This is a genomic window from Microbacterium sp. (assembly GCF_031178445.1).
Lineage (GTDB): Bacteria > Actinomycetota > Actinomycetes > Actinomycetales > Microbacteriaceae > Microbacterium.
On the sequence record NZ_JAPSIY010000003.1, the window covers coordinates 274924 to 331315 of the forward strand.

The following is a 56392-nucleotide window of genomic DNA, read 5'->3' on the forward strand; positions in this document are numbered from 1 at the left end:
GGGAACGCACCGAGGAAAGACCGGGCCGACTCCGCGGCGTCCTGCGCGGTCAGCACCACGATCAGCGACGGCCGGGTGGTCACCGTGCGCACGGCCGCGAATGCGCTCGCCCAGTCGGTGTCGACCAGACGGGCGTGCACGGGGGCCATCGCGTCGGTGAGCGCGGGCAGCAGGGCAGCACCCTCGACCCCGGTGACCCGGGCCCTCGTGACCCGGTCGTGCATGAGCAGGTGCACATGATCGCCCGCCCGTGCCGCGAGCGCCGAGAGCAGCAGTGCCGCCTCGAGTGATGCGTCGAGGCGCGTGCTGTCACCCACCCGCGCGGCGGCGGTCCGCCCCGTGTCGATCAGGACGACCACATGCCGGTCGCGTTCGGGGCGCCAGGTGCGCAGCATGGTGGTGCCCGACCTCGCGGTGGCGCGCCAGTCGATCGATCGCACATCGTCGCCGCGCACGTACTCGCGCAGCGAATCGAACTCGGTGCCCTGCCCGCGAACCTGGATCGAGGTGTTGCCGTCCAGCTCACGCAGTCGAGCGAGCCGCGACGGCAGGTGCTTGCGCGAAGTGAAGGCCGGAAGCACCCGCAGCGCCCCGCGCACGTCATGACGGGCCTGCCGGCCAGCGAGACCCAAAGGCCCTCGAGAGCGCAGCACGACCATGCCGCTCTGCAGCTCCCCACGGCGGCGCGGAAGGAGGGGGATCTCGACGCGCCGGCGCTCGCCCGGTGGCACGAGGAGCCGCTCACGTCGCTCGGGAGCTCCGGCGGTCGGCTGCCAGCCGTCGCGCAGCAGCCCGCGCAGTGTTCTCGACCCGGTGTTGCGCACCGCCACGCTCGTGACCACGCGCTCGCCGAGGCGGGCACGCGCGGGTACGCGGCGAGTGATGACGGCAGCCCGCGGGTCGGCGGCAAGTGCGACGTCCGCGCCGGTCGACACGATGCACAGCAGAACCCAGCAGCCGACGACCGCCCAGGCCGGCACCCCGGCGGTGCTCAGCAGCACGACCGGTACGACACCCAGCGACAACAGCAGCGCCAGCAGAGGGGAGACGTACATTCAGATCGGCACCCTGGTCTGCTGAACGACGGACTGCAGCACGGAGTCCGGGGACACGCCTTCCATCTGCGCGTCCGGGCGGAGCTGCAGACGATGCCGCCAGACGGGCATGAGCATCGTCTGCACATGGTCGGGCGTGACTGCGCTCGAGGCGTTGAGCCAAGCCCATGCCTTCGCGGCGCCGAGAAGCGCGGTGGATGCGCGCGGGCTCGCGCCGAGCTCGACCGACGGCGACTGCCGCGTCGCCCTGGCCAGATCGACGACGTAGCCGAGCACGTCGTCGGTGACCTGCACGCGCCCGGCCGCGTCCTGCGCGGCGCGGATCTCCTCGGCGCTGACCACGGGCGAGACGCCACTGAGCAGACGCGGTGAGAAGCCCTCGGCATGCAGCCGCAGCACCGACACCTCCGCGTCGCGCTCCGGCATGCTCACGACGAGCTTCATCAGGAACCGGTCGAGCTGCGCCTCAGGCAGCGTGTAGGTGCCTTCGTGCTCGATAGGGTTCTGGGTCGCCGCGACGAGGAACGGATCGGGCAGCGGACGACTGGTGCCGTCGGCCGACACCTGACGCTCTTCCATCGCCTCCAGGAGGGCAGCCTGCGTCTTGGGAGGAGTGCGGTTGATCTCGTCGGCCAGCAGGATGTTGGTGAACACGGGGCCTTGGCGGAACTCGAACTCCCCGGTGCGCGCGTCGTACACCAGCGAGCCTGTCACATCACCGGGCATCAGGTCGGGTGTGAACTGCACGCGCTTGGTGCTGAGTCCGATTGCGCGCGCGAAGCTGCGCACCACGAGCGTCTTCGCGACGCCGGGCACGCCCTCGAGGAGCACGTGCCCGCGGGCCAGGAGGGCGACCAGCAGGCCCGTGACCGTGCCGGCCTGGCCGATCACGGCCTTGTCGACCTCGGTGCGCACCCGGTGCATGGCCTGGCGCAGAGCGGTGTCGTCGAGGGTGGCGGTGGGGAGGCTCTCGTCGGTCACGGGAGGTTCCTTTCGGTGTGGAAGGCGTTGTCGACGGCCGTCTCGAGCTCGGCGAGCTTGCGCGCGAGGTCGATCAGGTCGCGGTCGGATGCGGGTGAGGGGCCGGCGAGCAGTTCGTGCAGGGAGCCGCGTGGCACGCGCAGCCGGTCGGCCGCCGAATCGGCGACCTCGTGCGCCGAGGCCCTCGGGCTCAGACCCAGGCGTCGCGAGAGCCGGAGGGTCGTCCCCTCGCGGATGGCGACGGCGGCGTGGGCGGAGTCCCCGGCTTTCGCCGTCAGATGCGCACGGCCATGCATGGTCTCCGAGGCGCGCACCGTCACCGGCAGTGACTCGGCCACCAGGGGGCCGAAGCGCCGTGCTCGCCAGCAGACCGCGGCGATGCCGGCGAGCAGGAGCAGCACGATCGCCGGGGTGAGCCAATCCGGGGTCAGGGTGCCGAGCGTCTCGGACTGCTCGCCGGTGATGTCGCTGTCTTCGAACGACGGCACGTACCAGACGACCCTGTCGGTCTGGGCCAGCAGTGCGAGACCGAGAGCGGCGTTCCCGTCCTGGGCGAGATCCTTGTTCGAGAAGAGGCGCGAGCCCTCGACGAGCGAGACGCTGCGACCGGCGTCTGTGAACCGCAGCAGGGCCGCGGCGCCCGATCCGTCCCGGAAGCAGGCTTCGACTCCTGGAGCGGCATCGAACAGCCGCTCGGGCTCGATCGACCCGGTACGCGCGAACTCCGCGACGGTGCAGTCCGCATCCAGCGCTCCGGCGGAGAGCGGGGCGTCCGCTCCGAGATCGAGCAACCGCAGCATCCGGGAGCTGCTGGTGAGGAGCACGACCCGTTCGGCGCTGTCGAGCAGATCAACGGCGGCGTCGTCGGTGAGCGTGTACGGGTCGGTGAGCACGAGCGTCGTGCGGCCGTCGACGGATGCGGCGGCGTCGGCGCGGCTGCGCGTGATCTGAACCTCGACCCCCTGCTGCCGCACCAGCTCGGCCAGGGCCCTGGCGCCGCCGGGGCTGGGGCTCTCGGGGTTCAGAGGGCCGCTGAGGCTGGGCGCAGTCGCGACGAAACGCATGGAGAGCACGGCGATTCCGAGCAGCAGAACGACGACGAGGAGCCAGCCCAGAATGCGTCCGCGTCGTCCTCGTGGGCGCGGGGCCGCGGTCGACTCCGCAGTCGGCTCCGGACTCGGGCCGCCTGCGCCGGTCGGCGGGGGAGCGGTGGTCACAGTCACGCCGACACCGCCTCGAGCTGATGCGCCGGGGTCGCGACGCGCAGGTCGTCGTCGGTCTCCGCCAGCCGCCGGTAGTCGGACTCGGTCGCGGGACTGCGCAGGTAGCGCACCGCGTCGAAGGCGGTGGCGGCGCTGTGCAGTCGCTCCGCGAAGCCGGGGAAGGGAGCATTCGCCTCACGCGCGATGCCCTGGGCCGTGGCGCCGGGGGCGGGGTCGATCAGATCCCGCTCCAGCAGCCCTCGCGCGAGTGCGCGGAAGCGCAGAACGACTGCGGAGTCCCAGTCCTGCTCCCTGGCACGGCGTTCGGCCTCGACCCGGAGCTGGGCGGCCGTGCGATCGTCGCGCTCGCCGAGCAGTTCCGCACGTCGGCGCACGGCCCGTTCGGCGCGGGGTCTGCCCCAGACCAGCAGTGCCACGACGAGTGCGGCCACCAGGACCACGACGATGAGCGTCACAGCGAAGGGTGCCACAGCGCCGGAGCCGTCGGAGCTGAAGAGTCCGAAGAACCACTCGACGACATCGGAGACCATCCGATCGAACCAGGTCGGCTTCGCCGCTTGATACGCCTGCTCCGACAGCTCGTCCTCTGCCCAGCGCCGCGCCTCGTCCCCATCGGGCACGAAGACATCGGCGAACCGCATCCCGATCACGTGCCTGCGCCGGGTGGCGCCCACGGATCCGGTGACGCTGGGTCACTCACAGGCGACGTCCGCTGGGGTGCGGACGGTATCGGCGGTGCAGGCGGGGCGGGTGTCTGCCCCGACCCCGTCTGCTGCGTGTGCGGTGCCGTCGCCTGCGGCTGGGCGTGCGGCTGCGGCGGGGCGTACGGCGGCGAGGCGTACCCCGGTGTCTGCTGCACGCGCTGGCCCGGCTGCGGAGCGTATCCGGGATAGGGGTAGGGTGCCTGCGCGGGGTACGGCGGTTGCGGGGCGTACGTCGGGTACGAAGGCGTCTGCGCGGGGGGAGGGGCGCTGCTGACCGCGCGAACCGGATCGACCGCATACGGGTCTCCGAGCTCCTCGTCAGACGTGCCGAGCGCGCTGTGCTCCACATAGCGGACCAGAGCCTGATCGAGTCCCTCGTAGCGCATGCGGCTGTCGAGGTAGATGAGCGTGGCGCCTGTGCCCTGCACCACCAGCTGGATGGCGCCGACCGCGATCACGAGCGCCTGCGACAGCACGCTGATGCCGATCACGACGACGACGCCCGCGGCGTCCTCGCCACCGGTGGGCGCGAGGATCCCCCCGAGGACGGTGCCGATGAGCGATCCCGGGATACTCACCACCTGTATCGCGATGCCCATGATCGCGCTGATGAGGAACATGACGCCGAAGGCCGGCCAGAACCGGCCGCGGATCAGTCGCCACGAGCGCACCAGCGCGGTGCGCAGCGGGGCGCGCTCGATGACCAGGACCGAGGGCACGACCAGGAGCTTGGTGAAGAGCCAGACGAACAGGGGGATGCTGCCGAGCACAAGCAGCAGTCCGGCGATCACGCCGACCGCGATCGACGCGCCACTGTCGAAGCCGAGACCGGCGATGAGCCCGAAGACGACGCCGAAGACCAGCGCGATCCACAGCAGCACGGCGACGCCCTGCAGCAGCGAGAACGCGAACAGCCGCCAGAACGCAGGTCGCACCCGATCCCACAGCAGCCGAAGGGTCGCCTTCCGCGACACGGCGGCGAACGATACGTCCGCCGCGACCAGTCCCTGCACCACTGCAGTGAAGGCCACGCTGGCGAGCGCCAGGACGACACCGGCCAGGATGCCGAGAGCGATCGATCCCGCGACGACAGGGCCGTAGTCGGGAGAACTGGGCGGGACAGTCGCGATGCGGGTCGCGACGAAGATCGCCACCACCACCATCACGCCGACCGTGATGAGCACCACCAGGAACTGCACTGTCACGGCGAAGCCGAACAGCACCTTGGGATTGTGGCGCAGGGCGCTGAATGCACGGCCCAGCAGCATCCCGAATGTCATCGGGTGAAGAGGGATCGCCCCCTTCTTCGGTGCCGGTGTCCAGGTCTGGCCGCTCATCCGCACTCCCTCCCGTGTGCTCTCCCATCGTGGCACATCGCCCCTCGGCATCCACGTCCCTCGCTTCCTGAGCGCGAACGAGTTTCTCAAGTAGGCTGAAACGAGTTGCGGTCGCGCCGGGGGAGCAGATCGCTTCGGGAGAGAAAGATGAGGCTGGGCCGACAATGACCTCACGCATCCTCGTGGTCGACGACGACACCGCCCTGGCGGAGATGATCGGCATCGTGCTGCGCACGGAGGGATTCGAGGTGCTGTTCTGTGCCGACGGGGCACGTGCAGTCGACGAATGGCGCTCCTCACGGCCCGACCTGGTGCTGCTCGATCTGATGCTGCCGGGGATGGACGGCATCGAGATATGCACGCGTGTGCGCGCGGAATCCGGTGTGCCGATCATCATGCTCACCGCACGCAGCGACACCGCTGACGTGGTGAGGGGCCTCGAGGTCGGCGCCGACGACTACATGGTCAAGCCGTTCAACCCGAAGGAACTGGTCGCCCGCATCCGCACGCGACTGCGTCCCACCCCGCAGACCACGGCAGACGTGCTGCGCGTCGGCGATCTCACCATCGACGTCGACGCGCACGAGGTGCGTCGTGGCAGCACCCCGATCGCATTGACCCCGCTGGAGTTCCAGCTGCTGGTCGCGCTCGCATCCAAGCCGCAGCAGGTCTTCTCACGCGAGATGCTGCTCGAGCAGGTGTGGGGCTACCACTACAAGGCCGACACCCGACTGGTGAACGTGCATGTGCAGCGGCTGCGCGCGAAGGTGGAGCTCGATCCGGACAACCCGAAGATCGTGATGACGGTGCGTGGAGTCGGCTACCGCGCCGGGAGCGTCAGCCAGGGGTGATCGCGACGAACGCGACACGCGTCAGCACCTCGACGAGGCGACTGCCGGGACGATGGGCGGACAGGATCGCCGCCGTCTGGCGCCGATCGATGCACTTCCGCACGATCGCGGTGACATTGCTGCTCACGTCTCTCGCCATCTTCATCACATGCGTGACCATGGCGCTCGTCATCCGCAGCGACCTTTTCGAGTCCCGTAAGGACGAAGCCCTTCAGAACGCCAGAAGCGCCGTCGCGCAGATCCAGAAGCGCCTGGACTCGAGCGAGGTGGGCGAGGATCGCACCAGGATGGCCGCGCTGTGGCGTGAGGTGCAGGGGGAACTGGGCAGGGCGGCGTCGTCGTCTCGCTTCATGGTGCTGCTGACCAGGATCGACGGCGACGGGTACGCGCCCAACGGCTTCGTCAACAGACTCACCGCAGAGCAGCTCAGCGACGATCTGCAGACCAGGGTGAGAGAGGTGCCGGGCAGCCAGGCGTGGCAGTCCATCCCGCTTCCGGCGACCGGCGGCGAGACAGCTGGCATCGTGGTCGGTCAGCAGCTGACCGTGCCGGATGCGGGTGTCTACGAGGTTTACATCGCCTACGATCTCGCGGACGCCGACGAGACCCTGATGTTCGTGCAGCGCACGCTGTGGCTGGCGGGGATCGCGCTGGTGACCATCGTCGCGGCGATCTCGTGGCTGGTGCTCAGGTCGGTCTCGGCGCCGATCATCGAGGCGGCCGAGACGAGTTCGCGGCTCGCAGCCGGCGATCTGGAGGTGCGCCTGCCTGTGCACGGCGAGGATGAGCTCGCCGCTCTCGGACGTTCCTTCAACGCCATGGCGGACAGCATCCAGCAGCAGATCAAGGAGCTCGCCGAGCTCTCGCTCGTGCAGCAGCGGTTCGTCTCGGACGTGTCTCACGAGCTGCGCACGCCGCTGACGACCATCAGCCTCGCAGCCGAGATGATCAACGATCAGAAGCACGAGTTCGACCCGACAACGGCGCGAACGGTCGAACTGCTGCACACGCAGGTGCGGCGCTTCGAGACTCTGCTGGCCGACCTGCTCGAGATCAGCCGCTACGACGCGGGATCCGTGCAGCTCGAAGTCGAGGCCACCAGCCTCGCACAGCTCGCCGAGGAGATCGTCGAGCAGATGAGCCCACTGGCCGCGGTGCACGGCACCGAACTGCGACTGGTCGCCCCCGGCGGCTATTCGCCGGTGGACATGGATCCCCGTCGCGTGCGCCGGGTGCTGCGAAACCTCGTCGGCAACGCGATCGAGCATGGCGAGGGACGGCCGATCGTGGTCACCGTCGACAGCGATCAGCGAGCGGTCGCGGTCGGCGTGCGCGATTTCGGCCTGGGGATGCGGCCGGAGGAGGCCGAGCGCGTGTTCGACCGTTTCTGGCGCGCGGATCCGTCGCGCAAACGCACGATCGGTGGCACGGGGCTGGGACTGTCGATCGCCTTGGGCGACGCCAAGCTGCACGGTGGCTCGTTGGAGGTGTGGTCGGAGCTCGGCATGGGCACGAACTTCGTACTCACCATCCCGCGCGGGCCCGGAGGGCTCGCCGGCCCCAGCCCGGTGCCGGTGCAGCCCCAGGAATCGCTCGCCGATCTCGGCAGCGTCACAGAGCCCATCGTGCTGCGGCCGCCGGCATCCGATCGGGAGGATTCATGAGGATGCGAAGGTCATGGGCGCTGCTGCTGACAGGAGCGCTGGCTCTCGTGCTCGCCGGCTGCACGGGCCTGCCGACGACAGGACCCGTGAACGCCGGCCTGCCCATCGGCGAGGAGGAGGAGATCGCCGACCCCACACCCATCGCCCAGGGCCCGATGCCGGGCGCGGACCCCGAGGACATCGTCGGCGGATTCCTCGAGGCCTCCGTGACGCCGGCGGGCGACTGGGAGACGGCGCAGGAGTTCCTCACCGATGAGTTCGCGGACGAGTGGGAGCCGCAGGCAGGCGTCGCGATCGACGAGTCGGTGTCGTCCAGGCTGTTCGACGTCGATGTCGACCCCGAGGACGAGACGGCCACGGAGACGATGGTGGGAGTGCAGCTGCAGCAGGTCGCCAGCGTCGACACGGCGGGCGCGTACACCGCGTCCACCGGCACCTCCAAACGAGCCTTCCGGCTCGTGCGCCCCGAGGGCGGTGAATGGCGGATCGCGGAAGCGCCTCCCGGCATCGTGCTCGACGCGGCGAGTCTCGAGCAGGTGTACCGCCGCTACAACCTCCAGTACTTCGATCAGAGCTGGAGCCACCTCGTACCCGACGTGCGGTGGTTCCCGCGACGACCCTCGATGGCGACGACGATCACGCGTGCGCTGATCTCGGGCGAGCCGAGCGAATGGCTCGCGCCAGCCGTACGGACGGCGTTCGCGGAGGAGATCGCGCTTGCCGGTGACGCCGTACCTGTGGACTCCTCGCAGGTCGCAGCCGTCTCGCTGAACCGCGCCGCGCTCTCGGCGACGCCCGTGGCACTGGCCCGCATGCGCACGCAGCTCGAGGCCAGCCTGTCAGGACTGGGAGTGAGCGAGGTGCGCTTCACCGTAGACGGCACGCCGCTGGAGGCCGACACGGTCTCGTTCCCGCAGCCGGCGATCGACGGTCTGCTGGTGCTCGGCCAGGAGAGCTTCGGCATGGCGGTCGGCGACGAGCTGAAGCCCATCCCGGCCCTCACGGCGCAGATCGCGAAGATCCAGGAGCCGATCGCGGCGATCGACGTCGCGCTGGACGGCTCGATGGCCGCGGTGCAGATGGCGGCCGGCGCCGTCTTCGCGGTTCGCGACGGCGCGACCGATCGTCTCGATGCCAGAGCCGGTCTGATCGCGCCGTCGCTCGACGCATTCGGGTTCACCTGGACGGTGCCCCGAGGCGACCCGTCCGCCGTCGAGGCGTGGGACGGTGAGGTGGTCCGCCACCCGGTCGCGCAGGCGTGGCCGGAGGCGTCGTCGATCAGCCATCTGCGACTGTCGTCGGACGGAGCCCGCGTCGCGGCCGTCGTGACGGCGGGCAGCCAGCGTCACCTCGTCGTCGCCGCGGTCGTGCGCGGGGAGGGCGGTGTGCCGGAACGGCTCGGCGACGTGCGGGAGGTCATGCGCCTGAACGACCCTGCGCAGGGGCTCGCCTGGATGGGAACGGACTCCGTGGTGCTGCTGTCCAACGCCAGCGACCCCGTGCTGATCACCCATGTCATCGGCGGCCCTGCGACCTTCTCCACCGCCCCGGCCGGCGCGAAGTCGCTGTCAGGTGGCAAGAACAACGCCGCCATCCGCGTCTTGACCTCCGATGGCGTGGTCTACGCGCAGCGCGGCTCGTCCTGGCAGGAGTCGGTGGTGGGAGCGCGGGTGCTCGGCACCCGCGCCGGCTACTGACCTCGTCGCCGTGCACAGCCATCCGCGCGGCGCCGGTTCTGCACACCGCGTGTGATCACGACACTGCGCGGCGTGCGCGGAGGCGCATGATCGTCGGATGCTGACGACGATCGGTCATGACATGCTCGCCTTCCTGCTGGCGGCGACCTGCCCAGGGTGCGAGATGCCGGGGGTGTTGCTGTGCGAGGACTGCCTCGATCAGCTCGCCCCGGAACCCTGCCTGCGGACGACTCCCGGCGGGCTGGTGGTGCACGCGGCGCTGCCGTTTCAGGGTGTCGCCGCGCGCTGCATCCGGCGTCTGAAGGAGGAAGGGGCGACGATGCTGGCGCGCCCGCTGGGGCGGACGATGCGTAGCGCTCTTGTGGAGTCGGGCTCCGAGGGGCGGCTGATCGTGCCGGTGCCGACAAGCCGTGCCGCCTTCCGACGGCGCGGCTATCGCGTGCCGGAGCTGCTGGTGCGGCGCGCCGGGTTCCGTGCAGTGCCGATGCTGCGCACGGCACGGCGCACGGGCGATCAGCGTGCTCTGGGGAGAGCCGAGAGGGCGCGGAACGCGGCGGGGAGCATGCGCGTCGCGGCGAACGCCGTGCCGGCGCTCTCCGCCGCCTCATCGCGCGGCGTCGAAGTGGTGCTGGTGGACGACGTCGTCACCACGGGAGCGACCCTCGACGAGGCGGCGCGGGCGCTGCGGGAGTCCGGCGCGAAGGCGGTGAGGGCGGTGTGCCTGGCGCAGACTCCGCGCCGCGGCGACACGAGTGAGACATCTGGTGAACGGATAGTGACAGGAGCCGCTCCGGCGACTACGGTAGGGGTTCACAAGGCGACCACGGTCCGCCCTTGGCCGGGAGGACCGGGACAAGGAGGCAGTGATGGAAACGAGCATCGTCGGCGTCGGAGTGGGGATCTCTGATCGGTTCCGCACAGTTGTCGAAGAGAAGACCGCACGAATCCAGACGCTCGCACCGAAGGCGCAGCGCCTTGATATCAAGGTCACCCATCGTGCTTATCGCAACGGGCGCGTACCCGATGAGACCGTCGAGCTGACCCTTCTCGGCAAGGGCCCCCTCGTGCGCGCCGAGGCGGAGGATGCCGATAAGTTCACGGCCCTGGACCTCGCTCTCGACAAGCTCGCGGAGCAGCTTCGTCGCGCTAAGGAGAAGAGGATCGATGGGCGTCATCATCCCCGCGGCGCGCATTTCGAGAAAGAGAGCGGGGCGCTCGCGGGAATCGACGTGCAGCCGGCGTCGGCCGACGTGCTCCACGCCGTCGCCACCGGTGCGATTCCGGTGCAGCAGGAAGAGGACGAGAAGTACTCGCCTGTCGTGATCCGGACGAAGAACTTCGACGCGGAGTGGATGACCGTCGAAGAGGCGGTGGACCGCATGGAGCTCGTCGGCCACGACTTCTTCCTGTTCGTCGATGCCCGCACCGACCACCCCAGCGTCGTCTACCGCCGCAAGGGCTGGGACTACGGCGTGATCTCGCTGACGACTCAGACTCCGCCCGCCGAGGAGGCCTTGGCTTCCTGATCGGGCGAAGAGAGGCGCCCTCCCTGACGGGAGGGCGCCTCTCTTCGTGCTGTCGCTCCGCGCAGCGATGTGATGAAAGCGATGGTGGGGATCAGTCGAAGATGCCGTCCAGGATGCTGCCGATCACGAGGCCGCCGAGCACTCCGCTCACGATGTCGCCGCCGCCTCCACCGCGACGTCCGCCGCCCCAGCCGCCTCCGCCGCCCCAGCCATCGCCGCCCCATCCCTGATCCTGGGGCCGGCTGGAGTCGATGTCACGCTGGGCGAGCTGCAGCGCCTCCGAGGCCAGCTGCGCGACTCGGCGTGCCGCCATCAGCGCCTGCTCTCGGGTCTCTTCTGCGGGAAGCAGCCTCGGCACGTCCACGCGCAGACGCTCCGCCTCGGCGAGGCGGGTGCGCGCGTCGGCGCCGATCCAGCCGCGGTGCCCGGCGATGAGGCCGCGTGCGACACCCAGCTGCCGGTCCGCATCGTCGAGCGAGTGCTGCACGTGCTCCAGCGAGGGGAGCGGATGCTGTGCACGGTAATGCGCCTTGTCGATCGCGTCGTCGAGCGCGCTGTTCGCAGAGCGCAGCCGGGTGAGCTCTGCGAACGGGTCGTTCGGTGAACCCGCCGGAGCGAGGGAGCGCAGTTCGGCTTCGAGTTCTGCCGCGGCCGAGGTGACTTCGGGCGTCTGCGGAGCGTTGCGCGCGGCGATGATGTCACCGCGGGAGTCTGCGATGACATCGGCCAGCGTGGATTCGGCCCTCAGCGCCTCGATCTCGAAGTCCTCCACCGCATCCAGGATGGCGGCGGCACGGCGCACCGCCTCCGTGGCGGTCTCGAGGGCGAGGTTGGCCTCTTCGTTCTGCTTGGCCTCACGACGGCGGACGGAGACGTCGGCACCGTGCGTCGCGAACGCGATGAGCTGGTCGGCTTCCTCGGCCGCCGATGCGATCCGGTGCATGGCGGACTCCGCGTAGCGCGAGGAAAGCCGTTCGATCGTGGCGCGCGCGTGGGGGATGCGGGCGCCGAGTGCTTCGGCATCCGCGCGCACCTGCGCGACGATCTCGGGTGCGCGACGCACCTTCGCGATGGTCTCCGCGAGAACGCCGGTCTTCTCGTCGAGCAGGCTCTCCGCCCATTCACAGAGCTGGATGATGCGCGCGTTGCGGGTACGCAGCTCCTCGAGCGTGTCGGGGATCTCGTCGTGGTTCAGCTGATGCAGCTGGAACGCTTCGCGCAAGTGCGTGCGCACCGCGTCGAGTGCCGCCTTGAGGTCGGCCGTCAGCGATTCGCCGAGCTCCGCCTGGGCGAAGACCAGTTCATCGGAGGTCGTGCGAATGCGCTCGTCCGCCGCGACCAGCGACTGCTCCGCCCGCCGAGCGAGATCAGCATCCTGCGCCGCGAGCGCTTCCTGTTCACGTCTACGTCTGCCCCAGAAACCGGCCATACTCCGATCCTACGGTCGCCGAGCCGCTGGGCGCGCGGCATCCGGTGCGCCTTCGGCGAACGATCAGCCGGCCGCCGGCGCCACCCCGGACGCAGCCGCCATGGCCGCCCGCGTCCGGGGTGGCCGGCCGCGCCGGGGCTTCTCCGTGTTTATGCGCAGCCCCACGGCCTGCGGGGAATGCTCGCGCAGCCGCGATACCACGTGCTCGAGCCAGCGGACCTCGGCATCGGCCCGGAACACGAGAGAGTCGGCGACCAACTGACGCGCCAGTGCCTCACCCGGCGACGGCGACCGTCCGTCGAGGCTTGTCTCCCGCTCATCGGCGGCTGCCGCTGTCAGCGCCTCAAGTCGCGCCACGGATGCTGAGTGCTGTCGCTGCAGGATCGTCGCGGCGTCGACTCCGGGAAGCGTCGCAGCCAGAGCGAGCTTCATCGTCAACTCGTCTCGGGTGCCTGGCGCGGGGGTGACCGGGGCGTCCAGCCAGTCCCGCACCTCCCGGCGACCGGCATCCGTGATGCGGTAGTACACGTGCCCCTGCACGTCGACGTCGCCCTTCGCGACCATTCCGTCGCGCTCCAGGCGCTCCAGGGTGTTGTAGATCTGACCCACGTTCAGCGGCCACGTGGACCCTGTGCGCCGGTCGAACTCGGTGCGTAGCTGGTAGCCGTAGCAGGGTCCCTGATCGAGGATGGCCAGCAGGCTGTGGCGGACGGACATCGTGCTCCGATCATTCCGGGTATTGCATTTCCCGGTATATGGGTATCGGTAAACCCGGCAGCGCGCAATCACCACCCCGGCGTGTCCGTTCGCGCTCAGCGTGGCGAGCGTGCCCGTATGGTCAGCGTCCGCAGGTCACGGGCCGGTAACATGGCACGGTATGCCCGGCGCTGAACATCGTCGGCACCCGAGTATCCAAGGGAGACATCCGTGGCGAATCCTCTCGAGAAGCTGCTGCGCGCAGGCGAAGGACGCATCCTGCGCCGGCTGAGGCAGGTCGTGAAGGCCGTGAACGCGCTGGAAGAGGACTTCGAGAAGCTCACCGACGACGAGCTGCGGAATGAGACGGCCGAGCTGCGGGCACGCTTCGAGAAGGGCGAGACCCTCGATCAGCTGATGCCGGAGGCGTTCGCCGCCGTGCGCGAAGCCGCCCGCCGCACCCTGGGCATGCGCGCTTATGACGTGCAGATCATGGGCGGTGCGGCCCTGCACTTCGGCAACATCGCCGAGATGAAGACCGGTGAGGGGAAGACGCTTGTCGCCGTCTTCCCGTCGTATCTCAACGCGATCGCCGGCAAGGGCGTGCACATCATCACGGTGAACGACTTCCTCGCGAGCTATCAGTCCGAGCTCATGGGGCGTGTGCATCGCGCGCTGGGCATGACGACGGGCACGATCGTCTCGGGCCAGACACCCGAGGTGCGACGGCAGCAGTACGCGGCCGACATCACCTACGGCACCAACAACGAGTTCGGCTTCGACTACCTGCGCGACAACATGGCCTGGCGCAAGGAGGATCTCGTCCAGCGCGAGCACTTCTTCGCCATCGTCGACGAGGTCGACTCGATCCTCATCGATGAGGCCCGCACGCCGCTGATCATCTCGGGTCCCTCCTCGGGGGAGGCCAACCGGTGGTTCACCGAGTTCGCCAAGATCGCGCGCACTCTCGAGGCCGGTGAGGATTACGAGGTCGACGAGAAGAAGCGCACCGTCGGCGTTCTCGAGCCCGGCATCGAGAAGGTCGAGGACTACCTCGGCATCGACAACCTGTATGAGTCTGCGAACACACCGCTGATCTCGTTCCTGAACAACTCGATCAAGGCTCTGGCACTCTTCAAACGCGACACCGACTACGTCGTGATGAACGACGAGGTCATGATCGTCGACGAGCACACCGGACGCATCCTCGTCGGCCGCCGGTACAACGAGGGCATCCACCAGGCCATCGAGGCCAAGGAGGGCGTGCCGGTCAAGGCCGAGAACCAGACGCTCGCGACCGTCACCCTGCAGAACTACTTCCGTCTCTACGAGAAGCTCGCAGGTATGACGGGCACCGCCGAGACCGAGGCGGCCGAGTTCATGTCGACGTACAACCTCGGTGTGGTGCCGATCCCGACGAACAAGCCCATGATCCGCAAGGATCAGCCCGATCTCGTCTACAAGAACGAGCAGGCGAAGTTCGCCCAGGTGGTCGAGGACATCGTCGAGCGGCACGCGGAGGGTCAGCCCGTGCTCGTCGGCACGGTCAGCGTCGAGAAGAGCGAGTACCTCTCCCGCCTGCTCGCGAAGAAGGGCGTCAAGCACGAGGTCCTGAACGCCAAGAACCACGCCCGAGAGGCCGAGATCGTCGCACGCGCCGGGAAGCTCGGCGCGGTCACGGTCGCCACCAATATGGCCGGCCGCGGTACGGACATCATGCTCGGCGGCAACGCCGAGTTCCTCGCTGTACAGGAGCTCAAGTCGAAGGGGCTCGACCCCGAGGAGACTCCGGAGGAGTACGAGGCAGCCTGGGACGAGACCTACGAGGCGATGAAGAAGCAGGTCGCCGAGGAGGGCGAGCAGGTCGCCGCCGCGGGAGGTCTCTACGTGCTCGGTACGGAGCGCCACGAGTCGCGCCGCATCGACAACCAGCTCCGCGGTCGGTCCGGCCGTCAGGGGGACCCGGGCGAGAGCCGCTTCTACCTGAGCCTCACCGACGACCTCATGCGGTTGTTCCAGTCGGGTGCGGCCGAGGCGATCCTCGCCCGCACCAACTTCCCGGACGACGTGCCGATCGAGTCCGGACTCGTCAGCCGCGCCATCCGCAGCGCACAGGCGCAGGTCGAGGCGCGCAACGCGGAGATGCGCAAGAACGTGCTCAAGTACGACGACGTGCTCAACCGCCAGCGTGAGGCCATCTACGCCGATCGCCGTCACATCCTGCACGGCGACGACATCGCCGGCCGGGTGCGGCACTTCATCGAGGACGCGATCGGCGGGATCGTCGACGACCACACCGCCGAGGGCCATGCGGAGAGCTGGGACTTCGACGCTCTGTGGACGGAGTTGAAGACGCTCTACCCCGTGGGCGTGACCATCGACGAGGTGGTCTCGGAAGCGGGCGACCGCAAGGGCGGCATCAGCGCCGAAGGACTCAAGCGCGAGCTGCTCTCGGACGCTCTGATCGCCTATGAGAAGCGCGAGGAGTCGCTCGGCGAGGCGGCGACGCGCGAGCTCGAGCGCCGGGTCGTGCTGCAGGTGCTGGACCGTCGCTGGCGCGACCACCTCTACGAGATGGACTACCTCAAGGACGGCATCGGTCTTCGCGCCATGGCGCAGCGCGACCCGCTCATCGAGTACCAGCGCGAGGGGTACTCGATGTTCCAGTCGATGATGGGCCAGATCAAGGAGGAGTCGGTCGGGTATCTGTACAACCTCGAGGTCGAGGTGCGGCGCGCTGGTGCCGACCAGACCGAGGTCGAGGCGAAGGGGCTCGTCGACGCACAGCCCGAACAGAAGCTCGAATACTCGGCGCCGAACGACTCCGGCGATGTCGAGGTGCGCAACGAGCGCGGTCAGGTGCAGCAGGCGGCCACCACGAGGATGCGGCAGGCGGCGGAGCCCGCTGAGCAGGCACGCGGCGCCTTCGGACAGAAGACCGACGCCCCCGAGCAGCCGGCGGGCAATCGCGAGCAGCGCAGGGCGCAGAACAAGAAGAAGCGCTGACCTATCGGACTGGAAGAAGCCCGGATCCCCATGGGGATCCGGGCTTCTTCCAGTGTCGGCGGGGTGTCAGGGAGCGGAGTCGTCCCGGACACCCTCGTCCGCCTGTCAGACCGAGGCGATGGTGATCTCGTCCGACGGCGAGAACACCGCCTTGTCCTTCGTCACTCGGTCCTGGATCCACTTCGCCACGAACAGGGCCGCGACCATCAGATACGCCACGGTGAACATGACCTGAGGATCACCCAGTCCCTGGCTCAGGTCGGCGAGACGCGGCACCGGGGCGTGGATCACGCCGAAGAACGACACGACGGCGGCGATCACGCCCACGATCGCGCCGCTCACGGAGCGGTTGCGGATGGCGAACACCGCGATCATGCCCCACAGCAGCGACGACAGCGGCGCGCCGTTGCCGAGGTGGCTGATGCCGGTGTAATACGTGCCCGCCGCATTGAGCGCATCGGCACCCACCTCGCCGGCGTTTGTCCCCACGGATTTGAGCACGTTGTTCACGAGGCTGTTCGCCCAGCTCGCGATCCAGGGGAACAGCGCGACGAACACGACGGGCATCTCCACCTTCGGCGTCTCGCGCACCGCCTGCCCGGCCGTGACGACCCCGATGTAGATCAGGATCGGGGCGATGGCGGCCAGCGGAACGATGGACAGCAGGACGGCGCTGAGGCCGAACAGCCCCATGAGGAACATCGTGATGCCGTTGAGCATCGTGTATCCGACGCCCGCGCCCATCTCCTTGTACGCCGTGTGGCCGATGTAGACAGTCACCGGATACGGGTTGCCCATCAGAGCGCCGATCATGGTCGCAGAGCCGTTCACGAGCATGACCGGGCGCGCCTTGTAGGAGTCACCCGCCGCCTCGGCCGCCTCGATGTTCTCCAGGTCGAACACGTAGTTCGCCAGCGCGAGCGGAACGGCTGACGCCAAGTAGGGCGCCGAGTGTCCCAGGCCCTCGATGAAGGTGCCGACCGCCACCTGCGGCGGGTTGAAGCCAGCGTTCGCCAGCGCTGACTGCACCGCTTCAGGGCTCTGGAGCCCGAAGGCCCACGCCGCCGCGCTGCCGACCAGCAGCAGAAGCAGACCGGTGGGAACCTTGCCCAGGAACGGCACGCGACCGAACCAGTTCATGAACACCAGGACCAGCACGATGAATGCGACCACCGGGAACTGGAAGCTCTGCAGCATGGGGTTCATCGCCAGCAGCAGCAGTCCGAGACCCGCCAGGCACGCGAGCAGCACCGAGCGCGGCACGGTTCGACGGAGAACGTCGCCGAAGAAGGACCCGACGAACAGCATCAGGCCTTCCAGGAAGCCCCAGACCAGGCCCACTCCGACCGCCAGCTCGGCGTTCTGCGTGGTGGAGTACACAGGCAGGATGACCAGGAACGTGACGGTGAAGATCGACGGCGCGCTGGGACCCGAAGGCAGCGCCACCACGTCGTCGCGGCCCTCCTTCGCGGCGAGGCGACGGGCGAACCATACGTACATCGATGAGGTGATCAGGATCGCGAGGCCGAAGGCCGGGGCGATCCGGCCCACCACGATCTCGGAGGGCAGGCCCGCCAGGGTCAGCAGCGCCGTGAAGGTGATGATGTTGGTGAGGTTGTTGGTGAACAGCGCGAAGAATGCGGCGATGTCACCCTTCTTCCACCACTTCAGCTGGGTGCCCGTGGTGGCGGGCGCGACGGCGGTCACGGCTTCACCACGTCCGCGAGGGCGCGAAGCGCCTGCTGGAAGGCCTCTACCGGCGGGTGCGTGATGCCCGCACCGATCATGCCGATCCCCGGATCCTTGTGCGCGATGGCGGTGTTGATGATCGGCAGGATGCCGGTCTCCATGACCTTGCGCACGTCGATGCCGCTGGGCACACCCATGAAATCGAGCGCGGGGATGGTGATGTTCGGATTGTTGCCTGTCGTGATGGCGTTCATCGTGCGCGAGTATCCCATGGCCTCGTCGACCGTCCCGCCCACGAGCGCGACGATCGCGGGAGCCGCCGCCATGGCGAACCCGCCGATGCCGAACGTCTCGGTGATGGCCGAGTCGCCCATGTCGAGACCTGAGTCCTCTGGGGTGTACCCGGCGAACATGGGGCCGACGACCTGCTGAGCCGGTCCCGTGAACCACTGACCGCCCGTGCCTGACACGCGGATTCCGAAGTCGACGCCGTTGCGGGCCATGGTCGTCACGATGGTCGAGTTCTCGATGCCGTTCGCGGCGTCCATCGACGCCTTCGCCGCGACCATCCAGGTCGGACCCGAGAAGTAGTCGGAGGAGGCGACGAAGTCGAAGACCTGCCGCTTCTCCTTCGTGGTGAAGTCGGTCTCGAGGATGTACGGAGCGAGCGCCTGGATGAGCAGGGTCGTGCCGGCCACGTTGCGGTTGTGCGCCTCGTCACCCATGTGCAGGGCCTGGGACAGCATGAGGCGGAGGTCGAGGCCCTCCTCGTTCAGCGCCATCGCACCGGCGAGGACAGGACCGAACACGTCGCGCATCCAGTTCAGTCGGTCGATGACCGACTGGTCGTTGGCGCCGAAGCGCAGGATCTTCGACAGCTGCTCCGAGAGGTTGGTGAACGCGGTGTTGCCGTGCGTGCGGTTGGTCACCTTGTGCACCCACATGCTCGCGCTCGTGACTCCGGCCATCGAGCCGACGGACTGGTGCTCGTGGCAGGGCGAGAATGTGATCTCGCCGGACGCTGCAAGCTCGAAAGCCTCGTCGAGGTCCGCGGCCAGGCCCTCGAAGACGAGTGCACCGGTCACGGCACCCTTCATCGGACCCGACATCCGGGTGAATTCGATGGGCGGTCCGGCATGCAGGATCGTCTTCTTCGTCATGCCGGGAATCGTGTCGATCGCCTGCCCGAATCCCTCCAGGAACGGCTGAGACGACAGGATGCGCTCGAGCGCGACCTGGTTGGCCTCATCGATCTTCGACGCCGTCACCGGGTCCTCGAGCACGCTCAACGCGGCGATGACCTCGGGGTCGCCGCCTCCCGGCGGGGTCCAGTCCATGAGGACAGGGTCGACTCCCTGCCTCCTCAGATCATCGGCGAACATGTCGAGGCCGAGGTTCACCGGCCTCAGGTCGGTGGAGAACAGTTCGTTGACGCTCATCAGTTGTCACCCTTCGCGACGAATTCGCGGGCAAGCAGCCCGAGGTTGGTGGAGGAGGAGGCGATGGTCACGCCGGCGGCCTCGAGCTTGGCCACCTGGTCCGCCAGGGCAGGTGTGTCGAGGTCGGTGCCGAGGACGTAGCCGAGGATCTCGAGGTGCTGACCACGCGCAGCGGCCTTGGCCTTGGCCTCGGTGATCGCAGGGATGGTGACGCCCACCGGGTCCTCGTGCGCGCCGTAGCCGAGCACGAAGTCCATGGCGATGACGCCGACCTCGGGGTCGTCGGCCTCCTCGACGATGCGCTGCAGGCGCAGAGACGGGTCGATCATGGGGTGCGGGCGGCCGTTGGTGAAGTCGTCGTCACCCATGTCGAGATAGGTGTGCTCGCGCGAAGCATCCGTCGCGCCGATCTTGCGATCCTCATCCTTCTGGATGTTCGAGTAGACGTTCTCGTACTTGTCCAGCGCCGCGAACATCGCCTCATCGCACAGCGTGCCGCCGCAGAACAGACCGCGGACGTACTTCTGCTCCGGGGCGAGCTTGGCGCGCACCTCTTCGATCAACGGGATGTTGAGCGGGTGCTTGTCGAGGGTCGACTCGTCGATGCCGGAGGCGACGACGGCGGCGATCGCGAGCGGCTTGGTGCCCTGCACCATCGTCACGTTCTCGTATCCCGACTCGGTCCGGTCCGACCCCAGGAAGGTGACCAGAACGGGCTTGGAGGCGGCACCGGCGACGGCGAGCACCTTCTCGGCGACCTCTTCCGCCGGGGGCTTCGAGACGATGGCGATGACCTTCGTCTCGGGATCCGCGTCGAGTGCGTTGATGCCGTCGATCATCGAGATACCGCCGATCTCGGTGCTGAGATCGCGGCCACCGGTGCCGATGAGCTGCGACACACCGCCGCCGAAGTCGTGGATGCGCACGGACAGCTCCTGGCTTCCGGTGCCCGAGGCGCCGACGATGCCGATGCTGCCCCGTCGCACGGCGTTGGAGAATGCCAGCCCCACGCCGTTGATGATGGCGGTGCCGCAATCGGGCCCCATGACCAGCAGGCCCTTCTCGTGAGCGAGCTGCTTCAGCGAGAGCTCTTCTTCCACGGGCACGTTGTCGGAGAAGATCATGACGTGCTTGCCTGCGTTCAGAGCCTTGCGCGCCTCCCGCGCGGCGAAGGCGCCGTTCACCGAGATGAGGACGAGGTTGCTGTCCGCCACCTCTGCGAAGGCACCGTCGAGAGTGCGATAGCGCACTTCCGCGGCTCCAGTGGCGGATCTGTCCTTGCGGGCCAGGATGTCGTCGACGGCCTGGACGGCCGCTTCGATGGCCTCGTCGGAGGCGTCGATGACGATCATCAGGTCGCTGGGCTTCGCCTCATCGATGGCGGCGTCCTGAACGCCGACGCCGTGGAGCACCTCCTTGTTCATCGGGGTGGCCATGCCCAGCAGCGCCTGCGTGACGCCCTCGACCGCATTCGCCTTGGTGCTCATCGACATGAGCGAGACGGAGTCGAGATAGGTGTTCTTCCTGATTTCGATGTGCCTGGTCATCGGTGTCCTTTCGGGGAGGTTTAGGCCTGGTGGCTCTCGAGGATGCGGGCGATCTCGTCGTAGCCGCGCTGACGGGCGAGCTCTGCGGGCGACACGCCCCACGGATCCGGCATCCCCGGCTTCGCGCCGTGAGCCAGCAGGAGTTCGACGATCTGCTGGCGCACGGGGCCGCCGTCGCCGAGGATGATCGTCTCGATGAGCGCCGTCCAGCCGAGGTTGTTGGTCAGGTTGACGTTGATGCGGGTGTTCTCGAGGAGGTACCGCACCACCTCGAGGTGCCCCTTCTCGGCCGCGGGGGTGAGGCCGTTGCCGCCCATGCGGGTGAGGCGCTTGAGATCGGAACCCGCTTCGATCATCGTCTTCACGAGATCGAGATCGTCGTTGATACAGCCGTACAGGAACGGGTTCGAACAGGTCTGATCTTGCGCGTCGATGTCGACGCCTTCGGCGATCAGCGCGCGCACGACCTCGAGGTGCCCGCCGCGGGCAGCGCGGAGGATAGCCGTGGCCTCCTCGTGGTCGATGGCGTCCTTGTCGGCTCCGTCGGAGAGGGCTGCGCGCACACCGTCGAGATCGCCGGCGGCCGCCGCCTCGAGGTAGCGGAAATCAGCGGTGTTGTCTGTCATCAGGTGTTCTCCTTCTTGGGTGAGCGCGTCACAGGGTGTGGCCGGTGTACCGGCGGGGTCAGGGGAGGGACTTGCGGTCGGCGTGGGGCGGATGCCGTCGCCCGGACTCTCGCCTCGAGCTCGAGCGCGAGTCGCATGCCGGTGAGCATGTCAGCACCCGAGCTGTGGCCTATCGCCAGGGTCCTTCCCGCCGCGTCACGGAGCGCGTCGGCATCGAGCGCCGACACGGCGCGGGCGAGGTCGTGCATGCGCTGGCGACCACGCCCCTCCAGAGCGGAGGACGTGGTGGCGAGGCTCAGCGCGGTCGTGTGCGAAGCGCGGGAGCGGACCGAGGCCGCCAGCGACGGGACGACCCGGTTCAGCGCCATGCCCCGTTGAGCGGCGACGAAGGCGAAGCCGGTGATCACATCATCGCCGGAGGGGGTGAGGCCTTCGCCCAGCCCGATGAGCCGGTCCATCGACGCGGGGATGCCATCGATGCCGACACGGAACACGTCGAGGATCGCCTCCCTCAGACCGTCCACTCCCGCCGTGAGCAGCGCTGCACTGGCTCGTCCGAACGGCGTCTGCGGTGCGGTCTCACGGTAGGGAGCGAGCAGGTCGAGCGCCCAGACCAGGTCGGCCGGTTCGAGGTGACCGAGATCAGCCTGGTACGGCGTCCACGCGATCCCCCCGGTAAGGCGGATCAGCACTTCGCCGTCGGCCGTGGCGAGGCGAATGCCGTCCGGCTCGGCATGGGCGGCCGCTCCGGGCCTGAGGTCCAGGCGAGACCAGTCGGCGGGGGAGAGGCGGATGCTCCAAGGGGCGTCGTCCAGCTCAGCGCTGACGACGGCGATGAGCCGGTCGACGAGAAGCACGTTCACCGCACGTCGGTGCACCGAGTAGACCGAGCCGGTCGAGGTGGTCGCCGAAGGGCGGCCTGTCGCGCGTGAGAGCGTCTCCTCAAGCGCGGCATCCCAGGTCATCGCCGAAAAGGCGACGGGGGCTGCGACGGGGGTCATCGTCTTCTCTCCAAGGCTGCGCGCGGGTTCGTGCGCCCAGCCTTCGTTCCTGTCTTCTACGGTATACCATTGCCATTAATGGCATACCATTCACAAATATGGCATACCAGTGATTCATCACCGCCGATAAGGGAGAACTCATGCGCGTCGTAGTGGCACTCGGGGGCAATGCCCTCGCCCGTCGTGGCGAGCCGATGACCGCCGAATACCTGCGAGCCAACGTCAGGTCCACCTGCGAAGCCCTCGCCAACCTCGCCCGCGACAACGAGCTGGTCATCACGCACGGCAACGGGCCCCAGGTCGGCCTGCTGGCTCTGCAGAACCTCGCGTACCAGGACGTCGCCGCATACCCGCTCGACATCCTGGGCGCCGAGACGCAGGGCATGATCGGCTACGTCGTGCAGCAGGAGCTGTCGAACGCACTCGGCGGTGAGCGCGAGGTGGCCGGCATCATCACAACCACCGTCGTCGATGAGAGCGACCCGGCCTTCGACCGCCCGACCAAGCTCATCGGCCCGCAGTACTCGGCACATGACGCGGCCGAAGCGGCAGCCGAGTACCGCTGGACGATCGCGAAGGACGGCAACGCCTTCCGCCGCGTCGTCCCGTCGCCCAACCCGATCGCGATCGTCCAAGCCCCGCTCATCCGCCGGCTGCTCGAATCCGGCAGTCTCGCGGTGTGCGTCGGCGGCGGCGGAGTGCCCGTGCGCGAGGACTCGAAGGGGCGCCACATCGGCGTGCAGGCGGTGGTCGACAAGGATCTCGCCAGCGCTGCGCTGGCAGCCGACATCGGCGCCGACACGCTGATCATGCTGACCGACGGCGACTATGTCAGCGAGAACTGGGGCACGCCCGAGCAGCGCGACATCCACACGGCCTCCGCGGATGCGGTCGCCGCCATGAAGTTCGCGGAGGGCTCGATGCAGCCGAAGATCGATGCGGCGATCCGCGTCGCCCGCGCCGGCGGACGTACCCTGATCGGCCCCCTCGACCGGTTGGACGACCTGCTCGCGCGCAGGATAGGCACGGAGATCGTCCCGAGCCTGGAGGAGGGGATCCGCTGGGTGCAGAAGGCACCGGCCAAGAAGGGCTGAACCGTCCTGCGTTGACATGCGAGGATGATGCGGTGACCATAGCAGAAGAGCGCGTGCTTGAGTCGACCAGGGTGGCCGAGTGGTTGCGCGACGCGATCGTGGACGGAAACAGGCAGCCCGGCAGCAGGCTGATCGAGAGGGATCTGGCGGCGGAGTTCGGGGTCAGCCGCGTCCCGGTGCGCGACGCGCTCAAGCTGCTCGAGGCCGAGGGCCTGGTCGAGCTGCGTCCTCGCACGTGGGCGATCGTCCGCGAGTTCACCCCCACCGACCTGGCCGACCTCGACGAGGTCAGGCAGGTTCTCGAGCCGATGGCATTCCGCCTCGCAGCAGAACGCCATCGGCGTGACGGCCTCGAACGGCTCCGCGCCGCGCTGGACGATGAGCAGGAGAGCGCACGCACGGCCGACAGTGTCGTATCCCGGCGCGCTGCGGCCGATTTCCACGAGATCGTCGTCGAGCTGGCCGATAACCGTCTGCTCGGAGAGCTGATGAGCAGTATCCGCAGCCGGCTGCGATGGGCGCTGGCGCAGCATGACGACCTGCAGCACATCGCTGAGGAGCACGTCGCCCTGTACGAGGCCATCCGCGACCGCGATGGCGAGCGTGCCAGTGACCTGGCCTTCGCTCACATCGAGAGCAGCCGTCGCGAGCGCCTGGCCCATGCGGAGGCGCTGCGCACCGGCGCGATCCGCGCCGTGAGGACGATCTGACACGAAGCGGCCGGCGGTATTGTTGGCAGATGACCCGCCGAACACTGGACCAGTCTTCCAAGCTCAAGAACGTTCTCTATGAGATCCGGGGCAAGGCACTGGTCGAGGCGGCGCGTCTGGAGTCCGAAGGTCACCAGATCCTCAAGCTGAACACCGGGAACCCCGCCACCTTCGGCTTCGAGGCTCCCCATCAGATCGTGCACGACATGCTCGCCGCGCTGCCGACGGCGCACGGCTACAGCGACAGCAAGGGAGTGATCTCGGCCCGCCGTGCGGTGGTCAGTCGTTACGAGCAGATAGACGACTTCCCGCGCTTCGATCCCGATGACGTGTATCTGGGCAACGGCGTCTCCGAGCTGATCACGATGGTCATGCAGGCGCTGCTCGATCAGGGCGACGAAGTGCTGATCCCCGCTCCTGATTATCCGCTCTGGACGGCGATGACCTCCCTGGCCGGAGGCACCCCGGTTCACTATCTCTGCGACGAGCAGAACGGCTGGCAGCCGGATCTCGAGGACATCCGCTCGAAGATCACCCCGCAGACCAAAGCGCTCGTCATCATCAACCCGAACAACCCGACCGGTGCGGTCTACTCCCGTGACGTCCTGCAGGGGCTCGTCCAGATCGCGCGGGAGCACGAGCTCCTGCTGCTCTCAGACGAGATCTACGACCGCATCCTCTTCGACGACGCTGAGCACATTCCCACCGCGACGCTCGCGCCTGACCTGCTCTGCCTGACGTTCAACGGACTGTCGAAGACGTACCGGGTCGCGGGGTACCGTTCCGGCTGGCTCGTGATCACGGGACCCAGGTCCCACGCCCGCGGATTCCTCGAGGGCATAACCCTGCTCGCGTCCACGCGCCTCTGCCCGAACGTCCCCGCACAGCACGCGGTCCAGGCGGCGCTCTCCGGTGTCCAGACCATCGACGCGCTCGTGGCGCCTACCGGGCGGCTGCACGAGCAGCGCGATATCGCGTGGCAGGGGCTGGAGGCGATCCCGGGCGTGAGCTGCGTGCAGCCGAAGGGGGCGCTGTACGCCTTCCCGCGGCTCGACCCCGAGGTGCACGAGATCCGTGACGACGAGAAGCTGGTCTACGACCTGCTCGTGGCCGAGAAGATCCTGCTCGTCCAGGGCACCGGGTTCAACTGGGCGACGCCCGACCACCTGCGGGTCGTGACGCTGCCGGAGGCGCGCGTGCTCAGCGAAGCCGTCGAGCGGCTCGGGAACTTCCTCGCGAGCTATCGGCAGTGACCACGGTGCGCGCGCCGAGGCCGGATGCCACGCGGCGCACCGCAGAGACTAGCTGAGACCGGGGAGCGACATCGGCCACGGGCCTGGCGTGCAGCGCCGCCGCATCGGCCCCCCGCTGGTCGTACGGCAGGAAGGCGATGTCCTCGATCCCGGCGAACCGGTCGAGGGTGCGTCTCACCTGTCCGCGAGCGTCTATGCCGAGCGGGCCGGGGCGTACCCGGTTCGCGACGACCGTGAGCGGTGTCTGACCGATGAGGTTTCGCAGTTCCGCATGCCCGCGCAGGAATCTGCTAACACCGAGTGGATCCGCCGAAAGCACCGCGACCACGGCGTCCGCCTCGAGCAGAGCGGATGCCGTCGCGGCGTGACGAGCGGGTGAACCGGGGTCCAGGGGGTCATCGTCCGCCTCGAAGTCGGCCGCGACGTCGACGACGGTCTCGTCGACCCAGTTGCGGCACACCGCGAGCGTACCGCGCACGCGCCGTGCTGTCAGCTCCGGCCAGCGGGTGGGCCGGTTGAGACCTCCGAGCACCTCGATGGTGCCGCCGGATGTCTCGACGGCGCTCGCGAGGCGCGAGAGCTCGGCTGGATCGAGACTGCCCAGTTCAGCGCGACGGCACGCCGCAGCCAAGCCGGGGGACTCGTCGCCGAGCCCGAGCTGGAGGCTGATCGAGGGGGCGACACTGTCCGCGTCGACGAGCGCGGTCCGCCGCCCTGCCCTGGCGAGCTCGACGGCGAGCTGAACGGCGACAGTGGAGCGCCCCGGCGCTCCATGCGGGCCCCACACGGCGATCACTCGCGCGCGCTCCGAGCCCTTTGGGGATTCGGTGGCCGGGGTCGAGATCGCCGCCAAGATCCGCGCCGCCGGCGAGTCCGCTGGCAAGGCGTCGGGCAGGCCGAAGCGCGCCGAGACCCTCGTGTCCCCGGCGCCGACCGGGATCAGGCGGGCGCCTGCCCGATCACAGGCGCGGACCAGCTCAGCCGTGAGCGCCGCGCGGGTCGGCTCCACGAGCACCGCCGAGACGTTCTCTAGCGGCGCCCTGGCGAGGCCGGCCGGGTCGACGACGACGACCTGGACTCCCTCGAGTTCGAGGTCGGCCGCAAGCATGCCGGCCTCGGGTCCCCGCAGTGCGACGACGACGGAGGTCATCAGCCGCGTCCTGCCGGGATGACCGAGATCGCCGAACCGCCGCTGATCGCGGCGAGAACGTCCGCCACGTCGGCGCGGTCGATGACCACCTCGACGTCCGAGCTGCTCTGGCTCAGCATCCCCTCGGCCTCGGCGACCGTCGCAACCACGGCATCCGCGACGAGCACGCGCGGCTCGTCGAAGGTACGGCCGTCCTCGGCGAGCGGGGCGTGCCAGAGCTCCACCGACGTGCCCGACCGCACCTCGGCCGGGATCGCCGTGCTCGTCACCACGACGGTCGTGGTTCGGCCCTGTGACGCGTCGCCGACCGCGGATGCGGGCACGAGCTCACCCTCTGCCAGCGTGCGCATCGCGATGGAGCCGGGTTCCAGCTCCTGTGGAGCGAGGTACGTGTCCGTGAGACCCCCCAGCCCCACGTCGACGACCTGGAAGTCGCCGGAGTCGATCGTCTCACCCGGTACCACCGTGCGAGTCGCCTGCAGCAGGGGAGCGGTCTGCCTGGACGACGAGACGAGCAGCCACACGCCGGCGACGGAGGCGACCACCAGCACGATACCTATCAGGAACCGGACGTCGCCGAGCACCGCACGGCGACCACGAGAAGGCGTCATGCACACATCGTCACAGATCCGGGGATCGAGTCCGGAAAGTTATCCACAGGCGAGATTCGCAGGGGTATCCATGCAAGGCGCGGGGGAGAATGGCGTTATGCCCGACGCATCCGCTCCCGCTCCCCGCTTCCTCGCGCCTGCGCAGGTGGCGGAGCTGCTCAGCATCGAGGTCGACGAGGTGATCGATCTCGTGCAGCAGGGGCGGTTGCGTGGTTCGCGACTCGGTTCACCGCCGCGATGGCGCATCGAAGAGGCGAGTATCGCCGACTATCTCGCGGAGCAGTCGGAGGAGGCCAGGCGGATGGCGCTGTGGCGCCAGGCGAACGAGGCGAGCTTCCCCGAAGTCTGGGGCACCAGTCCGTACCACGGCAGCTGATACCGCGCATACTTCGCGGGTCAGCCGAGCAGATCCGCTGACCCGCTCGTCAGCCTCACCCAGAGCACTGCCGCGAACGGAATGATCCGGAATCCCTGCACCGTCCTCGCACGACGCTGCTCACCGGCATCGTGCAGCGCGAGGTCGAGATGATCCGCCCCGGCGCGGTCGACGGTGCCGTGCAGGGATGTTCCGGAACGCATGCCCAGCTGCACGGGGATGCGACGCCGGGCGAGGTCGCGCAGCACGAAGCCGAAGGTCATCCGCTCGCGCAGCGCCGGCGCGGACGTCTGCACGCGCAGGCTGGTCAGCATCGTCCCATGATCCACCGCGACCGATTCCACGGCGTCCAGCGGCACGATGCGCAGTCGCGGATCGCCTTCGGCGCACACGCCGAGCCAGTCGGCGCCGAGTGCCTCGGGCGTGACCTGCCACCGATCACCGGACAGCAGCTCCAGCACCACCGGCGCTGCGCCTTCAACAGTCGATCGCAGTCGCTCGTGCAGTGCGAGCTTCGCGATCCTCAGCCGCTCGCTCTCGGCGTCGAGGGCGACGCGCTGGGCCTCCCACTCGGCCGCCAGCTGGCCCTCGAGGTCATCGAAGAGGTGCTCCCATTCCACGTCAACGACAGTAGGGGAACGGTGTTCTCCGCGAGCGAGTTTTCCACAGATCTCGCTGTCGACCTCTGCCATTAAGCGGGTCCTGTTGTACTCTCGGAGAACTTCGACAGCGCAGGATTCAGAGACGAATCAGCCACGAACCGGGGGGATCGCGGGTATGACGACGACGGTGAACGAGTACTTCGCTCCGCAGGTGACACCGGCGTCACAGCTGCCCGATCCTGAGCCCCTGCTGCGGCGGCTCACCCAAGGGGCGCTCGAGGTGCTGGCGGGTGTTCGCGAGGTCGAGCAGCTGGCGCGCTGGTTCAGTGAGGACGCCTTCCGTGCTCTCGTGACCCGCGCGAACCTGTCGGCGAGGGCGCGCAGCGCGCGGGGAGTGGCGCCGGCACGTCCCACGTTCCAGATCCTGTCGATTCGTCAGTCCGTCCCGGCCGACAGCGTCATCGAGGCGGCGCTGGTGGTCGCAGGACCCGGCCGCACGCGTGCCGTCGCGATCCGGCTCGAAGGTCTCGACGGGCGCTGGCGGGCGAGTTCGCTCGCCATCCTCTGACACGATCGAAGGCGGTCGGTTACCGATCCGCTTGCTGAAGGGCGCTGGCGGACGCACGCTCTAGGCTGGGACGGTGTCAACGCTGAGTGATCTCATCCATGCCCAGGGCCGCCTGACCGACGCCGACGTCGAGTGGCTGCATCGTCTGGCGGGTGACGGCCAGCTTCTCGCGGATCTCGCCTCTGCCGACATCGTGATCTGGATCGAGACCGCCGACGGCTCGTTCATCGCGGTGACGCATTCACGACCGAGCGGAGCTGCGACCCTCTTCTATCGGGACATCGTGGGGGAGAAGGTGCGGCCCCAGTGGCGTACGCAGGTGCACGCGGCGTTCGAGTCCGCTGAGATCGTCGACTCCTCCTCGCCCGACTGGTTCGAGGAGACCCCAACGCGCGTGCGCGCCGTGCCGATCGTGCGCGAAGGCGACGAGCGCGTCGTGGTGGGCGTTCTCACCAGGCACACGAACCTGGGCGAGGCGCGCATGCCGTCGCGCCAGCAGATCAGCTTCGACGAGTGCGCCAACGACCTGTTCCGGATGATCGCGTCAGGCGAGTTCCCGGACCTCGCCGCTCCGACGGCGCCCCGCCGCGGCGCTCCCCGTGCGGCGGACGGCCTGATCCGGATCGACGTCGACGGCATCACGACCTTCGCGAGCCCGAACGCGCTGTCGGCATTCAACAGGATGGGCTTCGACGACGAGCTGGAAGGCGAGTCTCTCGCCGAGGTCACGAGCCGCATCGTGCCGCCCTCCCGCCAGGTGGACGAGACGCTGCCGGTCGTCGTGACAGGCCGTGCTCCGTGGCGGACCGACATCGAGGCGCGTGGCGTCACGGTCTCGCTGCGGGCCATCCCGCTGAAGGACCACGGCACCCGCATCGGCGCGATCGTGCTCTGCCGCGACGTCTCGGAGCTTCGCCACCAGGAGCAGGAGCTGATCACCAAGGACGCCACGATCCGCGAGATCCACCACCGCGTCAAGAACAACCTGCAGACGGTCGCCTCGCTGCTGCGCATCCAGGCGCGGCGCACGCACTCCGACGAGGCTCGCGATGCCCTCACTCAGGCGATGCGGCGTGTGGAGTCGATCGCGGTGGTCCACGACACCCTCGCGAGCGGTCTGGCGCAGACCGTGGACTTCGACGAGGTGTTCGATCGCGTGCTGAAGCTGGTCGCCGAGGTGGCGTCCGCGCCCAACACCCGTGCGCGCACCCAGCGGGAGGGGCGGTTCGGCGTGCTTCCCAGTGAGTACGCGACGCCGCTGGCACTCGCACTGACCGAGGTCGTGACGAACGCGGTCGAGCACGGGCTGGCGGGTCAGGAGGGCGTCGTCAGCATCGAGGCCTTCCGCACCGCCGAGAGCCTGCGCGTGATCGTCAGCGACACAGGTCACGGCCTGCCCGAAGGGCGCGTGGGACAGGGGCTCGGCACGCAGATCATCCGCACGCTGATCCAGGGCGAGCTCAGCGGCTCGATCGAATGGAAGGGCGCCGAGGGCGAGGGCACCGAGGTCGTGATCGAGATCCCGCTGCGGTGGATCAAGGCCTGACGCGCCCTCGACTCGCACAAGACGAAAGCCCCGCCGATGCGCGGCGGGGCTCGTCGATGCGTTCCGGGTTCAGCCGGCGCGACGTGCGCGGGCCGCACGGCGCTTGAGGGCGCGGCGCTCGTCCTCGGAGAGGCCACCCCAGACTCCCGAATCCTGTCCGGACTCCAGGGCGTACTGCAGGCAGATCTCGGTCACCGTGCAGGTGGCGCAGACGGCCTTCGCCTTCTCGATCTGGTCGACAGCCGGTCCTGTGTTGCCGACCGGGAAGAACAGCTCGGGGTCGACGGTCAGGCAGGCGGCTTTGTCGCGCCAATCCATAGGGGCTCCTCAGATAGGTGATTTTCGGTGGGGCGGCCGCGTCAGCAGCGCTCGAGATCAGGTGCGGGATCGGGATTCCGCTACCCTGGTGATGCGAGCAACAGCTCGCCCCACTCCGATGTGGGAGCACATGGCTTTGTCCATTCTGTAACATGCATTCCCTGAAATCAAGGGTTTTCGCGCATCCGATCCGAGGAGTTCCCGTGCGCCCGTCCGGTCCCGCCATCGCCGCGGCCGTCGTCCTGGCCGCCGAGGCGGCCGGCATCCTCGTCGTCACCGTGTTCGAGCTCTTCGCTCTCGGATCGGGAGACGCATCATCGACTCCCTCCGGTCTGGCACTGGTCGCACTGACTCTTCTCGGGGCCGTCGCGCTGGCGGCCTTCAGCTGGGGAACCCTTCGACGCGCCTCCTGGGCGCGTTCGGGCGCGATCGTCTTCCAGGTGCTGGGGATCGCGCTCGGACTGGCGTCTCTGAGCATCCGACCCGTGCCGTGGCTGTTCGCGCTCGGCGTCGGCGGCACGGCACTCGTCGGGGTCGTGCTGCTCATCGCCGCTGTGCGGCGCGACGGGGCAGACGATCCGCGGGTGCGAGGCAGCGAGGACTGAGGGAGCGCTCAGCCCGTTCGGAAACCGTAAGGGCTGCTCAGTCGATGCCGAGCGTCTTGCGAAGCCGCGCGACGTGACCGGTGGCCTTGACGTTGTACTGCGCGAGTGCGATGTCGCCCTGCTCGTCGATCACGAAGGTCGAGCGGATCACGCCTTCGATCACCTTGCCGTAGTTCATCTTCTCGCCCCACACGCCGTAGGCCGAGTGCACGGCGTGGTCCGGGTCGCTCAGCAGTTCGAAGCTGAGCGCATCGCGCTCTCGGAACTCGCGGAGCTTCGCGGGGGCGTCGCGCGAGACGCCGACGACGGTGTAGCCGGCGCCCTGCAGCGACGCGATGCTGTCGCGGAAGTCGCACGCCTGCGTCGTGCACCCGGGCGTCATCGCGGCCGGGTAGAAGTACAGGATCACCTTGCGTCCGCGCATCTCCGACAGGGAGACGCTTCTCTCATCCTGGTCGAGCAACGTGAAATCGGGGGCGGGGGTACCGGGTTCCAGGCGCACGTTCGTCACGGTCCAAGCCTACCGGTGCGCGTGAGCACGAGTTCAGCCCGCGAACGTCTGCAGCAGTCTCTGCAGCGACTCCAGCCGTGCCCGCCCCGTCTCGTTCAGACGGCCGTCGGCGGCCGCTTCGTTGAGTGCGCAGTCCTCGGCATCCGGCAGGTGGGTGCAGCCGCGCGGGCAGTCCTCGGCGATGGCGGCCAGCTCGGTGTACGCGGCGAGGATGTTGCCGCTGTCGACATGCCCGAGCCCGAACGAGCGGACGCCGGGAGTGTCGATCACCCAGCCGCGCCCGCCGTGCGCGTCCACGTATCGCAGCGACACCGTGGAGGAGGACGTGTGCCTACCGCGGCCAGTCACCTCGTTCACATGCCCCGTCGCCCGGTCCGCTCCCGGCACGAGCCCGTTCACCAGTGTGGACTTGCCGACCCCGGAGTGGCCGACGAACACGGTCGAGTGCCCGACGAGCGACTTGCCGATCTCGTCGATCGGCATCCGCCCTCGGGCACTGGTGAACACGCGCAGGTCGAGCCCGTCGAAGTGCGCGAGGAAGGGGCCGGGGTCGGCCAGGTCGGTCTTGGTGACCACGAGCAGGGGGCGGATGCCGGCGTCCAGCGCCGCCACGAGATACCGGTCGACGAGGCGGGCGCGGGGCTCGGGGTCGGCGGCGGCCACCACGATCAGCATCTGATCGGCGTTGGCGACGACCACCCGTTCCACCTGATCGGTGTCATCCGCGCTGCGGCGAAGCAGCGAGGTGCGATCGACGATGCCGACGATCCGCGAAAGCGTGCCCTCCGCTCCCGACGTGTCGCCGACGACGCGCGCGCGATCCCCGGTAACGATAGGGGTGCGGCGCAGCTCCCTCGCTCGCGCGGCTGTGGCGATCCGCTCGTCCGGGGTGTCCTCGTCGATCAGCACCGTGTAGCGGCCGCGATCCACTCCCAGCACGCGGCCGATCTCCGCGTCGTCATGGGCAGGGCGGCGCTTGGTGCGGGGCCGGTTCGCCTTCGGATTCGGACGAGTGCGGATGCTGCTCTCATCGAACTCGTCGAAGTCGTCGAGCTCGTCGTCGTCGCCCAGCCAGCTCACTCGGCCTCGCCCGCCAGCATCCGTTCCCACAGACGCGGGAACTCCGGCAGCGTCTTGGCGGTGGTGCCGATGTCGTCGATCTCCACGCCGGGAACGCGCAGCCCGACGAGGGCGCCCGTGGTGGCCATCCGGTGGTCGTGGTGAGCCGGCCACACGCCGCCGTGCAGTTCACGCGGGTGGATCCGGAGCCCGTCGGGCAATTCATCCACCTCTCCGCCGAGCGCGCGAAGGTTGCCGGCGAGTGCGGCGATGCGATCGGTCTCGTGCGTGCGGATGTGTCCGACGCCCCGGATCGTCGTCGTGCTGTCGGCGAAGGCGGCGAGACCCGCGATCGTCGGGGTCAGCTCACTCGCCGCGGACAGGTCCATGTCCAATCCGCGGATGCTGTCGCCCCCGCGCACCGTGAGGGCGCCACCGTGCCGGGAGGTGTGCGCGCCCATGGCGTGCAGGATCTCGGGAAGCATGGCGCCCGGCTGCGTGGAGTGCAGGGGCCAGGCGGGCACGGTGACTTCGCCGCCCGCGACCATCGCGGCGGCCAGGAACGGCGCCGCATTGGAGAGGTCGGGCTCGATCACGACCTCCTTGGCGCGCGGCACACCTGCCTCGACCAGCCATTCGCCGTGGCCGGGACGCTCGATCCGGATGCCGCGTCGACTGAGCGACTCGATGGTCATGTCGATGTGCGGCAGGCTGGGCAGGTGGTCACCGGTGTGCACCAGGTGGAGTCCGACATCGAAGCGGGGTGCGGCGAGCAGCAGTCCCGACACGAACTGGCTCGAACCCGATGCGTCGATCTCGATCCGGCCGCCGCGGATGCGGCCATGGCCTCGAACGGTGAAGGGCAGAGACCAGGTGCCTTCGTCGTCGATGTCGACGCCGAGGTCTCGCAGCCCGCTGATCAGTGCGCCCATCGGGCGGTGCAGCGCGGTCTCGTGAGCGGTGAGGTGCACATCCTCGGCCGCGAGGCCGGCGAGCGGGGCGATGAAGCGCATCACCGTGCCCGCCTGACCGCAGTCGATGGTCGTTCCGCCGTGCAGCGGCGCCGGCGTCACAACCAGGTCCGGCCCGAACTCGCCGTCGGACGGCACCTCCTCGATTCCGACGCCGAGGAGGCGCAGAGCCTCGACCATGCGTCGCGAGTCGTCGGAGTGCAGCGGGCGGGTCAGGCGGCCCGGCCCGTCCGCGATCGCCGCGATGATCAGCTCCCGGTTCGTGAGTGACTTCGAGCCGGGCACGGTGACGGAGGCGTGCACCGCGGCCTCGGCGGACGGTGCGCGGTAGACGCCCCGCGCAGGGGAGAGGGAATACCGTTCAGCGCTCATCGGTTCATAGCCTAGTGAAGCCAGTCGCACACGGAGAGGAGTGGTTGCGGATGATGTCGGTTCTGCAGCGGGAACGCATCGACACCGTCGGTCTCGATGACCTCTCCGGCCTAGACTGGCCGGTGATGGACGAGACGACTACCGCAGACCCTCGGCGCGACTTCGAGGAGCAGGCGATCCCCTTCATGGATCAGCTCTACGCCGCGGCGATGCGCATGACGCGCAACCCCGCCGACGCCGCAGATCTCGTGCAGGAGACGTTCGTGAAGGCGTACGGCTCGTGGTCCACGTTCACGCAGGGGACCAATCTGAAGGCGTGGCTGTACCGCATCCTCACCAACACCTACATCAACATCTACCGTAAGCGGCAGCGTGAGCCGTATCAGGGCACGATCGACGAGCTGGAGGACTGGCAGCTCGGCGGGGCGGAGTCGACCACCGCTTCGCACGGTCGTTCCGCGGAGGCCGAGGCGATCGACCGGATGCCGGCATCGGTCGTCAAGGACGCGCTGCAGGAGGTGCCGGAGGACTTCCGTCTCGCCGTCTACCTCGCCGACGTCGAGGGATTCTCCTACCAGGAGATCGCCGACATCATGAAGACACCCATCGGCACCGTCATGAGCCGCCTTCACCGTGGCAGGCGAATGCTCAGGGAGCTGCTGGCTGACTACGCCGCCGAGCGAGGGATCGCCACGGCCACCAAATCGAGGAGCAAGAAATGACCGACTGCGGCTGCGAGAAGGCACGCAGGGATCTTGAGGAGTACCTCCGCAACGAGGTGTGCCACACCGAGCACTCCGAGATCCGCGAGCATCTGGAGCACTGCCAGTCCTGCAAGGACGAGGCACTGGTGGCCAAGACGCTGACGGAGGTCGTGGCGCGCGCCTGCAAGGAGACCGCTCCCGCCGAGCTTCGCGACCAGGTGTTCGCACGCCTGCGGGCCGTACAGGCAGCGCACTGACCACGCCGGGCGCGCAGAAGCGCTCGATAGTCTGAGCGGGTGAACCTTCTCGACGCACGTACAGTTCCCGCAGACCCCGTCTCCGTCCAGCGACTGCGCGAAGCCGGACTCGAGTACCGGATCGCCGACATGGACGACGTGCGCATCGCGACGGCATTCGCGCGGGCCGACGCCCGCGGCTTCCTGGATTCGGACCCGGGGGAGGAGCAGCTCGCCCGCATGCGGACGATGTGGCTCTCGCGCCGCAACATCGGCGTGTACGAAGCGGATGCCGCCCACGCCAGTCTTCCCGTGGCGACGGTCAACTCCTGGGTGACTCCGATGACGGTACCCGGTGGGGAGATCCCGATGTGGGCGATCAGCTCGGTGACCGTCGCCGGCACGCACCGACGACGCGGAATCGCACGCGGGCTCCTGGAGGGCGAGCTGCGCGCGGCGGCGGCCGCGGGCGTGCCGATCGCCGGGCTCACCGCGACCGAGGCCACGATCTATGGCCGCTACGGTTTCGCTCCGGCCGTGCAGGTCGCGCGCGTGTCTGTCGACACCCGCCGATCCGGGTGGACGGCCGCTCCGACGCCAGGGAGGCTGGAGTACCTGGAGCGTCCTGAACTGGCGGCGGAGCTGGGTGCAGTGCATGAGCGTTCTCGCATCGCACGCTCGGGGCAGATCCCTGGATGGGACGCGCGCTGGGCGCGGATCGCCGGCCTGACCGAGGGGGAGGGCAAGGGCACCGAGGTGCGAGGCGTCTGCTACCGGGATGCGGAAGGCGCGGTGCGCGGTGCGATCGCGTATTCGCTCAAGCAGCAGCCGGATGGATTCCGGTTCACGCTGTCGATCGGACACCTCGAAGCGGAGACGGATGAGGCGCTCCGCGCGCTCTGGGGCTTCGCCGTGAACCACGACCTGGTCAGCAGGGTCGACGTCGACCTGCGGCCGCTGGACGACCCGATCCTGCACCTGGTCGCCGACCAGCGCGCGGTCGAGTTCACGGTGCACGACCACGGCTGGCTGCGAATCCTCGACGTACCGTCCGCGCTTCAGGCGCGCCGTTACGACGCAGCCGTCGACGCCGTGCTTCGCATCGACGACCCGTACGGATTCGCGGCGGGGACGTGGCGGCTGCGGATCGGCACCGAAGGAGATGCGAGCGTCGAGGCGGTCGATGCCGAGGGGGACGTGGCGATGGGCGCGGCTGAGCTGTCGGCGGTCTACGCCGGCAGCGTGCCGCTGAGCCAGCTGGCCGCCGCCGGCCGCGTCCGTGGCGATCAGCGCACCATCGGCGCCCTGACAAGGTCGTTCCTGGCACATCCCGCGCCGCTGCTCGGCATCTGGTACTGACGACTCGAACAATCCCCGGATCGTCGGGATCGATCGGCAGGATTCGGCCGATGTGCGGAGCTTTCCCGCCATCTCAGGTCGATCGGCTGCTGCGACGATCGCGGCGTCGGCCCTCGGCGCTAGCGTGAGCGCGTGAGCATCCGAGCATCCGCACCGACTCAGCCGTCCGCTGACCGCGCCGGAGCAGGCCGGCTCGGCCTGCTTCCAGGCATCGCTCTCTATCTCGCATCCGTCCTCGGAACGGGCCTACTGGTGCTGCCCGGCCTCGCCGCGCGCACCGCGGGGCCGGCGAGCATCCTCTCGGTGGCCGCGGTCACGCTGCTCGCGGTCCCGCTGGCCGGGGCGTTCGCGGCACTCGCCGCCCGTCATCCCGATCCGGGCGGAGTGGCCGGTTACGCCCGCCGCGCGCTCGGTGCGACCGCGGCGAGGGCCGCCGGCTACTGGTTCCTGTTCGGTGTCTCGGCGGGCGGCGCGGTCGTCGCCTTCCTCGGCGCGCGGTACATCGCGACGGTCGTCGGAATCGACGCCGGCGCTGTGCCGCTGATCGCGCTGGCCTTCTTGACGATCCCTTTCGTCGCGAACCTGTTCGGCGTGCATGTGGCGGGCTGGGCGCAGCTCGCGCTGACGGCGCTGCTCATGGCCGTGGTCATCACCGTTCTGGCGGTCGCGGCGCCGGCTGTCGAAGCGTCGCGCTTCCAGCCCTTCCTTCCGCACGGCTGGGGAGGGGTGGGGACCGCGATCGTGATGTTCGTGTGGGCGTTCGCAGGCTGGGAGGTCGGCACCCACATCTCGGGCGAGTTCCGCCATCCGGGTCGTACCATTCCGATCGCCACCGCGGTCACCCTGGTGCTGTCGGGCGCGAGCTACCTCGCGCTGCAGATCGTGACGGTCGGGGCGCTGGGCGCTCGCGCTGGCGAAGGCGATGTGGTCCTGCTCGATCTCGCCAGGTCCGGCGACCTGCCCGCAGCGCCCGCACTGATCGGAGCCGCTGCGGGAATCGTTGCCCTCGGCGTGATGAACGTCTACCTGGCCGCATTCGCCAAGCTGGGCGCGTCACTGGCCGCGGCCGGTGACCTTCCCCGTTGGTTCGCGAAGGGTGTCGGCAACGGCGAAGTGCCACGCCGTGCGCTGATGCTCACCGGGGTGATCGTGCTGGTGTACTTCGTCACGGCGTTCGCGACCGGCGGCGACCTCCAGCCGTTCATCCTCATCCATACCGCCAGCATGGTCGCCATCTACGTGATCGGCATGATCGCGGCGGTCCGGCTGCTGCCTCGCGGCACCGCCGGACACAGGTTCGCGATCGTCGCCGTCGTGCTCACGCTGGCACTGCTTCCGCTGGCCGGTGCCGCGCTGGTGGTTCCGCTCGCACTCGCGGCGGCGGCGTGGACAGTGGCGATGCTGCGTTCGCGCCAGAGGGCCTGACAGCGAGGATGCCGCCCCTCGCGAAGAGGGACGGCATCCGTCGTTCGGTTATGCGTCAGCCGAGGGTGAGCGCGGCCTTCAGCAGCTCCGCCTGCTCGATCGCGTGCACCTTCGACGACCCCGTGGCCGGCGACGCGGACGCGGCGCGCGAGACCGCGCGGAACTGCCGGTCGCCCGGCACGTCGGCGAAGGCCAGCGCCAGGAACGGCCAGGCGCCCTGGTTCTCCGGCTCCTCCTGCACCCACACCAGCTCGGCGTTCGGGTACGAGTCGGTCACGGCCTTGAGCTCGTCGATCGGGGTCGGGTACAGCTGTTCCAGCCGCACCAGCGCGATCTCGGGGTTCGGGTTCTTCTCCAGCTCGCTGCGCAGATCCCAGTGCACCTTGCCGGAGTGCACCAGCACGCGCTTCACCGCGCTGCGGTCGAGCGAGCGGTCATCGTCGATGACCGGCTCGAAGCGGCCCTGGGTGAAGTCCTCGACCGAGCTCGTGGCACCGCGCAGACGCAGCATCGCCTTCGGGGTGAACACCACGAGAGGCTTGCGCGGGCGCGCGTAGGCCTGGCGGCGAAGCAGATGGAAGTGCGAGGCCGGAGTCGACGGGCGCGCGACGATCATGTTCTCCTGTGCGCACAGCTGCAGGAAGCGCTCGATACGTGCCGACGAGTGGTCGGGCCCCTGGCCTTCGTAGCCGTGCGGCAGCAGCATCACCACACCCGACTGCTGGCCCCACTTCTGCTCTGCGGCCGAGATGTACTCGTCGATCACCGACTGCGCGCCGTTCACGAAGTCGCCGAACTGCGCCTCCCACAGCACCAGCGCGTCGGTGTTCTCGACCGAGTACCCGTACTCGAACGCGAGGGCCGCGTACTCGCTCAGCAGGGAGTCGTATACGAAGAAGCGGCCCTGGTTCTCGGACAGGTTGGCCAGCGGCAGCCACTCCTGCCCGTTCTGACGGTCGTGCAGAACGGCGTGACGCTGCACGAATGTGCCTCGACGCGAGTCCTGGCCGGCCAGGCGCACCGGGGTCCCTTCGACCAGCAGCGACCCGAAGGCGAGCAGCTCGCCGAAGCCCCAGTCGATGTTGCCGCTGCGACTCATCTCCACGCGCTTGTCGAGCTGCTGCTGCAGCTTCGAGTGAACGGTGAAGCCATCGGGCTTGTTGGCGTGCGCGTCGCCGAGCAGATGGATGACCTCGAGCGGCACACCGGTGACCTCGGGGGCGCCGATCTGCTCGTCCACCGGTGTCAGCTCAGGAGCGATCGGGGTGGCGCCGGTCTCTGCGGCGTGCGTCTCGGCGAAGGCGATCTCCAGGCGGTTCTGGAAGTCGGCCTTGGCCTGCTCGTACTCCTCCTCGGTGATGTCACCGCGGCCGACGAGGGCCTCGGTGTACAGCTTGCGCACCGAGCGCTTCGCCTGGATGAGATCGGTCATCTGCGGCTGGGTCATCGACGGGTCGTCGCCCTCGTTGTGACCGCGGCGGCGGTAGCACACCAGGTCGATGACGACGTCGCGGTGGAAGCGCTCGCGGTATTCGAATGCGAGCTGGGCGACGTGGATCACCGACTCGGGGTCATCGCCGTTGACGTGGAAGATCGGAGCCTGGATGGTCTTCGCGACGTCGGTGGCGTACACCGAGCTGCGCGAGTCGGTCGGCAGGGTGGTGAACCCGACCTGGTTGTTGACCACCACGTGCACGGTGCCGCCGGTGCGGTAGCCGCGCAGCTGCGACATCTGCAGGGTCTCGACGACCACGCCCTGGCCGGCGAACGCGGCATCGCCGTGCACCAGGATGGGCAGCCAGGCGAAGGTGCCGATCGGCTTGCGGTCCTGCTTGGCGCGCACGATGCCCTCGAGCACGCCGTCGACCGTCTCGAGGTGCGACGGGTTCGCGGCGAGGTAGACGGGCAGCTCGGAGCCGTCCTCGGAGACGAAGGTGCCCTCGGTGCCGAGGTGGTACTTGACGTCGCCGGAGCCGCGCTGGTTGCCGGGCATGAGCGAGCCCTCGAACTCCCGGAACACCTGCCCGTAGGTCTTGCCTGCGATGTTGGTGAGCACGTTCAGGCGACCCCGGTGCGCCATTCCGATGGCAGCGCCGTCGAGGCCGGCATCCGCCGCGCCCTGGAGGATCTCGTCCAGCAGCGGGATCAGCGATTCGCCGCCCTCGAGCGAGAAGCGCTTCTGCCCCACGAACTTGGTCTGCAGGAACGTCTCGAAGGCCTCGGCCTCGTTCAGCTTGCGAAGGACTCGCAGCTGTTCGTCGTGGCCGGGCTTGACGTACTTCACCTCGAGCTTCTCCTGGAACCAGCGACGCTGGTCGGGATCCTGGATGTGCATGTACTCGATGCCGAGAGTGCGGCAGTACGAGTCGCGGAGCACGCCGAGGATGTCTCGCAGCTTCATCACGCGCTTGCCGCCGAAGCCGCCGGTGACGAAGTCGCGATCGAGGTCCCAGAAGGTCAGGCCGTGGGTCTCGATCTCCAGGTCGGGGTGCGAGCGCTGCACGTACTCGAGCGGGTCGATGTCGGCCATGAGGTGGCCGCGCACGCGGTACGAGTTGATCAGCTCCTGCACGCGCGACTGCTTGTCGACGCGCTCGGCGAGATCGATCGCGATGTCCGGGTTCCAGCGGATCGGCTGGTAGGGGATGCGCAGGGCCGCGAAGATGTCGTCGTAGAACCCGCGTTCGCCGATGAGCAGCTCGTGCACCTTCTTGAGGAACTCGCCGGATCCGGCGCCCTGGATGACCCGGTGGTCGTAGGTGCTGGTCAGAGTGATGGTCTTGCCGATGCCCAGCTCGGTGAGGGTCTTCTGGCTGGAGCCCTGGAACTCGGCGGGGTACTCGAGTGCGCCGGCGCCGATGATGCAGCCCTGGCCCTTCATCAGCCGCGGCACCGAGTGCACGGTGCCGATGCCGCCGGGGTTGGTCAGGGACACGGTGGTGCCCTGGAAGTCGGCAGCGGTCAGCTTGTTGCCCCGCGCGCGCTTGATGAGGTCCTCGTACGCCGAGAGGTACTCGTTGAAGGTCATCGTGTCGGCCCGCTTGATGCTGGGAACCAGCAGAGCTCTGGTGCCGTCGGGCTTGGGGATGTCGATCGCGATGCCGAGGTTGACGTGCGCGGGCGCGACGACCGACGGCTTGCCGTCGATCTCGGCGTACGAGACGTTCTGGCTCGGGAACTCCTTGAGCGTGCGGATGAGCGCCCAGCCGATCAGATGGGTGAAGCTCACCTTGCCGCCGCGGGTGCGCGCCATGTGGTTGTTGATGACGATCCGGTTGTCGATCATCAGCTTGGCGGGAACGGTGCGCACGCTGGTGGCGGTGGGCACCGTCAGCGACTCGTCCATGTTCGCGGCGAGGGTCTTGGGCATTCCGCGCAGGACGGTGACCTTGTCCTCGTCGGCGGGAGACTCCTCCTTGACCTCGGGCTTCGGCGCCTGGGCCGGGATCGGCGCCTCCTTGGCGGGCTTCGCCGTGGTGCGCGCGACAGGCTGGCTGCCGATCACCGGAATCGGTGCGGTGACCGGGTGTGCCGTGGATGCGCTCGCAGCTGACGCGGACGCGGCATCCGGCTGGTAGTTCTCGAGAATCGGCCACCACTCCTTGTCAACGGAATCGCGGTCCTTCTTGAACTGCTCGTAGAGCTCGTCCACGAGCCAGGAGTTGGCTCCGAACCCCCCGTCGCCACTGACGCCGGTCACCTGGTTCGACACGCTCGATCGCCCTCTTTCATCGCTGAATCCATGCGGTGCTGACTCGATGCCGGCTGTGCATCGGGTCGCACGCTGTTCGACATTCAAGCCTAGTGCCATCCGGCTGGACGGCGCGTGTGCTCGGTGCCCGTTTCGGAGCCCCCGGCGGTACCGTGATGAACATGAGATTCTCCGGTGAGCGCCCCATCGTGGATCTGACCTATTCCGATGTCTTCCTCGTGCCGAGGAGGTCGGATGTGACCAGCCGGCTGCAGGTGGATCTCGCCCCTGGCGACGGCACACCGGCGACGCTGCCGCTCGTGTCGTCGAACATGAACTCCGTCACCGGACCTCGCCTCGCGTCGACGCTGGCGCGTCGCGGCGGCATCGGCGTGCTCCCGCAGGATATGCCGCTGCAGCAGCTCGACGCCGCCATCCGCTGGGTGAAGCGCCAGCCGGTGCGCTGGGACACCCCGCTCGTGCTTCCTCCGCACGCCAGCGCCGCGGATGCGCTGCGCGTGCTGCCTCCGGCCGAGGGGCACGGGATCGTCGTCGCTGAGAACACCGGCCCGGCGCCCCTGCTGCGAGAGGACGTCGCAGGGATCGTCCCCGCCGCACGACTGGCTACATCGCTGCCCGATGCCGCTCTCGGCGATCTGGTACGGGGGAAGGCGCCGGCCATCGACGCCGAGGAGATCAGCGAGGGGCGGGCGGCCTTCGACGCTGTCGACGCCGCCGGCGCCGACATGGTCCTCGTGCTCGATCACGGTCATGTCGTCGGAACCCTGACGGGCCGCTCCGCGCTTCGTTCGAGTCTGTACCGTCCGGCCTGTGACTCCGGCGGACGCCTGGCGGTCGCGGCAGCGGTCGGCATCAACGGCGATCCCGCAGGCAAGGCGAAGGCGCTCGCCGCGGCCGGTGTCGACGTGCTCGTTCTCGACACGGCTCACGGACACCAGGACGGGATGCTGCGGGCGCTCGCCGCCGTCGCGGCGCTGGACCTGGACATTCCGCTCGTGGCGGGGAACATCGTGACAGCAGAGGGAGTCGCTGATCTCGTGGCCGCCGGGGCGTCGATCCTCAAGGTCGGCGTCGGTCCCGGGGCCATGTGCACCACGCGCATGATGACCGCGGTGGGGCGTCCGCAGTTCTCGGCGGTGCTCGAGACCGCCGAGGCGGCTCGGGCGCTGGGCGCCCACGTATGGGCGGACGGGGGAGTGCGCTACCCCCGCGACGTGGCGCTCGCGCTCGCAGCCGGCGCCGCCTCTGTGATGATCGGCTCGTGGTTCGCAGGCACCATCGAGTCGCCGGGCGAGCTGCAGCGAGATGCGGACGACCGCGTCTACAAGGAGTCCTGGGGCATGGCGTCGACCAAGGCCGTGCAGGAGCGCTTCGGCCGCCTCGACGCGTACGAACGCGCACGCAAGGAGCTCTTCGCCGAGGGCATCTCGTCTTCCAGGATCTATCTCGATCCGCTGCGGCCCGGTGTCGAGGACCTGCTCGACATGATCACCTCGGGTGTGCGGTCGTCCTTCACCTACGCGGGAGCGAAGACGATCGACGAGTTCCACGATCGAGCGCTGGTCGGACTGCAGTCCGCCGCGGGGTACGAAGAGGGCAAGGCGCTGCCGGTGAGCTGGTAGCCCTGCGGCCGCATCCGTACGTCCGGCCTGCTTTCTCCGCACGCGCTGCTCATTTCCGCGGGATCCCGACTCGCGCTGCAGTTCTCCGCACGCACTGCGTCTATTCCCGCCGCGCGAGCAGAGGACGACAGCGTGAACGGCGTGCGCTGTTCGCCCTCCACGACGGGCAGTTGGCTGAGCGCTGTCCACAATGAGGCTCTGCGCCGCATCCGGGGGACGTCGACATGCCATCGTGCGGGGATGACGCCGAACACCGAGCACCCCATCGTGGTCCGTCGTCGCCGGGATCCAGGCGGCGTGGGCCTCGCCGAACGACGTCTGCATGCGCTGATCGAAGGCGGCGGCGTGCACCGGATCGTCGCGGGGAGCTTCGCGCTGGGCGACGAGTGGCGCCGCCTGACTCCGATCCAGCAGCACTTCGTGCGGGTCCTTGAGGTCGCAGATCGATCCCGCAAGCCTCAGGTCTTCATGGGCGCCGCAGCGGCGGCGGTGCTCGGCATCGATCGCATCGGCGCATGGCCCCATCGGGTGGAAGTGCGAATAGCCCGGACCTCGGGCGGCCGGTCCTCTGGTGCCGTCGCCAGGCGTGCACTCGGATTCGACGGCGTCGATCTGCTCGAGTGGCGGGGTCATCTGGTGACCTCTCCGGCGCAGACGGCCATCGATGTCGCTGCGGAGGCGCATTTCACGGCCGGCGTGATCGCGTTCGACCAGGCCCTGTGGCGACGCCGTGACGGCGGAGCGCTGACGACGATATCCGAGATCGAACGCGTCCTCGCGGCCCAATCGCGACGTGGTATCGGCCGTGCCGCCGCCGCGCTGGATTTCAGCACTGAGCTCTCCGACTCGGTCCGCGAGTCGGAAGCGCGGGTGCTGATCGACAGGATGGGCTTCCCGACTCCGGAGCTGCAGCGCGAGTTCCGCCTCACCGGCGGCAGAGTCGCACGCGCGGACTTCTACTTTCCCGATTTCGATCACATCGGAGAGTTCGACGGCACGGGAAAGTACCTCGACCCCGCACTGCTTCGAGCTCGTACGCCACAGCAGGTGCTCCTGGAGGAGAAGGATCGCGAGGATGAGCTGCGTCGAGTCGTCCAGGCGTTCTCCCGGTGGCGCACCGCGGCGCATCGCGACCCGGGGATGCTGTATGACATCCTGTCCGCGGCAGGCCTGCCCTCACGACTGCCGCGCCCGCGTCGCGGCGCGCTCCGGTGAGGCGATCGGAACGCGGAGCGCGCCTTGACACGCTGCTTTTCTCGGCGTGCTCGGCGCTTGCGCTGCTGTTCTCTGCTCGCGCGTCGCGAATTCGTGCAGCGCGGGCCATGAAGTGCAGTGCGGGCAAGCAGCGCAGAGCAAGCACGCAATGCGTCAGAGCGGCCGCAGGACGGCGCCGCGAAGACAGCAGCGCCTACCGAAGCCGACGGCGCACGCATCACAGCGCGGCTATGTAGAATCAGGCGCACAATGGACGACCCTCCTTCTCCCAGCCCCCACTGCCCGCCCCTGTCGTTGATTGACGGGATCAGCTGATGGAATTCGTGCTGTTGGGCGTGGGGCTGCTGCTCACCGTTGGCACCGGGCTGTTCGTCGCCAGCGAGTTCGCGCTCGTGAACCTCGACCGTGCCGAACTCGAAGCCCGGCAGGCGCGCGGTGAATCGCGTCTGTCGCTCACCATCCGGGCGCTGAAGATCACCTCGACGCACCTGTCGTCGGCGCAGCTGGGCATCACCCTCACCACGTTGCTGACCGGCTACACCATGGAGCCGGCCATCTCGACGATGCTGGCCCCGCTGCTCGAGGCCTGGGGTGTGCCGGATGCTGCCTCGACCGCAATCTCGGTGACGGTCGCGATGGTCATCGCCACCGTATTGTCGATGATCCTCGGCGAACTCGTGCCGAAGAACTTCGCGCTCGCGCTGCCACTGGCGACCGCCAAGGTGGTCATTCCGTTCCAGACCGCGTTCACCGCCGTCTTCAAACCCGCGATCGTGCTGCTGAACGGCAGCGCCAACGCAGTGTTGCGTGCCATGGGCGTCGAACCCAAGGAAGAGCTCTCGGGCGCGCGCACTGCCGAGGAGCTCTCTTCGCTGGTGCGGCGTTCGGCCAGCGAAGGCGTGTTGGAGAAGGACACTGCGAGCCTGCTGGATCGGAGTCTCACGTTCGCCCGGCTGACGGCCGGCGACATCATGACGGCACGGCCCAGCATGCATGCGATCTTCGTCGGCGACTCCGCCGACGACGTCATCCAGCTGGCACGGCGCACGGGACACAGCCGCTTTCCGGTCTACGACGACGACTTCGACGACATCACCGGCGTGGTGCACGTGAAGGCGGCCGTTTCAGTGCCGAGAGAGAAGCGCGGGGAGGTGCCGGTCGGCGCGCTGAGCACTGAGCCGCTGCGTGTGCCCGAGACGGTGCACCTCGATGCGCTGGTCGCCGAGCTGAGGGCAAAGGGTTATCAGGTGGCGATCGTCGTGGACGAGTACGGCGGTACCGCCGGCATCGTCACGCTCGAGGACCTCATCGAGGAGATCGTCGGCGAAGTGTCGGACGAGCATGATCGCAGCCGTGCCGGCATCGTGCGCCGGGTGGACTCGATCACCTTCCCGGGCGAGCTTCGACCCGATGAGCTGCGCAGCCGCACCGCGATCGAAGTGCCCGAAGGCGACGTGTACGACACGATCGGCGGCTATGTGATGAGCCTGCTGGAGCGCGTTCCGGTCGTCGGCGACGAGGTGCGCGTCGAATCAGGCACCCTGCAGGTCGTGCGCATGGACGGGCGCCGGGTGGACCGCATCAGATATGTGGCCGATCCGGTCGAGGACGAGGCGGAGGAGGAGCGATGAGCGACTGGGCGGGAATCGTCTGGCTGGTCGTGCTGCTCTCGGCCAACGCCTTCTTCGTCGGCGCCGAGTTCGCCGTGATCTCCGCGCGGCGTTCGCAGGTCGAACCGCTGGCCGAGCGCGGATCGCGGTCGGCCAAGACCGCGCTGTACGCCATGGAACACGCCACGCTCATGCTCGCGACCTCGCAGCTGGGCATCACGATCTGCTCGCTGCTGATCCTGAATGTGTCGGAGCCGGCGATCCACCACCTGCTCGAGATCCCGCTGCACGCGATCGGATGGGAGGAAGGCGTCGTCTCGGTGGTGTCGTTCGCCATCACCCTCGCGCTGGTGTCGTTCCTGCACGTCGTCTTCGGCGAGATGGTGCCCAAGAACCTCGCGTTCTCGATCCCCGACAAGGCTGTGCTGCTTCTCGCGCCGCCCCTGGTCTGGGTGTCGAGGGTGTTCCGGCACATCATCTGGGCGCTGAACACGACGGCGAACGGCGTGCTTCGCCTGTTCCGGGTCGAGCCGAAGAACGAGGCGGCTTCCACCTTCACGATCGAGGAGGTCGCGACCATCGTCGACCGTTCGCGTCGCGAGGGCGTGCTGATGGATGCCGCCGGCACCGTGGCGGCGGTCGTCGAGTTCACCGACAAGAAGGCGCGCGACATCGCCGTCCCCCTGGACAAGCTGGTGACGCTGCCTGAGGGCACGACACCGGACGACATCGAGCGCGCCGTGGCGAAGTACGGCTTCTCGCGCTACGTGATCGTCGATGCGGAGGGCGTCGCCATCGGCTACGTGCACCTCAAGGACGTGCTGCGCGCGGCCGAGGGGCCGGAGGGTGCGGAACGGGCGAGTGAGCCGCTGCCGGCCAAGCGCATCCACCACATGGTGCCAGTGCAGGAGGACACCGATCTGGAGGACGCGCTCGCCGCGATGCGCCGAGCCGGTCGTCACCTCGCGCGAGTGCGCGACGAACGCGGCGAGACCACCGCCGTGCTGTTCCTCGAAGACGTGCTCGAGGAGCTGGTCGGGGAGGTCCAGGACGCCACCCAGCGCTGGCGCGCCAGCTGACCGGCCCGGGGCGGGTCAGCGCCACACGGCGCGCGCGTACTGCGGTGGCCAGGCGACGTCGGCGCCGAGTTCGTGCGCTGCGCGCAATCCGAAGTGCGGGTCGCGCAGCCACTCCCGGCCGGCGAAGATCGCATCGGCTGATTCCTGCGCCAGCACCTGCTCGGCCTGCTCGGCGGCCGTGATCAGACCGACGGCCGAGGTGGGGATGCGCCCGCCCTGGCGCACAGTGCCGGCCAGCGGCACCTGGTAGCCGGGACCGACGGAGATGCGCTGGTGCGCCACCAGGCCGCCGCTGGAGACGTCGATGAGGTCGGCGCCGTGATCGATGGCCCATTCCCCGACCTGTGCGGCCTCCTCGGGTGTGAATCCGCCCTCTGCGTGGTCGGTCGCGGAGATCCGCAGGAACACCGGGATGTCGTCAGGCGAGACGGCGCGTACCGCGTCGAGCACCCGCAGGGTGAGGCGGGCACGGTTCTCCAGTGATCCGCCGTGATCGTCGTCGCGCATGTTCGCCAGGGGCGAGAGGAACTGATGCAGCAGGTAGCCGTGCGCCGCGTGGATCTCGAGCACGTCGAACCCCGCGTCCAGTGCGCGGCGCGCCGATTCGGCGAAGGCGGCGACCACCGCATCCATTCCGGCGGCGTCCAGGGCCGTGGGCTCGGCATATCCCTCGAACGCCACGGCGGACGGCGCGAACGTCGTCCAGCCGCCCTCCGCGTGCGGCACCGAACCGCGCTGCGGCGCCCAGGGCCACCACGTCGACGCCTTGCGGCCGGCGTGCGCGAGCTGCACGCCGATGAGGGCGTCCCGGTCGTGCACGGCGCGGACGATCGGGGCCCAGGCGTCACGCTGCTGATCGCTCCACAGGCCGGTGTCGCGCGGGGAGATGCGCCCCTCGGGGAGCACGGCGGTAGCCTCCGCGATGATGAGCCCGGCCCCGCCGGACGCGAACTGCGCCAGATGCGTGTGATGCCACTCCTGGGGCACGCCGTCGCGTGCGCTGTACATGCACATCGGCGAAACCCACAGGCGGTTGCGGAACGTGCGGGAGCGGATCGTCAAAGGGGAGAAGAGGATGCTCACGCCTCGACGCTACCGCCCCCGGCGACGGCACGGCTTCGTCACGAATGTCGGCTCCGCGCTAGCGTGAAGGAATGCTCCGCGAGTGGACGGGATCCGACACGATGGCGTTCGTGCACGCGCCGGGGCCCGATGACGACAAGTACTCCCGCGGCGTCGTGGCGCTGCGCACCGGGTCCGCCCAGTACCCGGGTGCGGCCGTCCTGGGCGTGGAGGCCGCCTGGCGCGCCGGCGCCGGATTCGTCCGGTACCTCGGCGGGGCCGCGGATGCGGTGCTGGCAAGGCGCCCCGAGACGGTCGCCGGTCCCGAGCTCGGGCGCACCCGGCCCGGCGCGTGGGTGATCGGATCCGGAACGGATGCCGGGGCTCGCAGCGAGAGCGAGACAGCCGCCCTGCGCGAGGTCCTCTCTGGCGCTGTCCCTGTCGTGGTGGATGCCGGCGCGCTCGACCTCGCCGCCGACGCGTCCGCCCCGCTCGTGCTCACTCCGCATGCAGGCGAGCTCTCTCGACTGCGGGAGGACCTCGGGCTCACCGGCTCTGGATCCGCCGTGGATCAGGCGGTCCAGACCGCGGAACGCGTCGGCGCCACTGTGCTGCTCAAGGGTTCGCGCACCGTGGTCGCGTCACCGGGCGAAGCCCCGGTCATCGTCTCGTCAGGTCCGGCCTGGCTCGCCACCGCCGGGACGGGTGACGTGCTGGCGGGCGTCATCGGCGCTGTGATCGCGGCGAACCCCGGTCGCCCGCTCGCCCGGGCTGCCGCATCAGCGGCGTGGCTGCACGGACGTGCCGCCGCGATCGCTTCGGGAACCGGCGTCGGTCGGGTCGGGCACCCCATCGTCGCACTGGACGTGGCAGAGATGCTGCCGTCCGCCATCGCGGAACTGCTGGCATGAGCTTGCGCGCACTCGCGCTGTGGGGCGCGTTCGCGCTCGCACACGCGCTGGTCGCCTGGCTCGGGTGGGTGCTGCCCGCGCAGCCCATGGGCGACGTGGTGCTGGTGTACCAGCCGTGGTCGGCGTCCGCGCTCAGCGGCGGCGCGATGGTCGGGATCACCGAGTCGTGGGTGTACCCCCACCTCGCTCTGGTGCCGATGCTGCTGACGCAGCTGCTTGCGCTTCCTTTCAGCACCCTGCTCGGTGTGCAGGGTTCCTACCTGGTGGCGTGGGCCGTTCTCGTCACGATCTTCGACCTCCTCGGATTCGCCGTGCTCGTGGGCCGAGGAGCACGCGGTCGACGCGCCATGGCCGGGTGGTTCTGGACGGCGGCGCTGGCGCTGCTCGGACCCATCGCGATGTACCGGATCGACGCCATCACGGTGCCGCTCGCCGTCGCCGGCGGGGTGTGGCTGGCGGGGCGACCTGCGATCGCGGCGGCGCTGCTCACAGTGGGAGCCTGGATCAAGATCTGGCCTGGCGCGTTGATCGTCGCTGCGGTCGTGGCGATGCGCAGCCGCCTCCGGGTGGTCACCGCCGCCGCTGCGGTCACGGCGGGCGTCGTCTGCGTCGTGGTGCTGCTGGGTGCCGACCGCGAGCTGTTCGGCTTCCTGACGCAGCAGACCGGTCGCGGTCTGCAGATCGAGGCGGTCGCAGCCACGCCGTTCGTCTGGCTGGCCCTGTCTGGTGCGGCATCCATCGAGTACAGCTTCGAGATCCTGACGTTCCAGGTCCGCGCGGCCGGTGCCGATGCGGTCGCGGCGGTGCTCACCCCGGTCATGGCCGTGGTGGTCGCCCTGATCGCAGCGGTCGCTGCGCTGCGTGTTCGTCGCGGGGCACCCTGGCAGCGTCTGCTCCCACCACTGGCGCTCGCCCTCGTGACCGCGCTGATCGTGACCAACAAGGTCGGCTCGCCTCAGTTCCACACCTGGCTCATCGCGCCGGTCGTGCTGTGGCTGATCCACGATCACAGACGGGCCGCCGGAGCGGCGGCGCTCGTGCTGGTGCTGTGCGCGCTCACCTTCGCCGTCTACCCGCTCAGCTACGACGGTCTGCTGCGCGCCCAGCCGCTGCCGGTGCTGCTCATCACCGTTCGCAACCTGCTGCTCGTCGCACTGCTCGCGCATGCCGTGCGAGAGGTGCTGCGCACCCCGACCCGCGCTCATCACAAACCCTGAACATCTATGGAGGAATCATGCTCATCGCCTTCTCAGTCGCACCGTCCGGAACGGGACGCGAGGACGGGTCCGTGCACGACGCCGTCGCCGCCGCCGTGAAGGTGGTCCGAGACTCCGGCCTCGCGCACCGCACCACCAGCATGTTCACCGAGATCGAAGGACCCGACTGGGACAGCGTGATGGAGGTCGTGAAACGTGCGACGGAAGCGGTCATGCCCTTCGGGTCACGCGTGTCGCTCGTGTTGAAGGCCGACATCCGGCCCGGCTACGAGGGGGAGCTGGAGGCGAAGATCGAACGCCTGGAGGCGGCGATCGACGACGTCGCCGACCGGTAGAATCGGCGGGTGACTCCCTCGAATCTCTCGAGGGGGGCGGCGATGAGGGCGCTCCTCTCCCTCGCCATAGGCAGCTTCGGCATCGGCATGACCGAATTCGTCATGATGGGGCTGCTCCCGGATGTGGCCGCTGATCTTCTCCCTGCGCTCTGGGCGCAGAGCCAGGAGCAGGCGATCGGCCAGGCCGGCGTGCTCATCTCGATGTACGCGCTCGGCGTCGTCATCGGCGCGCCGACGATCGCAGGGGCCGTCGCCCGGTTCCCGCGTCACCGGGTGATGATCGGCTTGGCCATCGCGCTGATGCTGTTCAACGCACTCGCCGTCGTCCTGCCCAGTTTCGGCCTCATCGCGTTGGCGCGCCTGCTGGCCGGGCTGCCGCACGGGGCGTACTTCGGCATCGGCGCCCTCGTCGCCGCCGACGTCCTCGGACAGGGCAGGCGCGCACAGGGCGTGGCCTTCATCCTCACCGGTCTCACGATCGCGAACGTCGTCGGCGTGCCGCTCGGCACCTTCCTGGGGCAGCAGTTCGGCTGGCGCACCGCGTTCCTCGTGGTGACGCTGGTGTTCGCGCTGGCGGCGCTCTGCATCGCCCTGTTCGTGCCGGAGCATCCTGGCGACCCGGGACGCACGCTGCGCTCGGAGCTCGGCGTGTTCCGTGTGCCGCAGGTCTGGCTGACTCTGGGGATCGGGGCTATCGGCTTCGGCGGTTTCTTCGCGGTGTACAGCTACATCGCCCCGCTGGTCACCGAGGTCGCCGGGGCTCCCAAGGGCGTGGTTCCCTTGGCTCTCGTACTCGTCGGCATAGGCATGACCGTCGGAAACCTGCTCGGAGGCGTGCTCGCCGACCGTGACCTTCGGCGCACGCTGCTTGGCGGCCTCGCCGCTCTGGCGCTGGTGCTGATCCTGCTGGCCGTTCTGGCATTCTCCATCGTGCTGCTCATCGCGCTGGCCCTGCTGGTGGGGCTGGTGTCGGCCGTTCTGAGTCCCGCGATCCAGACGCGACTGATGGACGTCGCCGGCGACAACCAGTCGATCGCGGCCGCGCTCAACCATTCGGCGCTGAACATCGGCAACAGCCTCGGCGCCTTCCTCGGCGGCGCCGTGATCACCGCCGGCCTCGGCTACACCGCTCCCGAGTGGGTCGGCGCCGCGCTCGCCCTGCTCGGTCTCGGCATCGCGACGCTCGCCTACCGAAGCGAGCGCGCCCGCGCCCTCGTCTGAAGCGCTCCGCCGGCCGGTCGCTACAGTGTGTCCATGACCGAATCGCCGCCCGTCGCCGGTTCCGCGGTGGTGCTTCGCGACGGGCGAAGCGGGTTGGAGACCCTGCTTCTGCGCCGGCCGGAGGTCGGCTCGTTCGCCGGTGCATGGGTGTTCCCCGGTGGCAAGGTGGAGCCCTCCGATCGGATCGAGGGCGAGACCGAGACGGATGCCGCCCGCCGCGCCGCGGTGCGCGAGGCGCACGAGGAGGCCGGCATCCGGATCGCTGATCCCGCCGTGCTCTCGCACTGGACTCCGCCGCCGCAGGCGCCGGTGCGCATCAGCACCTGGTTCTTCCTCGCCCGCGACGTCGGTGACGAACTGCACCTGAACGCAGGGGAGATCGCGGACGCGACCTGGCTGACGCCTGAGCGGGCGTTCGACGGACATGTCGACGGGTCGATCACGCTCTTCCCTCCCACGTGGGTGACGCTGCGGTCTCTGATCGGGCACCGCTCGGTCGACGCGGCCTACGCCTCGCTCGGCGAGCCGGAGCACTTCGCCACTCATATGACGCCCGTCGGTGACGGGATGCTCTTCACGTGGCACGGCGATGAGGAGCATCCGGGTGGACCTGGCGTGTTCGGTGCCCGCCATCGCCTGACCACCGGCGTGCTGCCGTGGCGCTACGAACGAACCTGACGGATCGTCGATACGTCGCCGGCGGACTCAGGCGTCGAGAAGCCGGCGCAGGTGCTCGCCCACGGCATCCGTCTCGATGAGGAAGCCGTCGTGCCCGAAGTCGCTGTTGAGCACGATCGCCTCGTCGCCCATCAGGTTCGGGATGCTGCGCGCGATGCGCTGCTGCCCGTCGACGGGGAAGAGCCGATCGGTGTCGATGCCGATGACCACCGAGGTCGCGGTGATCGTGCGCAGCGCTTCCTCGACACCGCCGCGGTCGCGGCCGACATCGTGCGAGTTCATCGCCTCGACCACGGTGAGATAGCTGTTCGCGTCGAATCGTCTGGTGAACTTGTTGCCGTGGAAGTCGAGATACGACTCCACGGCGAACCTGCCTCCGCGGCCGAGGGGCGAGACCCCCGACTGCCACGACCGCTGGAAGCGCTGGTTGAGCTCGACGGGGCTGCGGTAGTTCAGCAGTGCCATGCGCCGGGCCAGCGCGAGACCCCGGTGCGGTCCTTCGCCCAGCGCTGCGTCGTAGTACTCCCCGCCGGCGAAGCGCGGGTCCATGCGCACCGTCTCGAGCTGCACGAAGTTGAGGGCCAGCTGATCGGCCGTCGTCACCGGCGGTGACGAGAGCACCGCGAGCCGCTCCACCCGCTCCGGCTGCATGATCGCCCACTCCAGCGCGTGCATGCCGCCCATGGAGCCGCCGATCACGGCCGCCCAGCGTGCGATGCCCAGCGCGTCGGCCAGGCGGACCTGCGCCGAGACCTGATCTCGGATGGTGAGGTATGGGAATCGCGAAGCCCATTCCCGCCCGTCGGGTGCGATGCTCGCGGGTCCTGTGGAACCCTGGCAACCGCCCAGCATGTTCGGAGCGATCACGAACCAGCGGTCGGTGTCGACCGGCGCCCCCGGCCCGACGATGTCCTCCCACCATCCGGCCGTCGGGTGTCCTGCGCCGGCAGCGCCGCGCACGTGGCTGTCGCCGGTGAGCGCGTGAAGGATGAGCACCGCGTTGTCGCGCTCCTCGTTCAACTCGCCCCACGACTCCCAGGCCAGCCTGGTGCCGGGAAGGTCGGCACCGTTCTCGGTGCGGAAGTCGCCCAGGTAGGTGAACCGCCGATGACCGGCGGGGTCGCCGTCGCGCCAGGCTCCTGTGGCAGGCGGTCGCGCGCGGAGCAGGCGGACGTCGGCCTCCGTCACCGGCGCAGAAGGCACCGTGTCCTCGGAGGTCGTCTGCCAGTCCATGGCTCCATTCTCGCCTGCCGGCGTGCCGCACCGCTGAACGTTACGCGTTCCGCCGCTGCGGGGGAGGAGGGGTATGCCGGTCAACGGCGCCCTTGACAGGCGAGAAACCGCCTTCCGGGCCGGCTCCGGCGGAGCAACCCGGGGACGGAGAAGGCGGATGCCCCGGACCGCAGTCCGGGGCATCCGCCTTCCGACGAGGAGGTCAGGCGCGAGCGGCTTCCGCGACGCGCCGTGCCGCGGTGAGCGCCGTGTCGAGGTCCGCCTTGAGGTCGTCGACGTTCTCGAGGCCGACCGACAGGCGCACCAGGCCCGGGGTGACGCCGGCGGTGAGCTGCTGCTCGGGCGACAGCTGCGAGTGCGTGGTGGATGCGGGGTGGATGACCAGCGAGCGGACGTCGCCGATGTTGGCGAGGTGGCTGAACAGCGACAGGCTGTTCACGAACTCGCGGCCGGCTTCCACGCCACCCTTGAGCTCGAACGAGAGCACCGCGCCGACGCCCTTGGGGGCGTACTCGTTCGCCTTCGCGTACCAGGGCGACGAGGGCAGGCCGGAGTAGTTCACGCTCGCGACGTCGTCGTGGTTCTCGAGCCACTCGGCGATCTCCTGCGCGTTCTGCACGTGACGCTCGACGCGCAGCGAGAGCGTCTCGATGCCCTGGATGAGGTTCCAGGCGCTCTGCGGTGCGATCGCGGAGCCGAGGTCGCGCAGCAGCTGCACGCGGGCCTTGATGATGTACGCCAGGCCGTCGCCGACCGCGGTGGTGTAGCTGGCCCCGTGGTAGGAGGGGTCGGGCTCGGTGAGACCGGGGAACTTCTCGACGTTCTTCGACCATTCGAACGAGCCGCCGTCGACGATCGCGCCGCCGATCGTGGTGCCGTGACCGCCGAGGAACTTGGTGACCGAGTGGACGACGATGTCGGCGCCGTGCTCGAACGGACGGATCAGGTACGGGGTCGCGATCGTGTTGTCGACGATCAGCGGCAGGCTGTTGTCGTGCGCGATGTCGGCGATCGTGCGGATGTCGAGCACGTTGATCTTCGGGTTGCCGATCGTCTCGGCGAAGAACAGCTTCGTGTTCGGGCGCACGGCGGAGCGCCACTCCTCGGGGTCGTCCTGGTTCTCGACGAAGGTGACCTCGACGCCGAGCTTGGCGAGCGTGTACTTGAAGAGGTTGTAGGTGCCGCCGTAGATCGAGCTCGAGGAGACGATGTGGTCACCCGCCTGGGCGATGTTCAGCACGGCGAAGGTGGCAGCCGCCTGGCCGCTGGAGAGCACCAGGGCGCCGGTGCCGCCCTCGAGCGCCGCGAGGCGCTGCTCGAGCACGTCCTGCGTGGGGTTCTGGATGCGGGTGTAGATGTTGCCGAACTCGGCCAGGGCGAACAGGTTCGCGGCGTGGTCGGCGTTGTCGAACACGTACGACGTCGTCTGGTAGATCGGCGTCGCGCGCGACTTGGTGACCGGGTCGGGCGCGGCGCCCGAGTGGATCTGCTTGGTCTCGAAGCGCCAGTTCTCGGGTGCGGACATGAGGTTCTCCCGGGTCTGAGATGGATGTTCAGGGTGGTCGTGCGGCTGATGCCTTCCAGCGAGAGTACGGACAGGCCGCGCTCGTCAACAACAGTCCGGAAATGTGACGTAACAGTCCCAGGGTGTGATGTAACTCTCAGGAGTGGGGCACGGCGGTGAAAGGTCGTACGGTGGAAGCATGGTGAACAGACGTGCCGTGGTGACCGGGGCGAGTACCGGGATCGGAGAGGCGACTGTGCGCGTCCTGCGCGCTCAGGGCTGGGATGTCGTCGGGGTGGCGCGTCGCGCCGACCGTCTTGAGGCGCTCACCGCCGAGACGGGGTCGAGTGCGGTCGCGTGCGACCTGACGGATGCGGATGCGGTGGCGGCGCTGATCGAGGAGCTCGACCGGAGCGGCCCTGTGCACGCACTTGTGCAGGTCGCCGGCGGCGCCCGCGGCACGGACAGCGTGGAGGACGGATCGATCTCGGACTGGCAGTGGATGTACGACGCCAATGTGCTGTCCACGCAGAGGCTGGTGTCGGGGATGCTGCCGCTGCTGCGCAGGGCCGCCGAGGCCGACGGTCACGCAGACACGGTGTTCGTGACTTCGACCGCTGCGCAGGTGGCGTATCCCGGCGGGGCCGGTTACAACGCGGCCAAGGCCGCCGAGGCGATGCTCGTGAAGGTGCTGCGCCAGGAGCTGAACGGCGAGCCGATCCGCGTGGTCGAGGTCGCACCTGGCATGGTGCACACCGAGGAGTTCACGCTGAACCGGCTGGGTGGCGACCGCGTCGCCGCCGACGCGGTGTACGCCGGCGTCGAGGAGCCGCTGCTCGCCGAGGACGTCGCCGACCTCATCGCCTACGCGCTGAACGCGCCGCGCCGGGTGAACCTGGACCTGGTGACGATGCGGCCGCTCGCGCAGTCGGCTCAGCACCTGCTGGCACGCGGACCACTGCACGTGCGCACCGACGTCGACTGATGCCGAGGAGCCTCGCCGACCTGGCGGCGGACGGGCAGCTCGACCCGGGATGGGCCGTTGCGCTCGA

At 68.9% G+C, this 56392-nt stretch carries 52 protein-coding genes (2 of these 52 running past the window's edge); 28 read left to right on the top strand and 24 right to left on the bottom strand.

The window, feature by feature from the left end; translation table 11 throughout:
- The 5 genes in view from RIN43_RS06370 to RIN43_RS06390 are tightly spaced (at most 53 nt apart) and all read right to left on the bottom strand, a layout consistent with a single transcriptional unit that may run on beyond the window.
- Positions 1 to 1055: the 5' portion of a DUF58 domain-containing protein gene (locus RIN43_RS06370; protein WP_309128048.1), read on the bottom strand. 253 nt of this gene lie to the left of the window's left edge; 1055 of the gene's 1308 nt are visible here — the first part of the coding sequence; its start codon is at positions 1053 to 1055; its stop codon lies off the left edge, out of view.
- On the bottom strand, positions 1056 to 1979 hold the full coding sequence (locus RIN43_RS06375; RefSeq protein WP_309128127.1) for a MoxR family ATPase: 924 nt from the start codon (positions 1977 to 1979) through the stop codon (positions 1056 to 1058).
- Between the two features lie 53 nt (positions 1980 to 2032).
- Positions 2033 to 3259 carry a DUF4350 domain-containing protein gene (locus tag RIN43_RS06380; RefSeq protein ID WP_309128049.1) on the bottom strand — a complete coding sequence of 409 codons (1227 nt, stop codon included), beginning with the start codon at positions 3257 to 3259 and terminating at the stop codon, positions 2033 to 2035.
- The gene (locus RIN43_RS06385) at positions 3256 to 3933 is read right to left on the bottom strand and encodes a DUF4129 domain-containing protein (RefSeq protein WP_309128050.1); all 678 of its coding nucleotides are present in this window, start codon (positions 3931 to 3933) and stop codon (positions 3256 to 3258) included. The genes RIN43_RS06380 and RIN43_RS06385 overlap by 4 nt, the downstream gene beginning before the upstream one ends.
- A complete protein-coding gene (locus RIN43_RS06390; protein ID WP_309128051.1) occupies positions 3906 to 5300 on the bottom strand; it encodes a hypothetical protein in 1395 nt (464 codons plus the stop codon). The genes RIN43_RS06385 and RIN43_RS06390 overlap by 28 nt, the downstream gene beginning before the upstream one ends.
- Positions 5301 to 5464: 164 nt before the next feature.
- Here RIN43_RS06390 and mtrA point away from each other — a divergent pair, with 164 nt between their 5' ends.
- On the top strand, positions 5465 to 6151 hold the full coding sequence (gene mtrA / locus RIN43_RS06395; RefSeq protein ID WP_309128052.1) for an MtrAB system response regulator MtrA: 687 nt from the start codon (positions 5465 to 5467) through the stop codon (positions 6149 to 6151).
- Here the strand turns inward: mtrA and RIN43_RS06400 are convergent.
- Positions 6138 to 6278, bottom strand: a complete 141-nt coding sequence (locus RIN43_RS06400) for a hypothetical protein (RefSeq protein ID WP_309128130.1) — start codon at positions 6276 to 6278, stop codon at positions 6138 to 6140. The genes mtrA and RIN43_RS06400 overlap by 14 nt on opposite strands.
- Between RIN43_RS06400 and mtrB the strand changes: the two genes are divergently transcribed.
- The 4 genes from mtrB (at position 6241) to hpf (ending at position 11038) form a co-directional block, all read left to right on the top strand.
- A complete protein-coding gene (gene mtrB, locus RIN43_RS06405) occupies positions 6241 to 7815 on the top strand; it encodes an MtrAB system histidine kinase MtrB (RefSeq protein ID WP_375163719.1) in 1575 nt (524 codons plus the stop codon). The genes RIN43_RS06400 and mtrB overlap by 38 nt on opposite strands.
- 2 nt (positions 7816 to 7817) lie before the next feature.
- Positions 7818 to 9512, top strand: coding sequence for an LpqB family beta-propeller domain-containing protein (locus RIN43_RS06410; RefSeq protein WP_309128053.1), 1695 nt, complete (start codon positions 7818 to 7820; stop codon positions 9510 to 9512).
- A 97-nt stretch (positions 9513 to 9609) separates the two neighbouring features.
- Positions 9610 to 10419 (top strand): phosphoribosyltransferase family protein, encoded by an 810-nt coding sequence (locus RIN43_RS06415; protein ID WP_309128054.1) that lies wholly within the window; start codon positions 9610 to 9612, stop codon positions 10417 to 10419.
- Entirely contained in the window at positions 10379 to 11038 is a 660-nt protein-coding gene (gene hpf / locus RIN43_RS06420; RefSeq protein ID WP_309128055.1) for a ribosome hibernation-promoting factor, HPF/YfiA family, read from the top strand. The genes RIN43_RS06415 and hpf overlap by 41 nt, the downstream gene beginning before the upstream one ends.
- A gap of 91 nt (positions 11039 to 11129) precedes the next feature.
- Here the strand turns inward: hpf and RIN43_RS06425 are convergent, their stop codons facing one another.
- The gene (locus RIN43_RS06425; RefSeq protein WP_309128056.1) at positions 11130 to 12467 is read right to left on the bottom strand and encodes a hypothetical protein; all 1338 of its coding nucleotides are present in this window, start codon (positions 12465 to 12467) and stop codon (positions 11130 to 11132) included.
- 63 nt (positions 12468 to 12530) lie between these two features.
- Complete coding sequence (locus RIN43_RS06430) at positions 12531 to 13184, bottom strand: PadR family transcriptional regulator (protein WP_309128057.1); 654 nt, start codon at positions 13182 to 13184, stop codon at positions 12531 to 12533.
- A 210-nt stretch (positions 13185 to 13394) separates the two neighbouring features.
- Here RIN43_RS06430 and secA point away from each other — a divergent pair, with 210 nt between their 5' ends.
- On the top strand, positions 13395 to 16169 hold the full coding sequence (gene secA, locus RIN43_RS06435) for a preprotein translocase subunit SecA (RefSeq protein ID WP_309128058.1): 2775 nt from the start codon (positions 13395 to 13397) through the stop codon (positions 16167 to 16169).
- Between the two features lie 105 nt (positions 16170 to 16274).
- On the opposite strand, the gene RIN43_RS06440 is transcribed toward secA, so the two are convergent.
- The 5 genes from RIN43_RS06440 to RIN43_RS06460 are packed head-to-tail and all read right to left on the bottom strand — an operon-like array spanning position 16275 to position 22471.
- Positions 16275 to 17876 (bottom strand): hypothetical protein, encoded by a 1602-nt coding sequence (locus tag RIN43_RS06440; protein ID WP_309128059.1) that lies wholly within the window; start codon positions 17874 to 17876, stop codon positions 16275 to 16277.
- The gene (locus tag RIN43_RS06445) at positions 17873 to 19297 is read right to left on the bottom strand and encodes a DUF1116 domain-containing protein (protein ID WP_309128060.1); all 1425 of its coding nucleotides are present in this window, start codon (positions 19295 to 19297) and stop codon (positions 17873 to 17875) included. Before RIN43_RS06445 ends, RIN43_RS06440 begins: the two co-directional genes overlap by 4 nt.
- Positions 19297 to 20844 carry an acyl-CoA synthetase FdrA gene (gene fdrA, locus RIN43_RS06450; protein ID WP_309128061.1) on the bottom strand — a complete coding sequence of 516 codons (1548 nt, stop codon included), beginning with the start codon at positions 20842 to 20844 and terminating at the stop codon, positions 19297 to 19299. Before fdrA ends, RIN43_RS06445 begins: the two co-directional genes overlap by 1 nt.
- Before the next feature lie 20 nt (positions 20845 to 20864).
- A complete protein-coding gene (locus RIN43_RS06455) occupies positions 20865 to 21470 on the bottom strand; it encodes an ankyrin repeat domain-containing protein (protein WP_309128062.1) in 606 nt (201 codons plus the stop codon).
- A complete protein-coding gene (locus RIN43_RS06460) occupies positions 21470 to 22471 on the bottom strand; it encodes a DUF2877 domain-containing protein (RefSeq protein ID WP_309128063.1) in 1002 nt (333 codons plus the stop codon). Before RIN43_RS06460 ends, RIN43_RS06455 begins: the two co-directional genes overlap by 1 nt.
- Positions 22472 to 22611: 140 nt before the next feature.
- On the opposite strand from RIN43_RS06460, the gene RIN43_RS06465 reads away from it, so the two are divergent.
- From RIN43_RS06465 to RIN43_RS06475, 3 genes are read left to right on the top strand one after another with little or no spacing between them, the layout of a single operon-like run.
- On the top strand, positions 22612 to 23565 hold the full coding sequence (locus tag RIN43_RS06465; protein WP_309128064.1) for a carbamate kinase: 954 nt from the start codon (positions 22612 to 22614) through the stop codon (positions 23563 to 23565).
- Between the two features lie 32 nt (positions 23566 to 23597).
- Positions 23598 to 24275: a GntR family transcriptional regulator gene (locus tag RIN43_RS06470; protein ID WP_309128065.1), complete on the top strand. Its 678-nt coding sequence runs from the start codon at positions 23598 to 23600 to the stop codon at positions 24273 to 24275.
- Positions 24276 to 24304: 29 nt separating this feature from the next.
- On the top strand, positions 24305 to 25528 hold the full coding sequence (locus tag RIN43_RS06475) for a pyridoxal phosphate-dependent aminotransferase (protein WP_309128066.1): 1224 nt from the start codon (positions 24305 to 24307) through the stop codon (positions 25526 to 25528).
- On the opposite strand, the gene RIN43_RS06480 is transcribed toward RIN43_RS06475, so the two are convergent.
- The gene (locus RIN43_RS06480; RefSeq protein WP_309128067.1) at positions 25476 to 26678 is read right to left on the bottom strand and encodes a P-loop NTPase; all 1203 of its coding nucleotides are present in this window, start codon (positions 26676 to 26678) and stop codon (positions 25476 to 25478) included. The genes RIN43_RS06475 and RIN43_RS06480 overlap by 53 nt on opposite strands.
- Positions 26678 to 27289: a hypothetical protein gene (locus RIN43_RS06485; RefSeq protein ID WP_309128068.1), complete on the bottom strand. Its 612-nt coding sequence runs from the start codon at positions 27287 to 27289 to the stop codon at positions 26678 to 26680. The genes RIN43_RS06480 and RIN43_RS06485 overlap by 1 nt, the downstream gene beginning before the upstream one ends.
- A gap of 97 nt (positions 27290 to 27386) precedes the next feature.
- On the opposite strand from RIN43_RS06485, the gene RIN43_RS06490 reads away from it, so the two are divergent.
- Positions 27387 to 27665, top strand: coding sequence for a helix-turn-helix domain-containing protein (locus RIN43_RS06490; RefSeq protein WP_309128069.1), 279 nt, complete (start codon positions 27387 to 27389; stop codon positions 27663 to 27665).
- 20 nt (positions 27666 to 27685) lie between these two features.
- Here the strand turns inward: RIN43_RS06490 and RIN43_RS06495 are convergent, their stop codons facing one another.
- Complete coding sequence (locus RIN43_RS06495) at positions 27686 to 28285, bottom strand: hypothetical protein (protein ID WP_309128070.1); 600 nt, start codon at positions 28283 to 28285, stop codon at positions 27686 to 27688.
- A gap of 157 nt (positions 28286 to 28442) precedes the next feature.
- Between RIN43_RS06495 and RIN43_RS06500 the strand changes: the two genes are divergently transcribed.
- Complete coding sequence (locus tag RIN43_RS06500) at positions 28443 to 28835, top strand: Rv3235 family protein (RefSeq protein WP_309128071.1); 393 nt, start codon at positions 28443 to 28445, stop codon at positions 28833 to 28835.
- Between the two features lie 73 nt (positions 28836 to 28908).
- Positions 28909 to 30381, top strand: a complete 1473-nt coding sequence (locus RIN43_RS06505; protein ID WP_309128072.1) for a histidine kinase N-terminal domain-containing protein — start codon at positions 28909 to 28911, stop codon at positions 30379 to 30381.
- Between the two features lie 69 nt (positions 30382 to 30450).
- On the opposite strand, the gene RIN43_RS06510 is transcribed toward RIN43_RS06505, so the two are convergent.
- Positions 30451 to 30699 carry a WhiB family transcriptional regulator gene (locus RIN43_RS06510; RefSeq protein WP_071641453.1) on the bottom strand — a complete coding sequence of 83 codons (249 nt, stop codon included), beginning with the start codon at positions 30697 to 30699 and terminating at the stop codon, positions 30451 to 30453.
- A gap of 203 nt (positions 30700 to 30902) precedes the next feature.
- On the opposite strand from RIN43_RS06510, the gene RIN43_RS06515 reads away from it, so the two are divergent.
- The gene (locus RIN43_RS06515) at positions 30903 to 31304 is read left to right on the top strand and encodes a hypothetical protein (protein WP_309128073.1); all 402 of its coding nucleotides are present in this window, start codon (positions 30903 to 30905) and stop codon (positions 31302 to 31304) included.
- Positions 31305 to 31341: 37 nt separating this feature from the next.
- Here the strand turns inward: RIN43_RS06515 and bcp are convergent, their stop codons facing one another.
- From bcp to aroA, 3 genes are read right to left on the bottom strand one after another with little or no spacing between them, the layout of a single operon-like run.
- Entirely contained in the window at positions 31342 to 31815 is a 474-nt protein-coding gene (bcp, locus tag RIN43_RS06520) for a thioredoxin-dependent thiol peroxidase (RefSeq protein WP_309128074.1), read from the bottom strand.
- Positions 31816 to 31848: 33 nt separating this feature from the next.
- Complete coding sequence (rsgA, locus tag RIN43_RS06525; protein ID WP_309128075.1) at positions 31849 to 32895, bottom strand: ribosome small subunit-dependent GTPase A; 1047 nt, start codon at positions 32893 to 32895, stop codon at positions 31849 to 31851.
- The gene (gene aroA / locus RIN43_RS06530; RefSeq protein WP_309128076.1) at positions 32892 to 34217 is read right to left on the bottom strand and encodes a 3-phosphoshikimate 1-carboxyvinyltransferase; all 1326 of its coding nucleotides are present in this window, start codon (positions 34215 to 34217) and stop codon (positions 32892 to 32894) included. Before aroA ends, rsgA begins: the two co-directional genes overlap by 4 nt.
- A 50-nt stretch (positions 34218 to 34267) precedes the next feature.
- Here aroA and RIN43_RS06535 point away from each other — a divergent pair, with 50 nt between their 5' ends.
- The 4 genes from RIN43_RS06535 (at position 34268) to RIN43_RS06550 (ending at position 37941) form a co-directional block, all read left to right on the top strand.
- On the top strand, positions 34268 to 34939 hold the full coding sequence (locus RIN43_RS06535) for a sigma-70 family RNA polymerase sigma factor (protein WP_375163709.1): 672 nt from the start codon (positions 34268 to 34270) through the stop codon (positions 34937 to 34939).
- The gene (locus RIN43_RS06540; RefSeq protein WP_309128077.1) at positions 34936 to 35178 is read left to right on the top strand and encodes a zf-HC2 domain-containing protein; all 243 of its coding nucleotides are present in this window, start codon (positions 34936 to 34938) and stop codon (positions 35176 to 35178) included. Before RIN43_RS06535 ends, RIN43_RS06540 begins: the two co-directional genes overlap by 4 nt.
- Before the next feature lie 39 nt (positions 35179 to 35217).
- Positions 35218 to 36516, top strand: coding sequence for a GNAT family N-acetyltransferase (locus tag RIN43_RS06545; protein ID WP_309128078.1), 1299 nt, complete (start codon positions 35218 to 35220; stop codon positions 36514 to 36516).
- A 132-nt stretch (positions 36517 to 36648) separates the two neighbouring features.
- On the top strand, positions 36649 to 37941 hold the full coding sequence (locus RIN43_RS06550; RefSeq protein WP_309128079.1) for an APC family permease: 1293 nt from the start codon (positions 36649 to 36651) through the stop codon (positions 37939 to 37941).
- 55 nt (positions 37942 to 37996) lie between these two features.
- On the opposite strand, the gene RIN43_RS06555 is transcribed toward RIN43_RS06550, so the two are convergent.
- Positions 37997 to 41653 (bottom strand): multifunctional oxoglutarate decarboxylase/oxoglutarate dehydrogenase thiamine pyrophosphate-binding subunit/dihydrolipoyllysine-residue succinyltransferase subunit, encoded by a 3657-nt coding sequence (locus RIN43_RS06555; RefSeq protein WP_309128080.1) that lies wholly within the window; start codon positions 41651 to 41653, stop codon positions 37997 to 37999.
- 161 nt (positions 41654 to 41814) lie between these two features.
- Here RIN43_RS06555 and RIN43_RS06560 point away from each other — a divergent pair, with 161 nt between their 5' ends.
- From RIN43_RS06560 to RIN43_RS06575, 4 genes are all read left to right on the top strand, one after another.
- Positions 41815 to 43275: a GuaB1 family IMP dehydrogenase-related protein gene (locus tag RIN43_RS06560; protein ID WP_309128081.1), complete on the top strand. Its 1461-nt coding sequence runs from the start codon at positions 41815 to 41817 to the stop codon at positions 43273 to 43275.
- Positions 43276 to 43515: 240 nt separating this feature from the next.
- Positions 43516 to 44490: a hypothetical protein gene (locus tag RIN43_RS06565; protein WP_309128082.1), complete on the top strand. Its 975-nt coding sequence runs from the start codon at positions 43516 to 43518 to the stop codon at positions 44488 to 44490.
- Between the two features lie 314 nt (positions 44491 to 44804).
- Positions 44805 to 46121, top strand: coding sequence for a hemolysin family protein (locus RIN43_RS06570; protein ID WP_309128083.1), 1317 nt, complete (start codon positions 44805 to 44807; stop codon positions 46119 to 46121).
- Complete coding sequence (locus RIN43_RS06575) at positions 46118 to 47179, top strand: hemolysin family protein (protein WP_309128084.1); 1062 nt, start codon at positions 46118 to 46120, stop codon at positions 47177 to 47179. The genes RIN43_RS06570 and RIN43_RS06575 overlap by 4 nt, the downstream gene beginning before the upstream one ends.
- Before the next feature lie 15 nt (positions 47180 to 47194).
- On the opposite strand, the gene RIN43_RS06580 is transcribed toward RIN43_RS06575, so the two are convergent.
- A complete protein-coding gene (locus tag RIN43_RS06580) occupies positions 47195 to 48262 on the bottom strand; it encodes an NADH:flavin oxidoreductase/NADH oxidase (RefSeq protein WP_309128085.1) in 1068 nt (355 codons plus the stop codon).
- A gap of 71 nt (positions 48263 to 48333) precedes the next feature.
- On the opposite strand from RIN43_RS06580, the gene RIN43_RS06585 reads away from it, so the two are divergent.
- The 5 genes from RIN43_RS06585 to RIN43_RS06605 are packed head-to-tail and all read left to right on the top strand — an operon-like array spanning position 48334 to position 52603.
- Positions 48334 to 49152: an ADP/ATP-dependent (S)-NAD(P)H-hydrate dehydratase gene (locus tag RIN43_RS06585; RefSeq protein ID WP_309128086.1), complete on the top strand. Its 819-nt coding sequence runs from the start codon at positions 48334 to 48336 to the stop codon at positions 49150 to 49152.
- Positions 49149 to 50369, top strand: coding sequence for a glycosyltransferase 87 family protein (locus RIN43_RS06590; protein ID WP_309128087.1), 1221 nt, complete (start codon positions 49149 to 49151; stop codon positions 50367 to 50369). Before RIN43_RS06585 ends, RIN43_RS06590 begins: the two co-directional genes overlap by 4 nt.
- A 17-nt stretch (positions 50370 to 50386) precedes the next feature.
- Positions 50387 to 50704, top strand: a complete 318-nt coding sequence (locus RIN43_RS06595; RefSeq protein ID WP_309128088.1) for a thiamine-binding protein — start codon at positions 50387 to 50389, stop codon at positions 50702 to 50704.
- 9 nt (positions 50705 to 50713) lie between these two features.
- Entirely contained in the window at positions 50714 to 51925 is a 1212-nt protein-coding gene (locus RIN43_RS06600) for an MFS transporter (RefSeq protein ID WP_309128089.1), read from the top strand.
- Positions 51926 to 51958: 33 nt separating this feature from the next.
- Positions 51959 to 52603: an NUDIX hydrolase gene (locus RIN43_RS06605; protein WP_309128090.1), complete on the top strand. Its 645-nt coding sequence runs from the start codon at positions 51959 to 51961 to the stop codon at positions 52601 to 52603.
- A 27-nt stretch (positions 52604 to 52630) separates the two neighbouring features.
- On the opposite strand, the gene RIN43_RS06610 is transcribed toward RIN43_RS06605, so the two are convergent.
- Together RIN43_RS06610 and RIN43_RS06615 are read right to left on the bottom strand one after the other, a co-directional pair.
- Positions 52631 to 53836: a homoserine O-acetyltransferase gene (locus tag RIN43_RS06610; RefSeq protein ID WP_309128091.1), complete on the bottom strand. Its 1206-nt coding sequence runs from the start codon at positions 53834 to 53836 to the stop codon at positions 52631 to 52633.
- Positions 53837 to 54038: 202 nt separating this feature from the next.
- Positions 54039 to 55361, bottom strand: a complete 1323-nt coding sequence (locus RIN43_RS06615) for a bifunctional o-acetylhomoserine/o-acetylserine sulfhydrylase (protein WP_309128092.1) — start codon at positions 55359 to 55361, stop codon at positions 54039 to 54041.
- A gap of 178 nt (positions 55362 to 55539) precedes the next feature.
- On the opposite strand from RIN43_RS06615, the gene RIN43_RS06620 reads away from it, so the two are divergent.
- Positions 55540 to 56325, top strand: a complete 786-nt coding sequence (locus RIN43_RS06620) for an SDR family oxidoreductase (protein ID WP_309128093.1) — start codon at positions 55540 to 55542, stop codon at positions 56323 to 56325.
- Positions 56325 to 56392: the beginning of a uracil-DNA glycosylase gene (locus RIN43_RS06625; protein ID WP_309128094.1), read on the top strand. The gene runs 631 nt beyond the window's last position; 68 of the gene's 699 nt are visible here — the first part of the coding sequence; the start codon lies at positions 56325 to 56327; its stop codon lies beyond the right edge, outside the window. Before RIN43_RS06620 ends, RIN43_RS06625 begins: the two co-directional genes overlap by 1 nt.

Excerpts from the sequence above, each read along its gene's own strand:
- RIN43_RS06615 (WP_309128092.1), bottom strand. The coding sequence starts at position 55,361 with ATGTCCGCACCCGAGAACTGGCGCTTCGAGACCAAGCAGATCCACTCG.
- RIN43_RS06575 (WP_309128084.1), top strand. The coding sequence starts at position 46,118 with ATGAGCGACTGGGCGGGAATCGTCTGGCTGGTCGTGCTGCTCTCGGCC.
- RIN43_RS06535 (WP_375163709.1), top strand. The coding sequence starts at position 34,268 with ATGATGTCGGTTCTGCAGCGGGAACGCATCGACACCGTCGGTCTCGAT.
- RIN43_RS06610 (WP_309128091.1), bottom strand. The coding sequence starts at position 53,836 with ATGGACTGGCAGACGACCTCCGAGGACACGGTGCCTTCTGCGCCGGTG.
- mtrA (WP_309128052.1), top strand. The coding sequence starts at position 5,465 with ATGACCTCACGCATCCTCGTGGTCGACGACGACACCGCCCTGGCGGAG.
- RIN43_RS06425 (WP_309128056.1), bottom strand. The coding sequence starts at position 12,467 with ATGGCCGGTTTCTGGGGCAGACGTAGACGTGAACAGGAAGCGCTCGCG.
- RIN43_RS06540 (WP_309128077.1), top strand. The coding sequence starts at position 34,936 with ATGACCGACTGCGGCTGCGAGAAGGCACGCAGGGATCTTGAGGAGTAC.
- RIN43_RS06585 (WP_309128086.1), top strand. The coding sequence starts at position 48,334 with ATGCTCCGCGAGTGGACGGGATCCGACACGATGGCGTTCGTGCACGCG.
- RIN43_RS06490 (WP_309128069.1), top strand. The coding sequence starts at position 27,387 with ATGCCCGACGCATCCGCTCCCGCTCCCCGCTTCCTCGCGCCTGCGCAG.
- RIN43_RS06475 (WP_309128066.1), top strand. The coding sequence starts at position 24,305 with ATGACCCGCCGAACACTGGACCAGTCTTCCAAGCTCAAGAACGTTCTC.
- RIN43_RS06375 (WP_309128127.1), bottom strand. The coding sequence starts at position 1,979 with ATGCACCGGGTGCGCACCGAGGTCGACAAGGCCGTGATCGGCCAGGCC.
- hpf (WP_309128055.1), top strand. The coding sequence starts at position 10,379 with ATGGAAACGAGCATCGTCGGCGTCGGAGTGGGGATCTCTGATCGGTTC.
- RIN43_RS06500 (WP_309128071.1), top strand. The coding sequence starts at position 28,443 with ATGACGACGACGGTGAACGAGTACTTCGCTCCGCAGGTGACACCGGCG.
- RIN43_RS06445 (WP_309128060.1), bottom strand. The coding sequence starts at position 19,297 with ATGAGCGTCAACGAACTGTTCTCCACCGACCTGAGGCCGGTGAACCTC.
- RIN43_RS06510 (WP_071641453.1), bottom strand. The coding sequence starts at position 30,699 with ATGGATTGGCGCGACAAAGCCGCCTGCCTGACCGTCGACCCCGAGCTG.
- mtrB (WP_375163719.1), top strand. The coding sequence starts at position 6,241 with ATGCACTTCCGCACGATCGCGGTGACATTGCTGCTCACGTCTCTCGCC.
- RIN43_RS06605 (WP_309128090.1), top strand. The coding sequence starts at position 51,959 with ATGACCGAATCGCCGCCCGTCGCCGGTTCCGCGGTGGTGCTTCGCGAC.
- RIN43_RS06430 (WP_309128057.1), bottom strand. The coding sequence starts at position 13,184 with ATGTCCGTCCGCCACAGCCTGCTGGCCATCCTCGATCAGGGACCCTGC.
- fdrA (WP_309128061.1), bottom strand. The coding sequence starts at position 20,844 with ATGACCAGGCACATCGAAATCAGGAAGAACACCTATCTCGACTCCGTC.
- RIN43_RS06565 (WP_309128082.1), top strand. The coding sequence starts at position 43,516 with ATGACGCCGAACACCGAGCACCCCATCGTGGTCCGTCGTCGCCGGGAT.
- RIN43_RS06465 (WP_309128064.1), top strand. The coding sequence starts at position 22,612 with ATGCGCGTCGTAGTGGCACTCGGGGGCAATGCCCTCGCCCGTCGTGGC.
- RIN43_RS06595 (WP_309128088.1), top strand. The coding sequence starts at position 50,387 with ATGCTCATCGCCTTCTCAGTCGCACCGTCCGGAACGGGACGCGAGGAC.
- RIN43_RS06570 (WP_309128083.1), top strand. The coding sequence starts at position 44,805 with ATGGAATTCGTGCTGTTGGGCGTGGGGCTGCTGCTCACCGTTGGCACC.
- RIN43_RS06485 (WP_309128068.1), bottom strand. The coding sequence starts at position 27,289 with ATGACGCCTTCTCGTGGTCGCCGTGCGGTGCTCGGCGACGTCCGGTTC.
- RIN43_RS06590 (WP_309128087.1), top strand. The coding sequence starts at position 49,149 with ATGAGCTTGCGCGCACTCGCGCTGTGGGGCGCGTTCGCGCTCGCACAC.
- RIN43_RS06455 (WP_309128062.1), bottom strand. The coding sequence starts at position 21,470 with ATGACAGACAACACCGCTGATTTCCGCTACCTCGAGGCGGCGGCCGCC.
- RIN43_RS06410 (WP_309128053.1), top strand. The coding sequence starts at position 7,818 with ATGCGAAGGTCATGGGCGCTGCTGCTGACAGGAGCGCTGGCTCTCGTG.
- aroA (WP_309128076.1), bottom strand. The coding sequence starts at position 34,217 with ATGAGCGCTGAACGGTATTCCCTCTCCCCTGCGCGGGGCGTCTACCGC.
- RIN43_RS06560 (WP_309128081.1), top strand. The coding sequence starts at position 41,815 with ATGAGATTCTCCGGTGAGCGCCCCATCGTGGATCTGACCTATTCCGAT.
- RIN43_RS06460 (WP_309128063.1), bottom strand. The coding sequence starts at position 22,471 with ATGACCCCCGTCGCAGCCCCCGTCGCCTTTTCGGCGATGACCTGGGAT.
- RIN43_RS06620 (WP_309128093.1), top strand. The coding sequence starts at position 55,540 with ATGGTGAACAGACGTGCCGTGGTGACCGGGGCGAGTACCGGGATCGGA.
- RIN43_RS06480 (WP_309128067.1), bottom strand. The coding sequence starts at position 26,678 with ATGACCTCCGTCGTCGTCGCACTGCGGGGACCCGAGGCCGGCATGCTT.
- RIN43_RS06415 (WP_309128054.1), top strand. The coding sequence starts at position 9,610 with ATGCTGACGACGATCGGTCATGACATGCTCGCCTTCCTGCTGGCGGCG.
- RIN43_RS06390 (WP_309128051.1), bottom strand. The coding sequence starts at position 5,300 with ATGAGCGGCCAGACCTGGACACCGGCACCGAAGAAGGGGGCGATCCCT.